This window comes from Hydrogenophaga sp. FG152 (assembly GCF_057809615.1).
In genome coordinates this window covers 504283-560054 of record NZ_JBMDKH010000001.1, presented here as the reverse complement: position 1 = coordinate 560054, position 55772 = coordinate 504283, and the positions used below count along the sequence as shown (strand labels likewise).

Here is a 55772-nt window from a genome sequence, read left to right as displayed (position 1 = left end):
AACTGGGCTTCAGGCTGGGGGTAGACGAAAGCCTGGCCTCGGCCTTCCTCACCGGCGACGTGCTCCCTGACTACGAGGCCCTGCTCACCCTCTGCGCGCTGACCCAGCAATCACCCGGCTACTTCCTCGACCCCAACGCCGACGCCCTGCCCCAGGGGACCCGGCTCGTCCCGGCCATCGGCCCGGGCGAGGACCTGGCCATCTGCCTGCCCGAAGACATGGCCGGTGGGCGCGCCGCCCAGGAGGCCGAGCTTTGCCACTATCGCGCCCGCAGGGACATGGGCTTTGGCGTGAGGGCCGGCGACTGCATCCTGGCGGTGTTCGTGCCGATGGAGCCGGCCTCGATGCAGAAGGACCGCATCTACCTCATCGGCAGCGAGACCGGCTTCGATCTGCGCCGCTGCGTCGTGCAAACGCCCGTGCGGGCGGCCTTCACCAGCTTTGACGGCAAGTCTGCCCAGACCATCAAGCCGCACGTCGCGGCGGTGGGGCAGGAACGGCCGAGCTTCCGCGCCGAAGGCCTGGGCGACGAGGTTCATGCCTTCGCGGAAGTGATCGGCCTGCTGCGAGGTGCGCAGAACCTGCCGCTCGAACCCAACGCCCTGGATGTCCAGGGCTGAGCTGCGGCGAACAGACAAAAAAAAGCCCGCCATGGGCGAGCTGGATGTTTCGAACCGGTATTTTTTGGAGGCGCGATCCGGAGTCGAACCGGACTAACCGGATTTGCAATCCGGGGCATAACCGCTTTGCTATCGCGCCGTCAGGACCGGCACCAAAGACACCGATCTCAAACTCCGACAAAAAAGGGAAGCAGAGCTTCCCTTTTTGAATTTGGAGCGGGAAACGAGATTCGAACTCGCGACCTCAACCTTGGCAAGGTTGCGCTCTACCAACTGAGCTATTCCCGCATTTCTTACCACCTGCTGCTGCATCTGCTATTGCGTTTGCCGCTGCATTTCGGTAAGCCATGATTCTAACCCGAAAAAAGGGGCCCTTTCAAGCCCCCCGAAATTTTTTGATCAATGTTTCACCGCGTCGGGAGACGCCGTCGGCTTGCTCACGCTGGCCGCCGCGATCTGGGCCGCGACTTCCTCTTCGGTGAGCGGCACGGGCTGGCGTTCGAGCGCAATGGCGAGGACCTTGTCGATCCATTTCACCGGCACGATCTCCAGGCCCTGCTTCACGTTGTCGGGAATCTCGGCGAGGTCCTTCACGTTCTCTTCCGGGATGATCACGGTCTTGATGCCGCCACGCAAAGCGGCCAGCAGCTTTTCCTTCAGGCCGCCGATCGCAGTCACTTCACCGCGCAGCGTGATCTCGCCCGTCATGGCCACATCGGCGCGCACGGGAATGCCCGTGAGCGACGAGACCAGCGCGGTCGTCATGGCCGCACCGGCGCTCGGGCCATCCTTGGGCGTGGCGCCATCGGGCACGTGGATGTGGATGTCGCGCTTGTCGAACTGCTCGTCCTTGATGCCCAGCATGCGGGCGCGGCTTCGCACCACGGTGCGGGCCGCTTCCACCGATTCCTTCATCACATCGCCGAGCGAACCCGTGCGCGTGATCACGCCCTTGCCAGGCATGATGGCCACTTCGATGGTCAGCAGATCGCCACCGACTTCCGTCCACGCCAGACCGACCACCTGGCCCACCTGGTTCTGCGCCTCGGCTCGGCCGTAGCTGTACTTGCGCACGCCCAGGAACTCGCTGAGGTTCTCGGCATTCACCACCACGGTGGGCGTGTACTTCTTGAGCAGCAGGCCCTTGACCACCTTGCGGCAGATCTTGGAGAGTTCACGCTCGAGCGAACGCACACCGGCTTCGCGGGTGTAGTAGCGCACGATGTCGCGCACGGCGTCGTCGCGCACGTCCAGCTCGCCTTCGCGGATGCCGTTGTTCTTGAGTTGCTTGGGCAGCAGGTAGCGGATCGCAATATTGGTCTTCTCGTCTTCCGTGTAGCCCGAGAGGCGGATCACCTCCATGCGGTCCAGCAGGGCCGGCGGAATGTTCATCGAGTTCGACGTGGCGACGAACATCACGTCGGACAGGTCGAAGTCGACCTCGATGTAGTGGTCACCGAAGGTGTGGTTCTGCTCGGGGTCCAGCACCTCCAGCAGCGCGCTCGAAGGATCGCCGCGGAAGTCCGTGCCCAGCTTGTCGATCTCGTCGAGCAGGAACAGCGGGTTGCGCGTGCCGACCTTGTTCAGGCTCTGCAGCACCTTGCCCGGCATGGCGCCGATGTAGGTGCGGCGGTGGCCGCGGATCTCGGCTTCATCGCGCATGCCGCCCAGCGCCATGCGCACGTACTTGCGGCCCGTGGCCTTGGCCACCGACTGCCCAAGCGAGGTCTTGCCCACACCGGGTGGGCCAACCAGGCACAGGATGGGCGCCTTGACCTTGTCCACGCGCTGTTGCACCGCGAGGTACTCGAGGATGCGGTCCTTGACCTTCTCCAGGCCGTAGTGGTCTTCGTTCAGCACCGCCTCGGCATGCGCGAGGTCGTGCTTGATCTTGGTCTTCTTGCTCCAGGGCAGGCCGACCAGCGCATCGATGTAGTTGCGCACCACGGTGGCCTCGGCCGACATGGGCGACATCAGCTTGAGCTTCTTGAACTCGGCATCGGCCTTCTTGCGCGCTTCCGCGGGCATCTTGGCGGCCTTGATCTTCTTCTCGATCTCCTCGATGTCGGCGCCCTCTTCGCCTTCGCCGAGCTCCTTCTGGATCGCCTTGACCTGCTCGTTCAGGTAGAAGTCGCGCTGGTTCTTTTCCATCTGGCGCTTCACGCGCCCGCGGATCTTCTTGTCGACGTTGAGGATGTCGACCTCGCGCTCGAGCTGTTCGAACAGGTTTTCCAGCCGCTTGTTGACCGGATCGAGGTCCAGCACCACCTGCTTGGACTCGAGCTTGAGCGGCAGGTGCGCGGCGATCGTGTCGGCCAGGCGGCCCGGATCGTCGATGCTGGAGATCGAGGTGAGGATCTCCGAGGGGATCTTCTTGTTGAGCTTGACGTACTGGTCGAACTGCTGCATCACGGCGCGGCGCAGTGCTTCGAGTTCGTTGGACTGGGTGTCGGCCCGCTCCACGGCCGGGTCGACCGGGCTCACACTGGCGATGAAATGGCTTTCGCCATCGCGGATGGTCAGCACCTTGGCGCGCTGAACACCTTCGACCAGCACCTTCACGGTGCCGTCGGGCAGCTTGAGCATCTGCAGGATGGTGGCGACGCAGCCCATTTCGAACATGTCGTCGGTCGACGGCTCATCCTTGGCCGCGGCCTTCTGGGCCACGAGCATGATGCGGCGCTCGGCCTCCATCGCGGACTCCAGCGCCTTGATGCTCTTGGGCCGGCCCACGAACAGCGGAATGACCATGTGCGGGAACACGACCACATCGCGCAAGGGCAGGAGTGGCAGTTCAACCGGCGTGCTGGGAAGGGGGGTCTGTCCGGACATTTCAACCTCGACTAAAACGGGTAAATGGGGTCGGTGCGAGCGATCTCAACCGGACGCATCCGTGACGGGGTTGGTCGAAGCCGGCGCGTCAAGCCTGCTTGGCCGCCTCGCGGTACACCAGCAAGGGCGGCTTGTTTTCCTCGATGGTCGACTCATCGACCACCACCTTCTCCACATTGCTCATGCCAGGCAGATCGAACATGGTGTCGATCAGCGCGTTTTCCAGGATCGAGCGCAGACCGCGCGCGCCCGTCTTGCGGGCCAGGGCCTTGCGGGCGATCGCCTTGAGGGCGGCGGGCCGCACTTCGAGCTCGGCACCCTCCATCGCCAGCAGGCGGGAGAACTGCTTGACGACCGCGTTCTTGGGCTCGGTGAGAATTTCGACCAGCGCGTCTTCACTGAGTTCCGACAGCGCGGCGATCACCGGCACACGGCCCACCAGCTCGGGGATGAGGCCGAACTTGATCAGGTCTTCAGGCTCGATTTCCTTGAACGATTCGGTGATGCTGCGCTGCTTCTTGCTCTTGACCACGGCACCGAAGCCGATGCCGGAGGCCTCGGTGCGGTTCTCGATGATCTTCTCCAGGCCGGCAAACGCGCCGCCGCAGATGAACAGGATGTTGGTGGTGTCGACCTGCAGGAAGTCCTGGTTGGGGTGCTTGCGCCCGCCCTGCGGCGGCACCGAGGCCATCGTGCCTTCGATCAGCTTGAGCAAGGCCTGCTGCACGCCCTCGCCCGACACGTCGCGGGTGATGGAGGGGTTGTCGGACTTGCGCGTGATCTTGTCGATTTCGTCGATGTAGACGATGCCCTGCTGGGCGCGCTCGACGTCGTAGTTGCAGCTCTGCAGCAGCTTGGCGACGATGTTTTCCACGTCTTCGCCCACATACCCGGCTTCGGTCAGCGTGGTGGCGTCGGCCATCACGAATGGCACATTGAGCATGCGCGCCATGGTCTGGGCCAGCAGCGTCTTGCCCGAGCCGGTGGGGCCGATCAGGAGAATGTTGCTCTTGGCCAGCTCGACGTCGTCCTTGCGGGCGGCGACCTTGTGGCGCAGGCGCTTGTAGTGGTTGTAGACGGCCACGGCCAGCGCGCGCTTGGCGGCCTGCTGCCCGATGACGTAGTTGTCCAGGTTGGCCTTGAGCTGGGCCGGCGTGGGCACGTCGTCGCCCGAGGCCTTGACGGATTCGAGGCCGGGCAACTCGTCACGGATGATGTCGTTGCACAGGTCGATGCATTCGTCGCAGATGAACACCGAGGGGCCGGCGATCAGCTTCTTGACCTCGTGCTGGCTCTTGCCGCAGAACGAGCAGTAGAGCGCTTTTTCACTGGAGGCGGCTTTTTTGTCGGCCATAGGTCTGGGGGCTCGGATGAAGCGGTAACAACAATGATAGTTCAAGCCCCATAGGGGCCAAACGGGGGAAAAGCGCCGGTTTTGGCACCGTCTCCCGGGTTTGGCGGCCCATGGGTGGCCATGGCCAGGACGGGGTCAGACAGCGCCGGGGCGCTTTTCGATGACCTTGTCGATCAGGCCGTACTCGGCCGATTCGGCGGCCGAGAGGTAGTAATCGCGCTCGGTGTCGCGCTCGATCTTCTCCAGCGGCTGGCCGGTGCGCTCCGCCAGGATCTTGTTGAGCTGCTCGCGCGTCTTGAGGATTTCTCGGGCGTGGATCTCGATTTCCGTGGCCTGGCCCTGGGTGCCGCCCAGCGGCTGGTGGATCATGACCTTGGAGTTCGGCAGCGCGAAGCGCTTGCCCTTGGCGCCGGCGGCCAGCAGGAACGCGCCCATGCTCGCGGCCATGCCGATGCACAGCGTGGACACGTCCGACTTGATGAAATTCATGGTGTCGAAGATCGCCATGCCAGCGCTCACCGAACCGCCCGGGGAGTTGATGTAGAACGAGATGTCCTTGTCGGGGTTTTCGCTTTCCAGGAACAGCAGCTGCGCCACCACCAGGTTGGCCGACTGGTCATTGACCGGGCCCACCAGGAAGATCACGCGCTCCTTGAGCAGGCGCGAATAGATGTCGTACGCACGCTCGCCGCGGCCCGACTGCTCGATGACCATGGGCACCATGCCCAAACCTTGAATGTCCATTGCGCTCATGCTGTACTCCGTGTGTTGATGCTTGCCATGTCACTACTGTAACCAACCCCATGTGGCCCCACGGCGACCGGTGGCTTGACCGGGACGACCGCAGGACAGGCGGAGGGAGGTACCTCCAGGTGGGGGGCAAACCCGAAAAAGAAAGGGCGGATCGCTCCGCCCTGTTCCAACGTCCCGCCGGGCGGGAAATCAGGCCTGGGCCATCAATTCGTCGAAGCTGACCGACTTTTCGGTGATCTGTGCCTTGGACAGCACGAACTCCGTGACGTTGTTCTCGATCACGATGGCTTCCACCTCGGCCATGCGCTGGTTGTCGCCCTGGTACCAGCGCACCACGTCGGCCGGCTTCTCGTAGGAGGCGGCCAGCTCTTCGATGTGAGCCTTGATCTGCTCGGGCTTGGCGTGCAGCTCGTTGGCGCGCACCAGTTCGGCCACCACCAGACCCAGGCGCACGCGGCGCTCGGCTTGCGGGCGGAACAGCTCTTCGGGGATCGGCGCCTTATCGGCATCCTTCACGCCGCGCTGCTTCAGGTCGGCGCGGGCGCCTTCCACCAGGCGCTCCAGCTCGGACTGCACGACCGCATTGGGCAGATCCAGCTCGGCCTTGGCCACCAGGGCGTCCATCACGGCCTGCTTGTTGCGGGCCTGCAGGCGGAACTTGACTTCGCGCTCCAGGTTCTTGCGGATGTCGGCGCGCAGGCCTTCCACCGTGCCGTCGGCGATGCCCAGGGACTTGGCGAAGGCTTCGTCCACGGCCGGCAGGTTGGCGGCTTCGATCTTGTTGACCGTGACCAGGAAGTCGGCGGTCTTGCCGGCCACGTCCTTGCCGTGGTAGTCGGCGGGGAAGGCCAGCGGGAAGGTCTTGGACTCGCCGGTCTTCATGCCACGCACGGCGTCTTCGAATTCCTTGAGCATCTGGCCGTCGCCGACGATGAACTGGAACGCCTCGGCCTTGCCGCCCTCGAAGGGCTCGCCGTCGATCTTGCCGGCGAAGTCGATGGTGACGCGGTCGCCGTCCTGGGCGGCCTGGTCCTGCGCGCGCTGCGCGAAGGTGCGGCGCTGCTTGCGCAGGATCTCCAGCGTGCGGTCGATGGCGGCGTCGTCCACTTCGGCGGCCACTTTTTCCACCGAGGCGGTGGTCAGGTCGTCGATCTTGACTTGCGGATACACCTCGAAGACGGCGTCGAAGGTCAGCTGGCCTTCGGGCGCGCCTTCCTTCTCGGTGATCTTGGGCTGGCCGGCCACGCGCAGCTGGGCTTCGTTGGCGGCGGTGGCGAAGGCTTCACCGACCTTGTCGTTCATGACCTCGTAGTGCACCGAGTAGCCATAGCGCTGGGCCACGACGTTCATCGGCACCTTGCCGGGACGGAAACCGTCCATCTTCACATCACGCGCGATGCGCTTGAGGCGGTTGGACACTTCTTTCTGGATCACATCGGCCGGCAGCGTCAGCGTGATCTTGCGCTCGAGCTTTTCCAGGGTTTCAACGTTCACGGTCATGGCATTCTCCAAAAGGGTGTCGGTCAACCAGCCTGTCTGGCCGACCCGGGGGGTCTGTCTGTTTGTCTGTGGTGTGGTGCGCGGGGGGGGACTCGAACCCCCACACCATTGCTGGCGTCAGGACCTAAACCTGGTGCGTCTACCAATTTCGCCACCCGCGCGCCTCGTAGGGGGTTTTCCGGTGCAACGCAAAAGCAGCGCTGGACGGCCGGTTGTCCACTTCACGGCAACCTTAGATTGTAGCTGCAGCGCCCACCCCGGCCGGACAGCCTCAGGCCCCCAGGCGGCGCCGCAGGGCCCGGACTGCGCTGCCGGGCGTGGTGAGCACCGGCAAGCCCACCGCCTTGTGCACCGCCAGCTGCGCGCGCGCCATGCTGAACTGGGACAGCGCGATCACGTCGCAGCCCTGCCCCACCAGCCAGCGCGCGGCCTCGACCACGCGCGCGTCGTGGCCCGCGTCGTCGCCCCGGTTGAGGGCGTCCATGGCGCCTTCGGCCAGGCAGGTGACCAGTTCGGTGCCGGCCGGGAACTCCGGCGGCATGGAAGTCAGGGTGGGCGCGAAGGACGCCACCAGCCCGATGCGGCCGCCGCGCGCCACGGCCACGGCTTCGGCCACCATGGCTTCGTTGGGCTTGAGCACCGGCATGTGCGGGCGCCGCGCCGCCACCGCCTCGATGCACGAACCGAATGCCGAGCAGGTGAACAGGATGGCGTTGGCCCCGGTGCCCTCGGCATAGGCCGCCAGCGATTCGAAGCGCTGGTGCATCGCCGCGTCCAGTCCCTTGCCATCGCGCCCCAGGTCGGCCGACAGGCTGTCGTCGAGCAGGTTCATGCGCCCGGCCTCCGGCCAGGCGCGCGCGAGCTCCTCGTTGATGGGCGCGACCGAGTGGGCCAGCGCATGGATCAGGGCGATGCGCATGTCAGGCCACCTTCAAGGCGCGTGGCAGGGCCATGCGCCGGCCCTGGCTCCACCAGACCAGCGCCACCAGCAGCAGCGCCGGCAGGTAGAACCAGTGGGGTGTGGGCCTGTCGTTGGGTACCTGGACACCAGTCACGTCCCAACCCTGCTCGAAGCCGGATTTGGCCGCGCGCGTGCCGAACTTGACCTGCCCGATTTGAACCGCCCCGCCCAACGGCACGAGCTGCAGGCCCGCGTCGCTCAGGCGCTTGCGCCCCTCCTCGCCCTTCTCTCCAAGTTGCACGGCCACCGTCTTCACCACGTCGTCGCCCTCGATGGTCGTGCCCTGGATGACCATCACGACCCGGTCATCGCTGGCGGTGTCGCGCGCCACGTCGTACACCTGGGCCGCAGGCACCTGCCGGTACTCGGGCGCGATGCGGTCCATGAAATAGTCGGGGCGGAACAGCAGCACCACGGCGACAAGCAGCAGCGCCGTTTCCCACCAGCGGCTTTTCACCCGGAACCAGTTCATCGTCAATGCCGCGAACAGCAACGTGGCCAGCGTGCAGGCCAGCAGCAGGCGGATCAGCTCGGCCGTGCCGTGCACATTGATGAGCAACAGTTGCGGGTTGAAGATCCAGATGAAAGGCAGGATGACCGTGCGCAGCGCGTAGATCGCGCCCTGCACGCCGGTCTGGATCGCATCTTCGCCCGAGATCGCCGCCGCCGCAAACGTGGCCAGTCCCACCGGAGGCGTGATGTCGCCCATGATCCCGTAATAGAAGACAAAAAGATGCACCGCGATCAGCGGGATGATCAATCCGCTCTGCGCGCCAAGCTCGACCACCACCGGCGCCATGAGCGTGGCCACCAGCACGTAGTTGGCGGTGGTCGGCACACCCAGGCCCAGCACCAGGCACACGAAGGCGATGAAGAGCAGCATCATCATCACGTTGCCTTGCGCCACGAACTCGACGAACTCCGTCATGCGCAACCCCAGGCCGGTGAGTGTGATGGCGCCGACGATGATGCCCGCCGTGGCGGTGGCCACGCCGATGCCGATCATGTTGCGCGAGCCATCGTTGAAGCCGTCCACCACCGAGCGCCAGCCCTGCATCCAGGTGCCCGCGCCGCTGGTCCTGCGAAAGAGCGCGATCAACGGGCGCTGGGTGAGCATGAGCACCACCAGCACCGTCACGGCCCAGAAGGCCGAGAGCGCGGGTGACATTTCCTCGACCATGAGACACCAGATCAGCACCGCGATCGGCATGAGGTAGTGCAGGCCGGCGCGCACCGTGGGCCAGGTCTGCAGCGGCTTGGGGTGATCGATGTCGATGTCCTCGGGCAGGTCCGGGCAGCGCGCGGCCTGGTAGACCGAAAACAGGTAGAGCCCGAGCACCACCGCCGTGACGGCATAGGGTGCGGCCGCGCCCATGACCGCTTTGAGGGTCTGCAGCAGGTAGTACACCGCACACACCACCACGATGCTGCCCGCGATGCCGATGGCGTTGCGCATCACGCGCACGCGCCACGGCCGGGCCACGGCCTGCACGATGGGCTGCATGCCGAGCTTGAGCGCTTCGAGGTGCACGATGTAGAGCAACCCGATGTAGGACAGGGTGGCGGGCAGGAAGGCGTGCTTGACGATGTCGGCGTAGGGGATGCCGACGTACTCGACCATGAGGAATGCGGCCGCGCCCATCACCGGCGGCATGATCTGGCCATTGACCGAACTCATGGTTTCGATGGCCCCGGCCTTCACGCCACCGTAACCGGCCTTCTTCATCAAGGGGATCGTGAAGATGCCTCCCGAGACCACGTTGGACACCGACGAGCCGGAGATCATGCCGTTGAGCGCCGAGGACACCACCGCGACCTTGGCCGGCCCACCGCGCAGATGGCCCAGGGCCGCGAAGCTGACCTGCATCATGTAGTTGCCGCCGCCGGCGCGGTCCAGCAGCGCGCCGAAGAGCACGTAGACGAAGATGGTGCCAGCGGAAACCCCCAGGGCAATGCCGTACACCCCTTCGGTGGTGAGCCACATGTGCGAGATCAGCCGGTTCACCGAAGCACCCTTGTGCGAGAGCACCTCGGGCAGGTGCGGCCCGAGCAGACAGTAGGCCAGGAAGATGGCGGCCAACGCGGCCATGGGCCATCCCACCGCGCGGCGCGTGGCCTCCAGCAGCAGCACGACACCGGTGAAACCGACCGCGATGTCCATGCTGTTGGGCTGACCCGGTCGCGTGGCCAGCTCGGCGTAGAACAGCATGATGTAGGCGCCGCAGAAGGCCGCCGCCAACGCCAGCAGCCAGTCCCCGGCCGGCACCCGGTGGCGCGGCGAACGCTTGAACGCCGGCCAGGCCAGGAACGCGAGGAACAACGCGAACGCCAGGTGGATGGCGCGTGCCTCGGTGTCGTTGAGGATGCCGATGCCGAGCTCGAACGGCAGCGGCGAGGCGTACCAGTACTGGAACAGCGCCCAGAGCAGGCACACGGTGAACACCACACCGGCGGTCCACCCGGTGGGCTTTCGCCCACCGGTGTCGCTGTCGGCCACGAGTTGCTGCAGGGCCTCCGGGGCCTTTTCGATGTCGGTGCTCATGCGCGCTCCGGGCCGTTGCCTCTACTTCACTTGACCCAGCCCTTTTCCTTGTAGAACCTGAGCGCACCCTCGTGCAGCGGGGCGCTCAGGCCGTCCTTGACCATGCCCTCGGGCGTCAGGTTGGCCAGCGCGGGATGCAGCTTCTTGAATTCGTCGAAGTTGTCGAACACCGCCTTGACCACCTGGTACACGGTCTCGGGCGAGGTCTTGCTCGACGCCACCACGGTGGCAGAAACGCCGTAGGTCTGGGTGGGCTGCGGGTTGTTCGGGTAGAGGCCGCCGGGCAGCGTGACCTTGGCGTAGTAGGGCTTCTCGGCCACCAGCTTGTCCACGGCCGGGCCGGTGATGGACACCAGCTTGGCGCCGCACGAGGTGGTGGGGTCCTGGATGTTGGCGCTCGGATGGCCCACCGCGTAATAGAAGCCGTCGATCTTGCCGTCGCACAGCGCGGGGCCATGCTCGTCAGCCTTGAGTTCGGAGGCCAGCGAGAAATCGCTCAGCTTCCAGCCCATGCCGGCCAGCAGCTCTTCCATGGACGAGCGCGTGCCCGAGCCGGGGTTGCCGACGTTGAATCGCTTGCCCTTGAAGTCCTCGAACTTGGTGATGTTGGCTTCCTTGCGGGCCACCACCGTGAAGGGCTCGGGGTGCACCGCGAACACCGCGCGCAGGTCGCCATAGGCCCCCGCGTCCTTGAACTGCCCCACGCCCTTGAGCGCGTTGAACTGCACGTCGGACTGGGTGAAGCCCAGGTCCAGCTCACCGGCCTTGATGGTGTTGACGTTGAACACCGAGCCGCCGGTGGACTCCACCGAGCAGCGGATGCCGTGCTTGGCACGGTCCTTGTTCACCAGCCGGCAAATCGCGCCGCCCGCCGCGTAATACACCCCTGTCACGCCGCCGGTGCCGATGGTCATGAACTTCTGCTGCGCCTGGGCCGGTGCCATGGGCGTCATCAGGGCGGCTGCGGCGGCCAGGGTGCTCAGGCTGAGAGGGATCTTTTTCATGCGGAAGGCTCCTGAAGGTTTCGACGGGGTGGAACAAACTTGGTGCGAACACAAGGGTCTTGTCACGAGCAAGCAAGCTTCGTGCAGACCCGCTGCGACGGCGACGGGGTTTTCCCCCATCAGGCGGCCACCGCGCGGTCGATGGCGTTGGCCAGCCGCGCCACGATCTGCTCGAGTTCGTCGGGCGTGCTGATGAAGGGCGGCGCGAGCAGCACGTGGTCGCCGCAGCGGCCGTCCACCGTGCCGCCCATGGGATAGACCATCAGGCCGCCGGCCATGGCCTCGCTCTTGATGCGGGCGTGCAGCTTGCGCGCGGGGTCGAACCACTGCCGGCTGCCGCGATCGGCCACCAGCTCGATGCCCCAGAACAGGCCACGCCCCCGGATGTCGCCCACATGCGGGTGGTCGCCGAAAGCCTGTTGCAACAGCGAGTGCAGATGCTGCCCGCGCCCGCGCACCTGCGCCAGCAGGCCGTCGCGCTGGATCACGCGCTGCACCGCGAGCGCGGCTGCGCAGGCGATCGCGTGGCCCAGGTAGGTGTGGCCGTGCTGGAACAGGCCGCTGCCCTGCCGGAAGGCATCCACCACCCTGCCCTGCGCCAGCACCGCGCCGATGGGCTGGTAGCCACCGCCCAGGCCCTTGGCCACGGTCATCAGATCGGGCACCACACCCTCCTGCTCGCAGGCATGCAGGGTGCCGGTTCGGCCCATGCCACACATCACCTCGTCGAGGATCAACAGAATGCCGTGGCGGTCGCACAGCTCGCGCACGCCTTTGAAGTAGCCGGGCACGGCCGTGAGCACACCCGCCGTGGCGCCGCCCACCGTCTCGGCCACGAAGGCCATCACGTTCTCGCCACCCAGGCGGTCAATCGCGTCGGACAGCTCGGCCACCAGCCGCTGGCCGTACTGCTCGGCGGTTTCGTCGGCGCGGCGGTCGCGGTACTCGTAGCACGGCGAGACGTGCGTCACGTCGATCAGCAGCGGCTTGAACTGCTCGCGCCGCCAGGCGTTGCCGCCCACGGCCAGCGCGCCCAGCGTGTTGCCGTGGTAACTCTGGTGACGGGCGATGAAGTGCCGCCGCTGCGGCTGCCCGATCTCCACGAAATACTGGCGCGCCATCTTCAGCGCGGCCTCCACCGCCTCGGAGCCACCGCTCACGAAATACACGTGGCTCATGCCCGCCGGCGCCGAATCGATCAGCACGTCCGCGAGTTCCTCGGCCACTTCGGTGGTGAAAAAGCTGGTGTGCGCATAGGCCAGCTGGTCGATCTGCGCGTGCATCGCAGCCAGCACATCGGGGTGCCCATGGCCCAGGCAGGACACGGCCGCGCCGCCCGAGGCGTCGAGGTAGGTCTTGCCGGCCTGGTCGGTCAGGGTGATGCCCTGGCCGCTCACGGCAAAGGGCATGGGGCGGTGCAGCTGGCGGTGGAAGACTCGGGTGGAACTCATGCAGGAAGGACGGGGTGGGGACAGCAATTCAGGCGCAGTGTAGGCAGCGTCGGCGCCCTGGGAAAAATGCCTTTTTCACCCCGCTCCATGCCTTCCGGTTATGGCCTGTCCATGAGTTCGCGGCATGGGCCTTGTCGCGATTGGCATTTTTCGCTCTGGCGCGGCTTGCCTACAGTTCGCCCCATGAACGCTTCCTCCCCACGGCGCCCCCACGTGTGCGTGCTCGGTGCCGGCATCGTCGGGCTGGCGGCGGCCTGGCAGTTGCGGCGCGAGGGCTTCGAGGTCACCGTGGTCGACCGGGCGCAGGCTGGCACCGGCGCGAGCGCGGCCAATGGTGCGCAGCTGAGCTACGCCTACGTGCAACCGCTGGCCGACCCGGGCATCTGGCGCCAGTTGCCCAAGCTGCTGTTCGCGGCCGATTCACCGCTGAAGCTGCGCCTGCAGCCCGACCCGCACCAATGGGCCTGGGGCCTGCAGTTCCTGGCCGCCTGCCGCGCCAGCGTGTCGCGGCGCACCACGGCCAGCCTGCTGGCGCTGGCGGCCGAGAGCCGCGCCGGCTTCGAACGCCTGATGGCCGAGGAACGCATCGCCTGCGACTTCTCCGCCACCGGCAAGCTGGTGCTGTGCGCCGACGAGGCCAGCTTCGCCGCCGCGCGCCGCCAGATGGCCTTGCAGCGCGAACTCGGCAGTCCGCCGCAGCACGCGCTCTCGCCCGCCGAATGCGTGGCGATCGAACCCGCGCTGGCGGGCTACGCGCCGCGCTTCGCGGGCGCCATCCACACGCCCAGCGAGTGCGCGGCCGACTGCCACCAGGTCTGCCTGGAGCTGCTGCGCCTGTTGCTCGCGCAGGGCGTGCGCTTCGCGTTCGACACGCCGGTCACCCGGCTCACCCGCTCGGTCGATCGCATCGTGGCGGCCGACACCCCGCGCGGCCCGATCGAGGCCGATGCCTTCGTGGTCGCGCTCGGCACCGCCTCGCACCCGCTGGCGCGCACGCTGGGCCTGCGCGTGCCGGTCTACCCGCTCAAGGGCTACAGCCTCACGCTGGACGTGAGCGAGGCACCTGGTGCGGCGCCGCGTGTGAACGTGACCGATGCCGCGCGCAAGGTGGTGTTCGCGCGCCTGGGTTCGCGCCTGCGCGTGGCCGGCATGGCCGAACTGGTGGGTGAGAACACGCACATCCCCGTCGACCGCATCGACTCGCTGGTGGCCAGCGCCCAGGCCCTGTTCCCCGACGCGCGCTGCAGCGACGAGCTGCGGCCCTGGGCCGGGCTGCGGCCGGCCACGCCCACCGGGCTGCCGGTGCTGGGACGGCTGCGCGGCGGGCCCGACAACCTGTGGTTCAACACCGGACACGGTGCCCTGGGTTTCACATTGGCCTTCGGCAGCGCGCAGCGGCTCGCGGCACAGCTGCGCCAGAGCGGGCTCTGAAACTCAGCCAGCCGTCTCCAGCAGCGCCTGTTGCATGCAGCGTGTGAAGGCGCGCGTGGTCAGCGAATTCGGCCGCGCGGTGGGCCGCAGCATGCGCACCGTGGTGGGCACGGTGGGTTCGAGCTTGAGCACGTCGACCTTGGCGAGGTCGGCCGAGGCGGCGGTGCAGCTCTCCACCATGGCCACACCCACGCCGTGGTGCGCGAGCGCCAGCGCCACGTGGTAGGTCTGCACGGTCATCACTTCCTTGAGCCCGGCGCCGCTGTCGCGCACGGTGTGGGCCAGCAGCAGGCCCAGCGGGTCCTGGCCGTCGAGGGCGATCACGGGGAGTTTGGAGAGTTGCGTCAGCGTGATGGTGCCGGCCTTGACGTGGCGCGCGGTCAGCAGGCCCTTGGGCACCACGCACACGACGTGGCGGTCGGCCAGTTGTTCCTGCACGAGCGCGGGGTGCGACACGGCGCTGAAGACGTAGCCCACGTCGGCTTCCTGCAGCACGAGGGAGGAGATGATCTGGGGCGAATGCAGCGCTTCGTGGTGAACGCGCACGGAGGGGTGTTTTTCGCGGAACAGGCGCATGGCGCGCGGGAAGACTTCGTAGCTCAGGGCGAGCACGGTGAGCACGCGAAGCTCGCCTTTGCCGCGGCCGGCCTTGAGGCTGGCGGAGAGGCGTTGCACTTCGTCGAGCTGGGCGAACAGGCGTTCGATGTGGGGGTACAGGGTTTGCGCTTCGGCGGTGGGCCTCAGGCGCCCGCCGACGCGCTGGAACAGCTGGAAGCCGAGCTGGATCTCGGCGTGCTGCAGCGTGCGGCTCACGGCGGGTTGCGTGACGTTGATCATGCGGGCGGCGGCGCTCACGCTGCCGGTGAGCATCACCGCGTTGAAAACTTCGATGTGTCTTAGGCGCATGCGGCCTATTGTTGTCGATGTTTTTCTCCGGGTGGAGCGGTCATCGGCACGGGCGGGCGGAGGGCTCCGCTCATGTCCCCCGACCCGGCTGCGCCGGGTCTCCTCCTTTACTTCGCTGCGCCCTCCGCCCACCCGCGCCGATGACCTATGGGCATGCGAAGCATGGGTACACCGACTCCTTCTGGCGCATGGGTGTTCGGTGCTCTGCGCAGCGGGGTAAAGGAGGAGACCCGGCGAAGCCGGGTCGGGGGACACCCGCGGAGCAGAGTGCCGAACACCCATGCGCCCGCGAGGTCTCAGAGAGAGAGAACGAAACTCAGGCAGGCCGTCGAACCCGGAACCAGGCCGCGTACATGGCCGGCAAAGCCAGCAAGGTCAACACCGTCGCCACAATCAGCCCCCCCATGATCGCGACCGCCATCGGCCCCCAGAACACACTGCGGGACAGCGGAATCATCGCCAGCACCGCCGCCGCGGCCGTCAACACGATGGGCCGCATCCGCCGAACAGCCGCTTCCACGATCGCGTCCCAGGCCGGCACACCGCGCGCCCTGTCCTGCTCGATCTGATCGATCAGGATCACCGAGTTGCGCTGGATCATCCCCATCAAGGCAATCACCCCCAGCAAAGCCACGAAACCGAACGGCCGGTTCAACAACAGCAACGCCCCCGCCACCCCCGCCATGCCCAACGGCCCGGTCAGGAACACCAGCATCGACCGGCTGAAACTCTGCAATTGCAGCATCAGCAACGTGAACACGATGAACAACATCAAGGGCACGCCCACCACGATCGAAGCCGAGCCCTTGCTGCTCTCCTCCACCGCGCCCGCCACTTCGATGTGGTACGCGCTCAAACCCCGAGCGGCCCAGCCGTCGCTGATCGCCTTGAGCTTGGGCTGCAGCTCGGCCGTCACCGTCGCGCCCTGCAAGCCCTCGACCACGTCACCCTGCACCGTGATCGCATAGTCGCGGTTCTCGCGCCACAACACACCGGGCTCCCAGTCGAACACCGGCTTGGCGATCTGCAACAGCGGAATCGCCTGACCACTCGCCGTGGGCAGATACGCATTGGCCAGGCTGGTGATCGCGTCGCGCTCATCCAGCGGCTGGCGCAGCACGATGTCGATCAGCTTGTCCCCCTCGCGGTACTGGCCCACCGTGGTGCCCGAAAGCAGGGTGCGCGAGGCCTGCGCGATCGACTGGCTCGACACGCCCAGCGCGCGCGCCTTGGCCTGGTCCACCTCCAGCCGCAGCTTCTTCACCGACTCGTTCCAGTTGTCGTTCACGCCGCGCATGTTCGGGTTCTCGCGCATCGCCTGCTTCACCTCGTCGGCCAGGCCGCGCAGCACCTGCGGGTCGGTGCCTACCACGCGGAACTGCACCGGGTAGGGCACGGGTGGGCCGTTGGGCAACAGCTTCACGCGGCCGCGCACCTCGGGGAATTCGGTCGCCAGCAAGGCCGGCAAGGCCTTGCGCAGGCGCTCGCGCGTCTTCAGGTCCTGGGGCAGCACGATCATCTGCGACACGTTGGTCTGCGGGAAGATCTGGTCCAGCGGCAGGTAGAAGCGCGGCACGCCCGAGCCCACCCAGGTGGTCACGCTGCGCACGCCCTCTTCCTTGGCCAACCGGTCTTCCACGCGGCGAGTCACCTCGTCCATGGCGGGCATGCTGCTGCCCTCGGGCAGCCAGATGTCCACCAGGATCTCGGGCCGGCTCGAATCGGGGAAGAACTGCTGCTGCACCGAGCCCATCCCGACAATGCCGAGCACGAAGGTCAGGATGGTCGCGCCGATGGTCAACCAGCGGTGCTGCACGCACCAGTCCACCACGGCGCGGAAACGCACGTAGAACGGGCCGTCGAAGACCTCGTGCGGCTCGCCCTCGGCGTGCGGCTTCACCTTGAGCAGCACCACGCCCAGGTAGGGCACGAACAGCACCGCCACCACCCACGAAATCACCAGCGCGAGCACCGTCACCGCGAAGATCGCGAAGGTGTACTCACCGGTGGTGGAATTGGCCAGGCCGATCGGCAGAAAGCCCGCGGCCGTGATCAGCGTGCCCGTCAGCATGGGCATGGCCGTGGCGTCCCAGGTGAAGGTGGCCGCGCGCATCATGTCGTAGCCCTCTTCGAGCTTGCGCACCATCATCTCCACCGCGATGATGGCGTCGTCCACCAGCAGGCCCAGCGCGATGATGAGCGAGCCCAGCGAAATCTTGTGCAGGCCGATGCCCCAGTAGTTCATGGCCAGGAAGGTGATGGCCAGCACCAGCGGGATGGTGATGAACACCACCATGCCGGGCCTCATGTCCAGCACGTAGCGCTTGAGTCCCCGCCCGCCCGGACGCCGGTGCAGGCCCAGTGCCAGGAAACTCACCGCGAGCACGATCACCACGGCCTCGATCAGCACCTTCACGAACTCGTTGACCGAGTTGGTCACCGCGCTGGGCTGGTCCTGCACCTGGGCCAGCGTCATGCCCGCGGGCAGCGTGGCCTCGATGCCGGCCACGGTGGTCTTGAGCGCCTTGCCCAGGGCGATGATGTCGCCACCCTTGGCCATCGAGATGCCCAGCGCGATGCTGTCCTGCCCTTCGTGGCGCACCAGCACCTGCGGCGGGTCCACGTAACCCAGGCCGATCCTGGCAATGTCACCCAGGCGGATCTGCGTGCCGTTGGACGCGCGGATCGGCATGGCGCGCAACTGCTCCACCGAGTTGAAGGCACCGGCCACGCGCACCTGCACCACGTCCTGCGGCGTCTGCACCGCGCCGGCCGATTCCACCGCGTTCTGCTGCCCCAGCGCGTCCAGCACCTGCTGCAGGTTCAGGCCCAGCGTGGCCAGGCGCTTCTGCGAGATCTCGATGTAGAGCTTCTCGTCCTGCACGCCGAACAGCTCGACCTTGCTCACATCTTTCACGCGCAGCAGGCGCTGGCGCACGTCGTCGGCCACCTGCTTCTTGTCGGCCGGCGAGAAACCTTCGCCCTGCAGCGCGTAGATCACGCCGTACACGTCGCCGAACTCGTCGTTGAAGAACGGGCCCACCACCCCCTGCGGCAAGGTGGCGCGCATGTCGCCCACCTTCTTGCGCGCCGTGTACCAGATCTGCGGCACCTCCTGCGGCGGCGAGGAGTCCTTGAGCTGGAAGATGATCAGCGTCTCGCCCGGCTTGGAGTAGCTGCGGATCTTGTCCGCGTAGGGCACTTCCTGCAGCGTCTTCTCGATGCGGTCGGCCACCTGCTCGGCGACCTGCTCGGCGGTGGCGCCAGGCCAGTAGGCGCGCACCACCATGGCACGGAAGGTGAACGGCGGGTCTTCGTCCTGGCCGAGCTGGAAGTAGGCCGCCACGCCCAGCACCATCAGCACGATCATCAGGTAGCGGGTGAAGGCCTGGTGGTCCAGCGCCCATTGCGACAGGTTGAAGCGCGAGACCCAGGAGCCGGCGGGTTCGCCGGCGTTGTTCGTCGTCGGTGAGGCGTCGTTCATGCCGGGCCTCACTGCGTGGCGGCGGCGGTGAAACGCGTGACCTTCTGCCCCGGCGAGAGCACATGCACCCCGGTGGCCACCACTTCCTCACCGGGCTTGAGCCCGGCCACGATGACCATCTCGTTGCCATCGGCGCCAGCCACCTGCACCGGGCGCGGCTGCACCGTGCTGGCGGCCGCGTCGAACACCCACACGGCCGAGCCCTGGCGGTCGCCCTGGTCGGAACGCGCCAACGCGCTGGTGGGCAGCTTGATCACGGCGGGCGCGTCGCTCGCGCCGCCCAGCGTCACATAGGCCGTGGCGCCCAGCGGCACAGCGGCTCCATCGGGCAGCGAGAGCTTGACCTGGTAGGTGCGCGTGGCCACGTCGGCACTGGCCGCCACTTCGCGCACCCTCGCCTCCAGCGGCGCCACAGCGCCGGGGGCCGCGCCCGCGCCGGCCCACAGCCGCACCTGCGCGGTGGCGCCGGGTCGCATCTGGGCCACCCGGTCTTCGGGCACGGCAATGACCACATCGCGCGCGCCATCGCGCGCCACCCGCACCACCGGCGTGCCGGCGGCCACCACCTGCCCCACTTCGGCGTCCACCGACAGCACCACCCCTGCGCCATCGGCCAGCAGGCGCGCGTAGCCGGCCTGGTTGCCCTGCACCGCGCCCTGGGCCTTGGCCTGGCGCAGGGTGGCTTCGGCCGATTGCAGCGTGGCCTGGCGGCGCTCGATCTCGGCGCCACTCACGAAGCCCTGGGCCTGCAAGTCCTGGTAACGCTTGAGGTCGGCGGCGGCGAGGTCGCGCTGGGTCTGCGCGGCGCTCACCTGGGCCTGCGCGGCCTGGCTGGAGAGCGCGAGGTCCTGCGCGTCCAGTTGCGCCAGCAACTGGCCCGGCTTCACCCGCTGCCCCACCTCGGCCGGGCGCTGCACCAGCTTGCCGCCCACCCGGAAGCCCAGGCGCGACTCGGTGCGCGCCCTCACCTCACCGGCGTACTCGCTGCGCGCCACCACATTGCCCGTTCCTACGGTAAGCAGCTTGACCGAGCGGATCGGCTCCTGCGGCGCGGGCGGGCGGGAGCAGGCGGACAGGACCAGGGCGGCGTTCACGATCAGGACAAAATGCGGTGTTTTCATGGTGTTGCAGGCGGATGCGGGGGTGGAAACACAGGGGCGTGAAAGAGCGCTCATGGCGCCCTACACTAATGACTGACCGGTTAGTAATCAAAATTGTAGATCAAATCCATGAACCTTCTTCATGACAAAAACGTCATCCAACGGGGCTGACGCGACGCCGCTGGGCTCGGGTGTCGGGCACTACGAGAACTTCCCCGTCGCCTCCTGGCTGTGCCCGCCGGCGCTGCGCCCGGCCGTGGGCGCCATCTACCACTTCGCCCGCGCGGCCGACGACATCGCCGACGAAGGCAATGCCGACGCGGCGCAGCGCCTGGCCGACCTGGCCGCCTACCGCGCCGAACTGCACCGCTGCCTGCAACCCACCTCGCGCTCCACGCTGGACATGCCCGAAGCGCGCTGGCCCGGCATCTTCCGCGCGCTGGGCAAGGCCGTGCGCCGCCATGCCTTGCCCGCTCAATGCCTGCACGACCTGCTCAGCGCCTTCGAGCAAGACGTGCGCCACACCGCGAGTGGTCACCGCTATGCCGACACCCCCGAGCTGCTGGCCTACTGCCGGCTGTCGGCCAACCCGGTGGGTCGCCTGCTGCTGCATCTGTATGGGGTGCGCGACGAGGCTTCGCTGCGCCAGAGCGACCAGATCTGCAGCGCCTTGCAACTCATCAACTTCTGGCAGGACATCAGCGTGGACCTGCCGCGCGGGCGCTGTTACCTGCCGGCCGACACCTTGCGGCGCCAGGGCGTGGCCGTGGCCGACTTCGAATCGAACCATGGCAGCAAGGAACAGGCCATGCAGGCCGTGGTGGCCGAGCTCTGCGCCTGCGCGCGTGGCCTCATGCAGCAGGGCGCACCCCTGGTGCACCGCGTGCCGGGCCGCGCCGGCTGGGAACTGCGCCTGGTGGTGCAAGGCGGCCTGCGCATCCTCGACGGCATCGCCGCCCAACACCACCGCAGCTGGCAGACCCGCGTGACGCTGCACAAGAGCGACCTCCCCCGGCTGGCCTGGCGCGCGCTCTGGATGTAGGGCCTGTTCAGGCGCTGCGGCCCACGGGCGGCGCGTCCTCGGGCCGCCTGTGGGCCTCGTCGGGGACGTCCGGCGCCACCGTCAAGGGCAGGAACACATGGAAGCTGGCCCCCTGGTCGGGGCAGGCATCGGCCCAGATGCGCCCGCCGTGGTACTCCACGATGCGGCGCACCAGCGCCAGCCCGATGCCCGCGCCCTCGAAGCGCGGGTCGCTGTGCAGGCGCTGGAACATGCCGAACAGCCGCTCCGCCTGCCCCGGTTCGAAGCCCACGCCGTTGTCGCTCACGTGGAACTCGGTGCCATCGGGCAGCGCGCGCCAGCCCACCTCGATCTCGATCACCTCGCGGTGAGACGCGTACTTCACTGCGTTGTCCAGCAGGTTGACCCACACCTCGCGCAGCAGCACCGGGTCGCCCTGCACCGTGGGCAGGCCGGGCTGGATGCGCCAGCGCAGTTTCTTCATGCCGGCATCGATCGCCAGCGCCGTCACGGTCTCGTCCACCAGCGCGGCCATGTCGACCGCCCCCACCTTCATGCCCTTGCGGCCCAGGCGCGCGAACGACAGCATGCCGTCGATGAGGTGTCTCATCTGCACCGCGGCGCGGATGATCTTGTCGCAGTACGGCAGGCTGCCCTGCACATCACCCGCGCTCACCTCTTCCTTGAGCAGCTCGGCGAACCCCGCGATGTGGCGCAGCGGTGTGCGCAGGTCGTGCGAGAGCGCGTACGAGAACTCCTCCAGCGAGCCGTAGGCCTCCTCCAGCTGGCGCGTGCGCATCAGCACCTGCTGGTTCAGGTCTTCGTTGCGGCGGTGGCGCTGCTCGATCAGGTTCTTGTACAGCGTGACGTCCTGCACCGAGAACGTGAGCGGCAGCTCGACCGCGTTTGACCCCACGTGCGGCACGCCCCGGCAGCGCACCCAGCGGCAGGCGCCGGTGGCGGTGACCACGCGGAACTCCACGTCGATCTCGTCGCCCGAGCGCAGGGCCGCGTCCAGCGCCGCCTGCAGCATCGGCCGGTCCTGCTCGTGGGCGTGCGCCATGAACGCCTGCACGCCGCGCGCCTCCTCGTCGCGTTCGCAACCGAGGATGCGGTAGATCTCCGAGGTCCAGCGCGAGCGGCCGGTGTCCTCGTCGTGTTCGATGCGGCCCAGCCGCGCCAGCCGCTGCGCCAGCTCCAGCCGGTGCTGCAGGTCGGCGGTGAGCAGCTCGCGCTTCTTGCGCTCGGTGATGTCGGTCTGGATCGACACGTAGCTGCTCAACTGGCCCGCCGCGTCCCGGATCGGCTCGATGTTGAGCGACACCCAGTACGGCTCGCCCGAGCGCTTGTAGTTCAGCAACTCGAAGTCCCGCACCGCCTGCCCCTGCCGCACCATCGCACCCAGGCGGGAGAGCGACAGGGCGCTGGTCTGCGGCCCGTGCAGCAGGTCGGCCGGGCGGCGGCCCACGCATTCGTCCAAGCGCCAACCGGTGATGCGCGAATACGCGGCGTTGACCCAGGTGATGCGGCGCTCCTCGTCGGTCACCACCACCATGTTGGAGGTGTTCTCCACGATCATCTCCAGCATCTGGAAACGCCGCATCACATCTTCGGCGGCGGGCATGGGCGTCGGGGACATGGTCTGTTCCTCAGGCAAAGATGCCCACCGCGCTTTTCATGCTCTGCGACTGGTGGTTCAGGGCGTTGGCCGCGGCGGCGCTCTGCTCCACCAGCGCCGCGTTCTGCTGTGTCATTTCGTCGAGCCGCCTCACGGCGGTGTTGAGCTGCTCCATCTCGCGCGTCTGCTGCACGGAAGCGGCATTGACGGTGGTGATCAACCGGGCCAGATCACCCACCTGCGCGACGATCTCGTTCATGCGCGACCCGGTGGCCTCGACCTGCGTGGCCCCCTCGCGGATGCCGGCCAGGCTGCCGTCGATCAGTTCGCGGATCTCCCTGGCCGCGTTCGCGCTGCGCTGCGCCAGCGTGCGCACCTCGGTGGAGACCACCGCGAAACCCCGCCCCTGCTCACCCGCGCGCGCGGCCTCCACGGCGGCGTTGAGCGCCAGGATGTTGGTCTGGAAGGCGATGCCGTCCACGATGTCCACGAACTCGGCAATGCGGTGGCTCGAGCGCGTGATCTGCTCCATGGTGCGCGCCATCGCCCGCATGGCCTCGCCGCCCGAGCTCGCCACCTCGCTGGTCTGGCGCGCCAGCGTGGCGGCGTCCTGGGCCGCGCTCGCGTTCTGCCGCATGGTCGCCACCAGTTGCTCCATGGACGACGCGGTCTGCTGCAGGTTGGCGGCGGTCTGTTCGGTGCGGCTGCTGAGGTCGTCATTGCCGTGGGCGATCTCGCCACTGGCCACCGAGACCCCGGTGGCCTGGGTCGACATGTCGGCCAGCAGCGAGCGCAGGTTCAGCGCCGACTGGTTCACCGTGAGCAGCAGCATGCCGATCTCGTCCACCCGGTTCAGGCTGGCCAGCCCACCCGCGTGCCCGCTGGCCACGCGCTGGGCCTGCCGCAGCACCAGCTTGAGCGGCGCGGCCAGTTGCCGCTGCAGCCACAGCGCGCTCCCCGTCAGCAGCAGCACCAGCAGGCCCACCGCCCACGCGGCTCGCCCGGCCGGCAGGCCCGAGAACGCCAGCGCGGCGGCCATGCCCAGGCCAGGCAGCAGCAGCGCCAGGCGGATGCGCCCGCTCACGCCCAGCCAGCCGTTCCAGGACAGCCAGGCCAGCGGGCCGCTGCGCACCACCAGCCCGCGAAAGAAGCGCCAGCCCTGCGCCCGGCCTTCGCGAAAGCGCCGGTACAACGCCTCGGCGCCCTGCACCTCCTCACGGCCCGGCTTGGTGCGCACCGAGAGGTAGCCCGTGAGCACACCGTTGCGCATCACCGGCGCGGCGTTGGCGCGCACCCAGTAGTGGTCGCCGTTCTTGCGCCGGTTCTTCACCAGGGCCGACCAGGGCATGCCCTGGCGCAGCGTGGCCCACATGTCGGCAAAGGCCTGGGGCGGCATGTCGGGGTGGCGCACCAGGTTGTGGGGCTGGCCGATGAGCTCCTCGGCGGTGAAGCCGCTGACCTCCACGAACGCCGCGTTGGCATGAACGATGTGGCTCTGCGTGTCCGTGGTCGACAGCAGGGTGCTGCGTTCATCGAACTCGTATTCCTGCTGCGTCACGGGCTGGTTGTTTCGCATGGGCAAGTGTCTCGCTCTCAAGGAGGTGGGGGTCTCGCACCACGGTCCGCAGAGGACCGCATGTGACCCCATTTCGGCACACAAGCGCCATGAGACATCTCAAAAAACGCAGCAGAAAACCGGGAATCTGCAACGGATGTGACGCAGCACGCGTTTCCAGGCCCCTGTTTCGCGTCTACTGGGGAGGAACCCTTGTTTAAATCCCGGGGCCCCTATGAAACAGCCGACCGCCACCGATGCCACGCCTGTCCCGCCGCCCCGCTGCCGGACGCGCTGCAGCCACTGCGCCACGCTGCAGGTCTGCCTCATGGGCGGCCTGCCGGACGCCTCGCGCGAACTGCTGGCCTCGTGCATCGAGGAATCGGCCTTCGGCAAGGGCGACGCGCTCCAGCTCGAAGGCGTGGTGGCGCAGCGCATCTCCATCATCAAGATCGGCGCCGTGATGGCCACCCGGCAGGGTGAGGATGGGCAGCCGCACCCGGTGGCCCTGCTCGGCCGGGGCAAGACCCTCGGGGGCTACGCGGTCTACGGGCACCAGGAACAGATCGGCGCCCAGGCCCTCTCCACCGGCCGGGTCTGCAGCGTGGACGTGCCCGACTTCTACCGCCTGGGCGTGGTGGACCGCCAGTTCCACGCCTGCATCCAGGCCCACATCGTGGACGCGCACGGCCAACTGGCCGACTGGTCGCGCGTCATGCGCATCAAGGGCTTGCAGCAGAAGCTGCTCGCCACGCTGCAGCTGTACGCGCGCGAGCAGCGCAGTCAGGCGATCCGCCTGCCCAGCCACGTGGCGCTGGCCGCCCTGCTCTCCACCACGCGCGAGACCATCGCGCGTTCGCTGCGCCAGCTCGAGGCGGCCGGCCACATCCTGCGGCACGACCGCTGGCACTGCGAAGTGGTCAGGTCGCGCGGCACCGGCGAGGCCACGGCCAGCCCCTGACCCCGCGCCACCTCAAGGCTCGCCGATGTCCTCGTTCCAGAGCCCGGGCTCGGCGGCGATGAAGTCCCGCATCAGGTGCACGCAGCTCGGTTCCTGCAGCACCTGCACCTCCACGCCCCGAGCGCGCAGCCAGTCTTCCTCGCCCAGGAAGGTCTGGTTCTCGCCCACCACCACCTTCGGGATGCCGTAGAGCGCGATCGCGCCGCTGCACATCGGGCACGGCGAGAGCGTGGTGTAGATCACCGATTCCTGGTAGACCCGCGCGGGCTGCCGGCCCGCGTTCTCCAGCGCGTCCATCTCGCCGTGCAGGATGGCGCTGCCCTGCTGCACCCGTCGGTTGTGGCCGCGCCCGATGATGCGGCCCTGGTGCACGAGCACCGAGCCGATCGGGATGCCCCCTTCCTCGCGGCCCAGCCGGGCTTCGTCGATGGCGGCTTGCATGAACGGGTCCATGGGGTGTCCTTTCAAAAAAATCGTGTCAGCCACGGGCCGGTGGCGGGCTGGGCGTGCTGGGCGTCTCCATTTCGGCCGCGCCACCCTCCACCGGCGGCGGTCCGTTGACCACAGGGCCCGATGCCGCCGGCTCGGGCGGGTCGAGCTCGGCCCGGTGGCGCGGCAGATAACCCGGGTACTCGCGCTGGATGAAATCGATCAGGTGCTCGCGCACGTGGCAGCGCAGGTCCCACGCCGCAGGGGCCGAGGCGGCCGTGACGAGGCAGCGCAACTGCATTGCCTTCTCGCCCGCTTCGGTCACCTGCAGCAGCGCGAAGCGCCTGTCCCAGTGGGGCGACTTCTCGCAGGCCGCCTGCAAGGCCTCGCGCAGCGGCGCCAGCGGCATGCGGTAGTCCACCCAGAGAAACACCGTGCCGATGAGTTCCGAGGTGCGGCGCGTCCAGTTCTGGAACGGCTTCTCGATCCAGTACTGCAACGGCACCACCAGGCGCCGCTGATCCCAGATGCGCACCACCACGTAGGTGCCGGTGATCTCCTCGATCACGCCCCACTCGTTCTCCACGATCACCACGTCGTCGATGCGGATCGGCTGGCTCAGGCCGATCTGCAGGCCCGCGATCAGGTTGCCCAGCACCGGCCGCGCCGCGAAACCCGCCACGATGCCCACCACGCCGGCCGAAGCCAGCAGGCTGGTGCCGATCTGGCGCACGGCCGGGAAGGTCATGAGCATCAGGGACACGCCGATCAGCACCACCAGCCCCTGCACGGTGCGCGAGAGCACCATGGTCTGGGTCTGGATGCGGCGCGCCGAGAGGTTGTCCGACACCGCCAGCGGGTTGGCCTCGTTCACACCCCGCGCCACGCCCTGCACCACGCGCGCCAGCAGCCAGGTGAACACGCCGATGAGCAGCAGCGTGAGCAGGCGATCCACCCCGGGCAAGTCCTCGGGGCCCTGCTGCCAGGCCAGATTGAGCGCCAGCAACTGCAGCGCCAGGTGCGCCGGCGCCTCGATGGCGCGCCCCACGCTGGCCACCATGGGGGCGCGCTGCGCGGCGCGCCGCACCACGCGGCGGCCGACCCGGAACACCAGCTCGGCCAGCAGGCACAGCGGCAGCACGAGCACCAGGGCGGGCAGCCAGGCGGCAATAAACGGGGGGAAATCTTCGGGGAGCCAGTCAACCATGTTCATGGCCCATCGTAGCCAGAACCGTGCCCGGAGGACAACCGCGCGAATCAGGTCTGTTCGGCCAGGTCCCCCTGCGCCGCGCGCCGGCGCCGCCAGGTCGCCGGCGGCACGCCGTACTCGCGCCGGAACGCGCGGATGAAGGCCGTGTCGGTCTGGTAGCCCACGTCCTCGGCGATGCGCGAGAGCGGCGCCTTGCTGCGGCAGAGGAGGTTGGCCGCGAGCATCATGCGCCACTGGATCAGGTACTGCATGGGCGAGCTGCCCACCAGGTGCTGGAAACGCTCGGCCAGCACCGAGCGCGAGGTGCCGGCCTCGCGCGCGAGTTCCTCCAGCGTCCAGGCGTGCGCCGGGCGCTGGTGCAGCGCGTTGAGTGCGGCCCCCACCACGCGGTCGCCCAGGCCCGCGAGCCAGCCGGTGCGGCCCGCGCTCTGCTCGTTGATGTAGAGCCGCAGCACCTCGATGAACAGCACCTCGGCCAGCTTGGACAACACGCCCGCACCGCCCGGCCGGGGCGAGCGCGCCTCGGCCAGCGCGTAGCGCACCGAGGCTTCCAGCCAGGTGCCCGCGTTCGATCCGCGCACGTTCACCCGCACCAGCGGCGGCAGCCCGGCCAGCAGCAGGCGGGCCAGCCGCGCATCGCAGGCCAGGTAGCCGCACAGCAGCCGGGTCGGCGCGCCGCCCCCGCCGTACATCAGCTGCCGGGGCCGGCGCTGCAGCAGTTCCTTCAACGGCGTGGCGGGCGCGGGCGTGAGGCCGGGGGCCGATCCCATGCGGTGCGCATCGCCCTGCGAGAACACGATCACATCCCCCGCGCCCAGCCGCACCGGCGGCTGGTGGTCCAGCTCCACGAAACACTCGCCTTCGGTGACCAAGTGAAAGATCACCACCCGCTCGGCATCGGGCTCCAGCAGCGGCGCGGCCGCGTCGGCGCGCGGCGACTGGTAGCACCAGGGCGCGGTGAAGCGGCCCTGGAGAAAGATGGCGCCCACCAGTTGCACCACGCGCAGGGTTTCGGACAAGGCGTCCATGCCTTTTCAGCCAGCATCGATGCGCAAGGCCAGCGGCGTCGCGGCCTGCAACGCGTTGGGAATCGGCGAGCGGCCCACCGCCGCCTGCACCAGCGCGCGCAGGCGTTCGGGCGGCACGCCGTTGGCCTGAACGCGCACGGCCAACTGCACATCCCCTGGCCCGGCGTTCACCGCCTGTCCGTCGGCATCGCGCATGCCGAGCAGGCCGCGCGTGTCGGAGCGGCTGGTCGCCTTCACCTCCAGGCTGGTGAGTTCGACACCCTCGGCCGCCGCCGCCATCACGATGGAGGTGGTCGCGCAGGACGCCAGCCCCGCGCGGAACAGCCAGCCCGGCGTCACCAGATCGCCGGTGCCGCCGAGTTCGCTCGGCATGTCGGAAGGCACCTGCGTGCCGTTGGCGTGGCTGGCCACCACGCGCGTGCCGCCGGTCCAGCGCGCGGTGGCTGGGCCGTCCTCGTGCAAGCCGCTCTCGGGCCGGCGCAGCAGCACGGCTTGCACGCGCTGCAGGGCCTCTGCGATGTGTTGTTGCGTCACGGTACACCTCCGGGCCGAGGCATTATGGTCGCCCTGCTCCCAGGCACCAAGGCAGCACGTCGGCTCATGCACCCGGGCCGGACGCCGGGACAGCATTTCCGGACGTGCGGTCAGCCGCACCAGCGCCCCGGGCCAGATCCGGACGATCGGGCAGCCCTGAGCGCGCCTCGGGCAGGACACCACACACCGCCTCGCGTTCCACTGCATGCCGGGCCATCGATCACCGCGGCCCGCACGCCAGCCACCCTTCAGCGAGACACACACCATGAACGCACCGACCGACTTCATTGCCCTGAAAACCCGCCAGCAGGCCGCCTGGGCCAGCGGCGACTACGCCGTCATTGGCACCACGCTGCAACTCGTGGGCGAATCGCTCGCCGAGGCCTGCGATCTGCGCTGGGACGAGCGCGTGCTCGACGTGGCCGCCGGCAACGGCAACGCCACCCTCGCCGCGGCGCGCCGGGGCGCCCGCGTCACCTCCACCGACTACGTGCCCACCCTGCTCGAACGCGGCGCCGAGCGCGCGCAGGCCGAGCGGCTGGACGTGCAATTCCAGGTCGCCGACGTGGAAGAACTGCCCTTTGACGACGCCAGCTTCGACGTGGTGCTCTCCACCTTCGGCGTGATGTTCGCGCCCGACCACGCCCGCAGCGCGGCCGAGATGGCGCGCGTCTGCCGCCCCGGCGGGCGCATCGGCCTGGCCAACTGGACGCCCGAAGGCTTCATCGGCCAACTGTTCAAGACCTTGGGGCGCCAGCTGCCACCACCGGCCGGCGTGCAACCGCCCTCGCTTTGGGGTACGGAGGCACATCTGCGCGAGCTCTTCGGTCCCACCGCCGCGAAGATCGACGCCACCCCCCGGCTGTTCAACTTCCGCTACCGCTCGGCCGCGCACTTCATCGACGTGTTCCGCACCTGGTACGGCCCGGTGCACAAGGCCTTCGCCGCGCTGCCGCCCGACAAGGCCCAGGCGCTGGAGAGCGACCTCACCGAACTGCTCAACCGCCTCAACCGGGGCGGGCCCACCGCGCTGGTGGTGCCCAGCGAGTACCTCGAAATCGTCATCACCCGCCGCTGACGAAAGGGCCCACCATGGACGCGCGCCTTCAACGCCGCGTGCAGCGCTACGGCTGGGACCTGGCCGCGGACGGCTACGAGGCGCTGTGGCAGGACCAGTTGGCGCCCGCCCAGGCTCGCCTGCTGGAGCGCATGGCGCTGCAAACCGGTGAACACGTGCTCGACGTGGCCTGCGGCACCGGCCTGGTCGCCCTGCGCGCCGCGCACAGCGTGGGGCCGCAGGGCCAGGTGATCGGGGTCGACCTCTCGGAGCGCATGGTGCAGGCCGCCGAGCGCCGCGCGCGGGCCGCCGGGCAGCGGCACATGCGCTGGGAGCGCATGGACGCGGAACAGCTGGCGCTGGCCGATGCCAGCCTGGACGCCGCGCTGTGCGCCTTCGGCCTCATGTACCTGCCCGAACCCGAGCAGGCTTTGAAGGAACTGGTGCGCGTGCTGCACCCGGGCGGCCGCCTGGGGTTGGCGGTGTGGGGCGAGCGAGCGCGCTGCGGCTGGTCGGCGCTGTTTCCCATCGTCGATGCCGAAGTGACCACCGAAGTCTGCCCGCTGTTCTTCCGCCTCGGCCAGGGCGACGCGCTGGCGCGGCTGTGCGGCCAGGCCGGCGCGACCGGCCTGCGGACCGAGCGCCTGAACACCACCCTGCACTACGCCAGCGGCGACGAAGCCTGCCGCGCCGCCTTCGCCGGCGGCCCGGTGGCGCTGGCCTGGTCGCGCTTTGGCGACGAGGCGCGCGCGCGGGCCTGCGCCCGCTACCTCGACGCGCTCGCGCCCTGGCGCAGCGGCGCCGGCTACGCGGTGCCGGCCGAGTTCGTGCTCGTGACCGGCCACAAGCCCGAGCGAAGCTGAGGGAGGGCCGCGTCGTCTACAGTGGACGCCGATCTTCCACTGGGACGAAAAGAATGCACACAAGAATCGTGATCGTGGGTGGCGGCGCGGGCGGCCTGGAACTGGCCTGCAAACTCGGGCGCAAGCTCGGCGCGGAGCAGGTCACCCTGGTCGACCAGCAGCTCTTCCACATCTGGAAACCCTCGCTGCACGAAGTCGCCGCCGGCACGCTGGACATCCACCAGGAAGGCCTGTCGTACGAAATGCTCGCGCACGACAACCGCTTCACCTTCTGCTTCGGTGCCATGACCGCGCTCGATGCCACCGGCAAGACCCTCACCGTGGCGCCCATCACCGACGAAACCGGCGAGGAACTCATCCCCGAGCGCACCCTGCCCTTCGACCAGTTGGTGATCGCGGTCGGCAGCACGGCCAACCACTTCAACGTGCCCGGCGCGGCCGAACACACGCTCTCGCTCAACCGCCCGGCCGACGCCGAACACTTCCGCCTGCGCATGCTCAAGCTGCTCACGGCGGCCGAACTGCGCAAGAGCGCGGGCTCGCAAGCCCAGGTGCGCGTGGTCATCATCGGCGGCGGCGCCACCGGCGTGGAACTCGCGGCCGAGCTGCGCGAAGCCAGCGTGGTGCACTCGCGCTACGGCTTTCGCCGGCTCGACCCGCACCGCGACGTGCAGATCACCCTGCTCGAAGGCGCGGCCCGCATCCTCGCGCCGCTGCCCGAAAAAGTGTCCACCGCCGCCGCGCAGCTGCTGCGCGAACGCCACGTCACCATCGAAACCAACTGCCGCGTCGCGCGCATCACGTCCGAGCTGGTGGAAGACGCCACCGGCCGCGTGTTTGCGGCCGACATCGTGGTCTGGGCCGCCGGCATCAAGGCCCCCGACGTGCTGGGCACCCTCGGCCTGCCCACCACCCGCGCCGGCCTGCTGGAGGTGGAAGGCAACCTGCTGGTGAAAGGCCAGTCCGACCTCTACGCGCTGGGTGATTGCGCCGCCTGCCCCACGGCCGATGGTGGCTTCGTTCCCCCGCGCGCCCAAGCCGCGCACCAGCAGGCCAGCTACCTCGTTGACGCGCTGCTGCGCCGCGCCAGCGACCGGCCCGCGGGCACCCGGCCCTACGTCTACAAGGACCACGGCTCGCTGGTTTCGCTGGGCACGCAGACCTCGGTCGGCAACCTCATGGGCAACCTGTTCCGCTCCACCTGGTACGTGCAAGGCATGTTCGCCCGCATGATGTACGTGAGCCTGCACCTGATGCACCACCAGGCCGTGCTCGGCACCCTGCGCACCGGCGTGCTGGCGGTGGCGCGCTTCCTCGTGAAGCGGGCGACGCCGCTGGTGAAGCTGCATTGAGGCAGGGAAAGGACACCACCATGACCCAATACTGGCTGATGAAATCCGAGCCCGACGAGTGCTCGATCGACGACGCGCTCGCCGCCCCGAAAGCCACCGTGCCCTGGACCGGGGTGCGCAACTACCAGGCCCGCAACTTCATGCGCGACGGCATGCAGGTCGGCGACGGCGTGCTGTTCTACCACTCCAGCTGCCCCGAGCCGGGCATCGCCGGCATCGCGCGCGTGGCCTCCACCACGCGGCCTGATCCCACGCAGTTCGACGCCAAATCACCCTATTTCGACGCCGCGTCGAAACCCGACGCGCCGCGCTGGCTGCTGCTGGACGTGCAGGCCCTGCGCAAGACGCGGCTGATCGGACTGCCCGAGTTGCGCGACACGCCCGAGCTGGCCGACATGGTGGTGCTCAAGCGCGGCAACCGGCTCTCGATCACACCGGTGAGCCCGGAGCACTGGAGTCTCATCACCGACCAGCTGGCCGGCGATCGAAAGTAACGCCGTTCAACGAGAAGCTTCGCGCACCAGGCGGATGCCCACCAGCGTGTAACGCGTCTGCACCGTGTTCCAGTTGCGGAACGCGCACCGCGTGTACAAGGGCCAGGTGTGCCAGGAGCCGCCTCGGCGCACCTTCACCGCGCCATCGGCCGGGCCCGTCGGGTCGTCCATGGGCGACTGCGCGTAGTAGTCGTCCCCATGCCAGTCCGATACCCACTCCCACACATTGCCATGCATGTCGTGCAGGCCAAAGGCGTTCGCGGTGTAGACGCCCACGGGCGCCGTGAACGCATGGCCATCGCGGCCGGGCACCGCCCGATCGCGCCAGGCCGGCCAGTTCACGGCGGCGTCTTCATCGAACGTGTTGCCCACCCCGATCAGCCCCGCCGGGTCGTCGCCATGCTGGTAGCGGCCCGTGCCGCCGGCGCGGCACGCGTACTCCCACTCGGCCTCCGTCGGCAGGCGGTAGGTGCGGCCCTCCTGCTGTGACAGCCAGCGGGCCAGCGCGACCGCGTCGTTCCAGGTGACGTTCACCACCGGGTGGTCGTCGCCCTGCGCGAAGCCAGGGTTCTGCCAGGAGTAGCGCGGGGATCGCCCCTCGAACGCATCGCGCCGGGGGCTGGTGGCGGGGTCGTAGGCCGGGTTGTAACCATAGCCCCCGGTGCCATCCGCGACCGATTCGGGCACATGGCCCGAGCGTTGCAGGAACACCCGGAACTGACCCACCGTGATCTCGTGGCGGCTCATCTCGAAGGGCTTGGTGATGCGCACTCGGTGCACCGGGGCTTCGTCCGACAGGCCCTCGAAGCGGGACCGCTCCAGCCCGGGATAGGCCACGGCCAGCGCCGACACCGGTTCGTCGCTGCCCATCAGGAACTCGCCCGCGGGCACCCGGATGAACGCAATGCCGAGGGAATCGGTGGTGGCGGTGGGCGGCGGCACAACACAGCCTGTCAGCAGCACCATCCCCGCCAACGATGCCCATCGCCACAGGACGGCGGCACCTGCAGAGTGAACGTGTTCGGTGCGGGTCATCGGGGTCAAGGCAGGCATGGGCAGAGGCTCCGCGAGGGTCATCGAACAAGCCAGACGAACGCGGCCGCGCCCAGGGCCATCCAGATGCCGACCACCATCAGCATCCCCAGTCGGCTGCGGGGTCTGGCGCCCCTGGTCTCCATCCACCGGTCCGCTTCGCGACGGCATTCCTGAAGCACATCGGAAGGCAGGAGCTTGATAGCCAGCAAGATCAAGACCGGCAACAGCAGCACGTCGTCGATGTAGCCGAGCACGGGAATGAAATCAGGAATCAGGTCGATGGGACTCAGCGCGTAGGCCACCACGAAGATGCCCAGTGCCTTCGCATGCCAGGGCGTGCGCGGGTGTTTGCCGGCCAACCACAGGGTCATGCCATCGCGCCTGGTGCGCTTCGCCCAGGCTTTGAGGTTTCCACCGAAGTTCATGGGTTCGAGGCGTCCTTTCAGCCATCTCTCTTTGAGCATGCCATCGTAGCCCGGGAAGCTTCTTCTCCTACACGGCTCGGCGCGCTTTTCCTACGGAGGGCACGCAGCCGCAGGGCGAAGATGAAGTTTCTCGAAACCCTCAGGAGATGAAAACCATGTACATCAAGACACTCACTGCCATCACCCTGTGCGCCGCCTCTGCCATCGCATCGGCCCAGGCCATGACCAAGGCCGAATACGACGCGGCCAAAGACCGCGTGGAGATGAACTACAAGACCGCGAAGAAGTCGTGCGATGCCCTCAAGGACAACGCCAAGGACATTTGCGAAGTCGAAGCCAAGGGCAAGGAAAAGGTCGAGAAGGCCGAGCTGGAGCACAAGTACAAGGCCACGCTGGGCAACGCCCGCAAGCTTGAGGAGGTCAAGGCGGACACCACCTACGACCTCGCCAAGGAAAAATGCGAAGACCAGGCCGGCGACGCCCAGAAGGTGTGCAAGGCGGACGCCAAGGCAGTTCACGACCGCGCCGTGAAGGCCGCCAAGGAAAAGACTTAAACCGCTTCTCCCATCGCGCAAACCGCCCTTCGGGGCGGTTTTTTTGTGAGCTGCCCCCTCAGCCGCGCAACGGCAGCGCCAGCCCGATGGCCACGAAGATGCCGCCACAGACCTGGTTGAAGCGCTTGCCCACGCGGCGCAGCCAGGGGCTGATGCGCGCGGCCATGCCGGCGATGAACAGCTCGGTGATGGCCTCGACCAGCGCGAAGGTGCCGGCCATGATCAGGAACTGCAGCAGCAGGCTGCGGTGCGGGTCGATGAACTGCGGCAGGAAGGCCGCGAAGAACAGGATGCCCTTGGGGTTGGTGACGGCGGACAGGGCACCCTGCCGGAACAGCGAGGCGCCTGAGCGCGCCGGCCCGGCCCGGTCGTCCTGGGTGAGCTGCACGCCCACGGGCGGTGAGCGCCAGACCTGGATGCCCAGCCACACGAGGTACGCGCCACCGAGCCACTTCAGCGCGGTGAGCCACACCAGCGAGGTCTGCAGCAGCGCGCCGATGCCGAACATGGACAGCGCGATGACGGCCACGAAGCCCAGCGTGCCGCCGAAGATGGTGAACAGCGTTTTGCGCTGGCCGTGCAGCACGCCGTGCGTGAGCGCGAGCAGGCCGTTGGGGCCGGGCGAGAGGGACAGGCCGGCCGCCGCCAGGAGGTAGATGAGCCAAGTATCGAGGTTCATGCGGGCGATCCTAGCGCCGATGGGCTTCAATGGAAATCCCGGCTGACGGTGGACAGGCCGTTGAGCAAGGGCGTGAGGTCTTCGAGGTGGCCGGCGATGAGGTTGCGCACCTCGCCCTCGCGCTGCCACACACCACGCACGGCCAGCAGGCGCGCGCCGGTGAGCACGGCGCGCTGGCGCTCGCGGATGCGTTGCCACACGATGACCTGCACCACGCCGGTTTCGTCCTCCAGGCTCACGAACACCACGCCCGAGGAGGTGCCGGGCTGCTGGCGCAGGGTGACGATGCCGCAGTGGCGCACCAGACGGCCATTGGGTGCGTCCTGAAGTTGTTCGGCGGTCATGCACCGGCGCCTGGCGAGCTCCTCACGCAGCAGGGCGAGCGGGTGGCGGCGCAGGGTGAGGCCGGTGCTGGCGTAGTCCCACACGATGGCCTCGCCTTCGGGTGCGGCGGGCAAGGCCAGCGGGGCCTCCTCCACCGGCGCGCCTTTGAGCAGCGCCGGCGCTGAGCGCAGCGCGGCGGCGTCCCACACCTGCTGGCGGCGGTGGCCGCTCAGGCCCCCGAGGGCATCGGCGGCAGCCAGCGCTTTCATCTGCGGCTGGTCCAGGCTGGCGCGGCGCGCGAGGTCTTGCGCGTTGCGCAAGGCTTGTTGCGCGCGCGCCCGCACGATGCGCTCGGCCGCCTCCTGGCCGATGCCACTGACCAGGCGCAGGCCCAGCCGCACCGCGCCGTCGGCTTCGATCGTGCTGTCGCGGTCGCTGTGCATCACGTCCACCGGCCGCACGACCACGCCGTGGCGTTTCGCGTCCTGCACCAGCTGGCTGGGCGTGTAGAAACCCAGCGGCTGGCTGTTGAGCAGCGCGGTGAGGAACTCGGCGGGGTGGTGGCATTTGATCCACGCGCTCACATAGACCAGCAGCGCGAAGCTGGCGGCGTGGCTTTCGGGGAAACCGTAGCTGGAGAAGCCTTTGATCTGCTCGAAGATGCTCTGGGCGAATTCAAGTTCGTAGCCCCGGTCGGTCATGCCTTTGACCAGCCGCTCCTCGTATTTCTGCACATGGCCGTGGCGCTTCCAGGCGGCCATGGCGCGGCGCAACTGGTCGGACTCATCGGGTGTGAAACCGGCGGCCAACACGGCGATCTGCATGCATTGCTCCTGGAAGATGGGCACGCCCAGTGTCCGCCCCAATGCTTCTTTCAGCTCAGGCCCTGGATAGCTCACCTCCTCTTTTTTCTGTCGCCGCTTCAGATAGGGGTGCACCGCGCCACCCTGGATGGGCCCGGGCCGCACCAGCGCAACCTCGATGACGAGGTCGTAGTAACAGCCCGGCCGCAGGCGCGGCAGCATGCTCATCTGCGCGCGGCTCTCGATCTGGAACACACCCACGGTGTCGGCGGCGCAGATCATGTCGTAGGTGGGCTTGTCGTCCGGGGTCGCGTCTTCCAGTTCGAAAGTGCGCCCCTCTTTCTGGCCGATCAGCGCCATGGCCTTGCGCAAGGCCGTGAGCATGCCCAGTGCGAGCACGTCCACCTTGAGCATCTTCAAGGCATCGAGATCGTCCTTGTCCCATTCGATAACGGTGCGCCCTGCCATGGCGGCGTTCTCGATGGGCACCAGGCGCGAAAGCGGCAGTTGCGTCAGCACGAAACCGCCGGTGTGCTGTGAGAGGTGGCGCGGAAAACCCATCAGTGTGGAGGTGTGTTCCAGCAGTTGACGCACCTTCAGGTCTTCCGGGTCAAGGCCGGCTTCCTGCAACCGCTCGACGGCGATGCCATGTCCGTCCCACCAGCGCGACTGTTGGGCCAGCACGTTCAGCGAGCCCTCTTCGAAGCCCAGCGCCTTGCCCACGTCTCGCAGAGCGCTGCGGGGCCGATAGCTGATGACGGTGGCGGTGAGCGCGGCGCGCTCTCGTCCGTACTTCTCGTAAAGGTACTGGATGACGTCTTCGCGGCGCTCGTGCTCGAAGTCGACATCGATGTCGGGCGGCTCGTCGCGTTCGCGCGAGATGAAGCGTTCGAACAGCAGACCGGTCAAATCGGGGTTCACTGCGGTGATGCCCAGGCAGTAGCAGACCACGCTGTTGGCCGCCGAACCACGCCCCTGGCACAGGATGTTTTGCGAACGCGCAAAGGCGACGATGTCGTACACCGTCAGGAAGTAGTGCTCGTACCGCTTGAAGGCAATGAGTTCGAGCTCATGCTCGATCTGCTGCGCATTTTTGGGGCTGATTCCGCCCGGCCATTTCTGCTGGGCACCCTCCTCGGTCAACCGCCGCAGGTAACTCTGTGGCGTCTCCCCTGCGGGAATCACCTCGCTCGGGTACTGGTAGCTCAACTCATCGAGCGAGAAGTCGCAGCGCCCGACCACCGCCAGCGTTTCCGCCAGCAGCTCAGCGGGGTAGAGGCTGCCCAGCGTCGAACGCAGGCGCAAGCGCTGCTCGGCATTGGGCTCCAGCGCAAAACCACATTCGGTGAGTGGTTTGCCAATGCGGATCGCGGTGAGCACGTCGTGCAGGGGTTTGCGCGAGCGCACGTGCATGCGCACGTCACCCACAGCCACCAGCGGCACGGCGGTGAGCGCGCTGCTCTGGCGCAGCTGGTGCAACCGCATTTCGTCGTCGAAGCGGCAGAGCTGTTCCACGCCGAGCCAGCAACGGCCACGGAAATTCCACAGCAGCCAACGGGCGATGGTGTCCATCTGGCCTTGATCGCAAGCGGTGTCGGGCACCGCGATCACCACGCAGTCGGTCAGGGCTTCGGCGTCGATGTCGCCGATCGTCAGCCGGTAGGTGCCCTTTTTGGGCGAGGCACGACGAAGGCGGGTGATGAACTCGCAGAGGTTGCCGTAGCCGTCGAGGTGGCAGGCCAGCACGACGAGGGTGAACGGCGCATCGCAACGCACCCGGAACTGGCTGCCGATCAGCAAAGGCAATCGATGTTTCTTCGCGGCCACGTGCGCGCGCACCACGCCGGCGAGCGAACACTCGTCCACCATCGCCAGGGCGCGGTACCCCAGTTCCACCGCGCGCTCGACCAGTTCCTCCGGGTGGCTGGCGCCTTGCAGAAAGCTGAAGTTGGAGAGACACCGCAGCTCGGCGTAGTCGGGAAGAGCGGCCGTCGTGTTCATGCAAAGTGCCCATGCAGGTACCAGGCAGGGGCATCGTGCAGGCGGGTCTGGAACACCCACACCACGCCGGCCTCGGCGGACAGGGCCACCCAGTAGTCGCGCACCACGTGGTGCATGCGGTCTTCGCCGTCCACCCGGTCCCACCAACCGCCTTCCACGCGCTGCGGCCCGAGCAGCAGCACCAGACGGCCGTGGTAGACCGGGCGCTCGTCCTGCACCAGCAGGCGCAGCGGCACCGGCAGCAGAAAGCCGGGCTGGGGCAGCCCGGTGCCGGGCGCGCCCTGGCGCGGCAAGGGCAGCGCGGCCGGCTGCCAGCGGCACATCCATTCGGGGCGGTGGTCTTCGCGCAGCACCGGGCGCAGCACCCGCTGCGGCCCCAGGCGGGCGGACAGCCGCTCCAGCACCAGGCCCAGCTGTTCGCCCTGGCGCACGATGTCGGGCAGCAGCGAGGCGCTCACGTCGTGCAGGGGCCGCACCTCGGTGGCCACCAGCACCAGGTCGCCCACGGGCGCGAGCAGTTTCACGCGCGCCAGGTGCTCACCCAGCAAGCGGCAGAGGTGTTCGATGTCGCGCGTGGGCTCGGCGGTGCGGATGGTGATCTCGCCGCCCTCGCCCGCCGCGCGAGCACGCATCGCGTCGTGTGCCCAGCGCAGCGTGAAGGCGGTGACGCCCGCGCGCCGCGCGGCCAGCCAGCCGCTGAGCACGCGCAGCAGGCGCCGCGCGCCGAACAGCAGGGCCGGCGCCTGCTCCACGCGGGCCATGAGTTCGAGCCGCTCTTCAAAATGCTCGGGCAGCGCCACCCAGTCGTGCGCCTCGGGCACCGTCCCATAGGCTTGGTCGAGCGCCCGCAGCAGTTGCGCGTCGAAACGTCGGGCAATGCCGCCACGTGGCAGCGCGCGCACATCGCCCAGCGTGCGGCAGCCGATGTGTTCGAGCGTGAGCCGGTGCGGCTGCACCGCGCTCAGCGTGTCCATGGGCAGGGTGTCGAGCAGCGCGGCCAGCGGGCGCTGGAAACCGTTCTCGATGCCGGCGCGCGCCAGCGCGAGCGCGGCCAGGCCATTGGGCGCCCAGGCCAGCTGCGCCACGCCGAGTTCGCGGGCCTCACCCCACACGCGGTCGCGCAGGGCCCGCCGGCCGCCGAACAGGCGCGCGCTGGCCGCCACCTCCATGAGCACGGCTTCGTCGGCCAAGGCCACGCGAGGTGTGAACTGCAAGGCCCAGGTCGCCAGCGCGCGCTGCGGCGCGGCCTCAGTGGGCGGTGCGGTGCCGGTGCTCGGGCTGGGCAGCAGGGCGGACCACAACATGGTCGTTCTCTCGACGGTGCAACCACCGGCTGGGCTCGCGCAGCCGGGGCGGAAGGACGGCGGCCAGACTGGCGGGGACCGAGGGCAGGTGCAGGGTCTCGTCCAACGGCGGGCCCTTGCGCTTGGCAATGCGCAGGTGCAGTTCCCAGTCCACCCCCACGCAGGCCTGCACGCGCAGCGGCGCGGCCGAGGACTCGCCCAGGGCATGCATGGGCCGGCACACGAAGACCGGCGACTCGAAGCCGGTGGCGAGCACCTGCAGCCGGCGGATCTGCTCTGCCCTCGCCCGCGGCAGCCAGGCGACGATCGCGCCGCCGGCCTGGGCCTTGATGAGCTGCTCGGCCGACCACAGGCGCTCGGCCGCTGTGTCGGCCTGCACCCAGACCAGTTGGCGCTCGTCGAGGCCTTCGAAGCGCAGGCCGGGCAGGTGCGGCGCCAGCGGTGGGCCGATCACCACCACCGCCTGCCCGGCGGCACAGACCTGGCGCAGCGCCGGCCCGAGCAGGCGCCATTCCAGCGTGCCGCTGTGCGGGGTGAGGATTTCGGTCAGCCCATGGCCGGGCCAGCCACCGCCAGGCAACTGCGCGTCCAGCGCGGCGAAGCCGCTGGGCCACACCGCCGAGACCGGCGCGCCGAGCTGGTCACCCCGCCACAGCGCCGCGGCCACGGCCGCCGGCAGGCCACCAGCGGGCGGCGGCGCCGGGCGAACGGGTGTGGGGGCCGGGGACGGATCGTCCTCCTGCCAGGAAACGGCGGGCAGCATGGCGGGATGGATGCGCGGGGAAAATGGGCAGCTTCAAAATACTGTATCTCCGTACAGTACATGAAAGCCCAACCCCTGTCCAGCCAAGGCGTGGGAGACCCTTCAACAGGGTCTGGCAGGTTGGCCCTGGGGGCATCAGACCGCCTGGCCCAGGCGCCCGATCCCTTCCTCGATCTTCTCCAGCCCCACGGTGGCGAAGGACAGGCGCAGCGTCGCGTGGTCGGGGTTGCGCGCGAAGAACGGCGCGCCTGGCACGAAGGCCACGCCTTTTTCGATCGCGCGCCTGGCCAGCTCTCCGCCGTCCTTCACCTTGCCACCGGCCCCCGTGAGGCTGGCCCAGACGAACAGGCCGCCCTGCGGTTGCACGAAGTCGATCGCATCGCCCAGCTCGCGGCGCAGGGCGTTGCCCATGGTGGTGGCGCGCTCGGCGTAGACCTTGCGCACCTTGTCCAGCGTGGCGGGCATGCGGCCGGCCTTGAGGTATTGCGCGGCGGTGGCCTGGGCGAAGGTGCTGGTGTGGGCGTCGCTGAACTGCTTGCACATGGTGGCCTTGGCCAGCAGCTCGGCCGGGCCCACCATCCAGCCCACGCGCAGGCCGGGGCTGAGCACCTTGCTCAGGGAGCCGCAGTGCACCAGGCGCTCGCGGCTGCCGGGCACGGTGGGGCTGAGCGCGAGCAGGCTGGGCGGCGGGGCCGCGCCGAAGTAGAGGTCGCCGTAGGGGTCGTCTTCCACGATCAGCGTGTCGTGCTTCACCGCCATCTCCAGCACCTGCTTGCGCCGCTCCAGGCTGAGCAGGCCGCCGCTGGGGTTGCCGAAGGTGGGGATGAGGTAGACGAACTTGGGCTTGTGTTCGGCGATGAGTTTTTCCAGTTCGTCGGTCTTCACGCCGTCGCCGTCCACCGGCGCGCTGATGAGTTCGGCACCGTAGAGGCGGAAGCATTGGATGGTGGCGAGGAAGGTCGGGCCTTCGACGATGACCTTGTCGCCGGGCGAGATCAGCGTCTTGCCCAGCAGGTCCAGGCCCTGCTGGCTGCCGGTGGTGACGATGAGGTCGTTCGCGCCCACGTCCTTCGCGCCCTTGCTGGCCATGAAGGCGGCGAGCTGTTCGCGCAGGGGCTGGTAGCCCTCCGTGGCGCCGTACTGCAGCGCACCGCCGGCCTCTTCGGTCAGCGCGGCGTTCACCGCTTCGCGGATCCCGTCCACGTCGAACATCGCGCTGTCGGGAAAGCCGCCGGCAAAGCTGATGATGCCGGGCTTGCCCAGCAGCTTGAAGAGTTCGCGGATGGCGGAGGTTTCGACGTTGTTGAGGCGGTCGGCGAAGGGAATGGTGAAGGGCATGGTGGCGATTTCCGAGAGGTCGTGGTGGACAACGGCCTCCATTCTCGCGCACCGGCGTGGGGCGTCCTCAGGCGGAGGCCAGACCGCGCGCGTGGCGCCGGGGCAGCCAGTTCCAGCGCGAGGCGGTGGCGCGCCGCGCGCAGGGCAGCGGCTCCAGCCGCAGCACGGCGGTCTGCAGGGCGTAGGCGATCACGCGGTGGTGCGGTTGGGTGACGAAGGCGTCGCCCGCGTTGAGGATCACGTCCTGCTGGTCGTGGTCCAGCGTGATCCAGACGCTGCCTTCGCGGCAGACCAGGCGCAAGGCGCCCGAGGGGATGGCCTTCACCGCCCGGTGGGGCATGTTCAGGTCCACGGTCAAGGTGTCGGTTGTCATGGAACACTCCTTTCGCATCAGGGATGTGCATGACTGTACGGAGCCTCCCTATACTGCACAAACGTTCATTTCGAATGCTTCGCATGCCATTCAAGAATGTGAAAACCGGCGCCGAACGGCTCCCGCTGCCACGCTCGCAGATGCTGCGGCTGGACCTGCTGCCCTGCTTCGATGCGGCGGCGCGCACGCTGAGCTTCACGCTGGCCGCGCAGGAACTCAACCTCACGCAATCGGCCGTGAGCCGGCAGATCCAGCTGCTCGAAGACAGCCTGGGCACGCCGCTGTTCGAGCGGCGGCACCGCGCGCTGGTCTTGACCGAGGCCGGCGAGGTGATGCAGCGGGCCACGCGCGATGCGCTGGAGCGGCTGCGCGACGCCTCGGCGCGCGTGCGCCCCGGCCCGCGCCTGCGCCAGGTCGCCATGACCTGCACACAGGGTTTCGCTTCGCTCTGGCTGATTCCCCGCCTGGCCCGCTTCGCCGCCGACCATCCCCTGGTGGACGTGCGCATCTCCGCCACGATGGACATGATGGACCTGGAGCGCCATCGGCTGGACGTGGCGGTGCGCTTCGTGCCGTCCAGCGCCGGCCGCGGGCGGGCGCTGTTCGAAGAAGTGGTGCAGCCCCTGTGCGCGCCGTCCCTGCTGCGCCAGCCAGGCGCGCCGCTGCGCCAGCCCGCCGACCTGGCCCACCACACGCTGCTGACCGTGGAAAGACCCGCCGGTCATGCCATCACCTCGGACTGGGACCCCTGGTTCCAGGTGATGGGCCTGCAGGACATGCGCATGAAGAACGCCATGCACTTCACCCAGTACGCCGACGCGGTGGCCGCCGCCGTGGCCGGCCAGGGGGTGGTGATCGGCCGGTTGCCGCTGCTGCAGTCGCTGCTGGACAAGAAGCAACTGGTGGCGCCCTTTCGCAGCGGGGGCGCGGCCACACGCCGGGGGTATTACGTGGAAGTGGCGGAGCACGCGCACGACAACCCCGACGCGCTGGACTTCGCGAACTGGCTGCGCGCCGAGGCCGAGCGCGGCTGAGCGAGAATCCCAGCCCATGACGCCCACCCAGATCGAAGCTTTTTTCGCCACGCTCCAGGCCGCCAACCCCACCCCGCAGACCGAGCTGGAGTACACCAGCGTGTTCGAACTGCTCGCCGCCGTGCTGCTCTCGGCGCAGGCGACCGACGTGGGCGTCAACAAGGCCACGCGCAAGCTGTTCCCGGTGGCTAACACGCCGCAGGCCATCCTCGACCTGGGGCTGGAAGGGCTGGAGGGGTACATCAAGACCATCGGCCTGTACCGCAGCAAGGCCAAGCACCTGATGCAGACCTGCCGCATGCTGGTGGAACAGCACGGTGGCGAGGTGCCCGGCACGCGCGAGGCGCTCGAGGCCCTGCCCGGCGTGGGCCGCAAGACCGCCAACGTGGTGCTCAACGTGGCCTTCGGCGAACCCACCATGGCGGTGGACACGCACATCTTCCGCGTGAGCAACCGCACCGGCCTGGCGCCGGGCAAGACGCCGCTGGCGGTGGAGCTGCAGCTGATGAAGCGCGTGCCGCCCGCCTACGCGGTGGACTCGCACCACTGGCTGATCCTGCACGGGCGCTACGTGTGCCAGGCGCGCAAGCCGCTGTGCCCGCGCTGCGCGGTGATCGCCTGCTGCGATTTCAGGGAAAAGACCCTCGTTCTCTGAGCCGCCCGCTCGGGCGCACTGCCGTCCAGGCGTGCTGAATGTCACGTTCGTCGCCAGGGTCGAGGCGCACACCTTTGGTGCATCTAGGATGAACTCTTTCCATCCAGGGGAATATCAGAATGAAATCATTGTTTGCGCGCAGCGTGCTGGCCCTGTCGCTGTGCGCGGGATCGGCCCAGGCCAAAGACCTCATCCTCGCCATCAGCGAAGGCACGTCCGGCGGCACCGACCATGCGCGCGTGATCGCCAAGTACCAGGGCCTGGCCGATGCCATCGGCAAGAGCATCAACCAGAAGGTGAACGTGGTGTTCATCCGCGAGTTCTCCTCGCTCGAAGAGGGCATGAAGGAGCGGCGCTTCGCCCTGGCCATGGCGCGGCCGAGCGACTTCCCGGCCCGGGGCATGCGCGACTACGGCTACCGCTATGTGGCCTCGGCCAAGCCCGACGGGCAGTGCCTGATCGTCGTGCCCAAGGAATCGGCGTACAGGACGGTGGCCGACATCAAGGGCAAGCGTCTGGTGCTGCCCGAGCCGGCGGCCTACATGGCCAAGTTCTGCGCTTCGGCCCTGCGCGACGCGGGCATCGACATCGGCAAGGAGAACGTGCAGCGCGTGCGCGAACAGGGCGCGGTGCCGTTCTACCTCACCAACAAGTTCGCCGACGTGGGCGGCGTGGCCTCGTACTCGGGGGTGGCCAAGTCGCTGGACAAGAGCGGCCACCGCGTGCTGCACACCAGCGTGTCGCAGCCCTACTTTCCGCTGATCGTGGACCGCGATTTCACCCCGGCCCAGATCGACGCCATGCAGAAGGCCCTGATCGCCCTGCCTGACAACGAAGCCGGGCAGGCGGTGCTCAAAAGCGTGGGCATCCAGGCCTTCGACACCAGCACCGAGAAGAAGCTGCGCGAGCTGCTGGGCTGGCTCGGGCTGTAGGCGCTCCTCCGATCAGAGTTCGACCGTCACCCACCCGCCCGGCTCGGGCGCGTCCTTGGGCCACTCGGCCGCTTCGCGGATATGCACACCCTGGGCCAGGATGTGCCGCACCGCGCGGATCACGCCGGCGTGGGTGATCCAGAGCACGTCGGTGCTGGTCGCGGGCCGCAGCTCGCCCAGCGCGGCGGCCACGCGGTAGAGCAGCATCTGCGTGCTCTCGACACCGCCGAAGCGGTGGTGCGCGAAGTCGGCCATCCAGGCGTCGAAGGCCTCGGGTGGCACGGCGTCCCAGCGCTGCAACTCCCAGACACCGAAGTCCATTTCGTTGAGCCGCGTGTCGATGCGCGCGGCGCCCAGGTCGCTGCGCTCGGCCTGCAGCGCGGCCGCGAGCTGCTGCGCGCGCAACAGGCCCGACACCCACACCGGCGTGCCCGGCGGCAGCAAGGGCGAGACTGCCATGGCCGCTTCCCGCGTGAGCGCGGCATGGGCCGGCACGTCGCTCGACCCATAACACAGGCCCGGGCCCAGCATCACCGGGGCATGCCGCAGCAGCCAGAGTTTCATGCGAGCACCGGCAGCGCCAAGGCCAGCCCCAGGTAGAACAACAGCTCGCCCACCTGCTGCGTGGCGCCCAGGCCATCGCCGGTGAAGCCCTGCAGGCGGCGCTGCAGCAGGCGCCACATCCAGACCAGCCCAACCAAGGACCCCAGCACGCCAGGCCCCCAGGGTGCCCCTGGCAGCAGCCACCACGCCAGCACCATCGCCAGCGCCCACCAGACCAGGCCGGCGATCAGGCCGGCGTTGGACAGGCTCTCGGCCAGCGGCTTGCTCTTGGACTGCGGCGTGTCCCCCACGTGCGGCAGCGTGCGGATCACGAACAGGGGCAAGGTCCGCGAGGTGACGTGCGCGGCGAACAGCGCCACCACCGCCAGCCACCCGCTGCCCTGCGCCAGCAGCACGAGCAGCGCCACCTTGGTGAGCAGCACCAGCACCAGCGCGATGGCGCCGTAGCTGCCGATGCGCGAGTCCTTCATGATCTCCAGCGCGCGCTCGCGCTGCGCGCTGCCGCCCAGGCCGTCGGCCAGGTCCGCCAGGCCGTCTTCGTGGAAGGCGCCGGTGAGCATCACGCTGAACACGGTGCTGAGCACCACCGCCACCCACAGCGCGGCAGGCACCGGCGGCAGCAGCGCGAGCAGGCCCCACAGCACCGCCGCCGTGAGCCCGCCCACCACCCAGCCCACGCCGGGAAAATGCGCCGCGCTCGCGCGCAGCATGGCCGGGCTGAAGCCCACCCAGGCGGCCAGCCGCCCCGTCACCGGGATGCGGGTGAAGAACTGGAGGGCCAGCAGGAAGTGGCGGGCGAACGTGGTCATGTCAGTGGCGCGCGGGGGTGGCCTCGTCCTGGCGCGACACGCCGGCCGATTCGAAGCTGGCCATCTCGCGCAGCAGCGCGCAGGCGCTCACCAGCAGGGGCCAGGCCAGCGCGGCGCCCGAGCCTTCGCCCAGGCGCAGGCCCAGGTCGAGCAGCGGCACGGCCTTGAGGTGCGCGAGCATCAGCGCGTGGCCGCGCTCGCCCGAGCAGTGCGCAAACACGCAGCGCTGCAGCACGTGGGGTTGCAGGTGCGCGGCCACCAGCACGGCGGCGGTGGCAATGAAGCCATCGACCAGGATCACGCGCCGTTCTTCGGCCGCCTGCAGCACCGCGCCGGTGAGCGTGGCGATCTCGAAACCGCCGAAGGCGGCCAGCGCGTCCAGCGGCGCGGTGGCCTCGGCATGGCGCGCCAGCACTTCGCGCAGGATGCCGATCTTGCGCTGCACCGCCGCCGCGTCCAGGCCGGTGCCGGCGCCGGTGACGTCGGCCACATCCAGCCCGGCCAGGCGCGCCAGCAGCATCGACGCCGACGAGGTGTTGCCGATGCCCATTTCGCCCAGCAGCAGCGCGTTGCCCGGCAGGCCGCGCAGCACCTCGCGCCCGTTCTCGATGGCTTGCGCGCATTGGGCCGCGCTCATGGCGGGGCCGTCGAGCGCGTCGGCCGTGCCGGGCGCGACCTTGCGGATGAACAGGCCTTCGCGCGCCGCGAAGTCGTGCCGCACGCCGCAGTCCACCACGTTCAGGCCGATGCCGTGCTGGCGCGCCAGCACGCTCACCGCCGCGCCACCGGCGAGGAAGTTCTCGACCATCTGCCAGGTCACGTCGCTCGGAAAGGCCGACACGCCGCGCGCGGCCAGGCCGTGGTCGGCCGCGCACACCAGCATCTGCGGCGCGCGCAGCTCGGGCCGCTCGGTGCCCAGGATCAGGCCGATGCGCTGCGCCAGGGTTTCCAGGCGGCCCAGCGAGCCCACGGGTTTGGTCTTGCTGTCCAGCGCGCGCTGCAGCGCTTGAGCGAGCTCGGGTTGGGTGATGTCGGTGAGGGGATTCATGTCAGTTCCCGATGAGTTGGTCGAGCACGCGAGGCTCGATGTGGGTGGCAAGGAAATCGGCCAGGCCGTCGAACACGGTCTCCAGCGTGGGCGCGGTGGCACCGAACAGCGCGTGCAGCACGCGCGGGTCTTCGAACAGGCCGTGCAGGTAGACGCCGAGCACGTTGCCCTGCGCGTTCTGCCAACCCAGGCCGGCGGGCAGCGCCTCGCGCGCCAGGTCGCCGGCGGCGGCCATGGCCGCGTGCGGCAGCGTCTGGCCGTGGTGGATCTCGTAGCCCGCTGCGTCCACATCCGAGAGCGCGGCCCACACCCCGGTGAGGCGGCCGAAGCGGGCCTGCGTGTGTCGCACGGTCTTCTGCGGCTCGAACTGCGTCACCAGCGGCAGCAAGCCCAGGCCGGGCGCATTGCCGTCGATGCCATGCGTGTCGATCAGCGCCTCGCCCAGCATCTGCAGGCCGCCGCACACCCCCAGCACCGCCCCGCCCCGCGCGGCATGCGCGGCGATGGCACGGTCCAGCCCTTGCGACCGCAGCCAGGCGAGATCGGATGCGGTGGCCTTGCTGCCGGGCAGCACGATCCAGTCGGCCCCGGCGCAATCGGCCGGGGCGCGCGCCCACACCAGGCGCACGCCAGGCACGTTCTTGAGCGGCTGGAATTCGTCGAGGTTGCTGATGCGCGGGTAGGCGATCACCGCGATCGTTTTGTGGACGGCGCCCGAGGCGCGCGTGCGGTCGTCGAACACACCGTCTTCTTCCGGCAGGCCGTGCTGCCACCACATCGGCAGCACCGCCACCGTGGGCACGCCGGTCAGTTCCTCCAGCTGTTGCGGCGCGGGCGCCAGCAGGCTGGCGTCGCCCCGGAACTTGTTGAGCACGAAGCCGTGGATGAGCGCGCGCTCCTCGGGTGGCAGCAAGGCCCAGGTGCCGTAGAGGTGGGCGAAAGCGCCGCCCCGGTCGATGTCGGTCACGAGCAGGCAGCGCGCCTGCGCGTGCAGGGCCACGCGCATGTTCACGATGTCGCTGGCGTGCAGGTTGATCTCGGCCGGCGAGCCCGCGCCTTCGATCACCACCACGTCGTTCTCCTCGCGCAGCGCATCGAGCGCGGCGGCGATCTGCGGCCACACATGCAGGCTGCGCCCGCGCCAGGGCATGCCGGACAGGGCTTCGTTCACCTGCCCCAGCAGCACCACCTGACTGCGTGTGTCGGCCTCGGGCTTGAGCAGCAGCGGGTTCATGCGCACCTCGGGCTCGGCGCGCGCGGCGAGGGCCTGAAAATACTGCGCCGAACCGATCTCCCCGCCAAGCCCCCGATTTTCCGCCGGGCCGCCCCAAGGAAAATCAGCCCCCTCGGGGGGCAGCGACCCGCGCGAGCGGTGGAGCGTGGGGGCAACAACCCGGGCGTTGTTGCTCATGTTCTGCGCCTTGAACGGCGCCACCCTCAGGCCCTGGCGCGCGTAGTGACGGCACAGGGCGGTGGTGAGCCAGCTCTTGCCCGCGCCGCTGGTCGTGCCCAGCACCATCACGCAACGCGCCGTCATGCCACGCGCTCCTCTTGCGCCGCCAGGGCCGCGCGCAAGGCCGCCTGCGCCTCGGGTGGCTGGGCACTCAGGCGCCATTGGCCGGGCAGGCCGAACGAGTTGGCATCGCGCAGCTTGATGCCTTGCGAGCGCAGGGACGGGGCGTCGAGTGTCTGCGGTGGCTCGGCACAGAAATAAGGTGCGTCGCTGGCTTGCACGGCCCACCCCAGGCTGGCCAGCAAGGCCCGCAGGTCGCCCGTCCAACGGGCCAATGTGGGCCGGGTCTGCGCCACCCAGGCCTGCGCGTCTGGTGATGTCCAGGCTTCGAGCAGGGCCACGCCGTGCGCGCCGAGCGGCCACGAAGGCGCAAGCCGATCGAGCGAGCGCGCCATGTTTTCCCCGCCCACCGGGGCGATGGCGTAGCTGCCGCGCACCCCCGTGAGGCCCAGCGCCTTGTTGGGGGTCCAGAGCTGCCAGACCCGGTCCAGGGCCGCCGGGTCGAGGCTGCCCTGCCCGCTCAGGCGCAGGGGGTCGTAGGCGCGGTCCAGCACGACCGTGGCAGCGCCCGACGCCGCCACGGCGCGCGCCCGGGGCTCGGCCTGGCCCAGCGGGCTGGCCGGCTCGCACAGCCAGGCCAGATCGGCCTGGGCCGGGTCCGGCGTGCGCTCCAGCCGCCAGGCACTGGCCGCGCGGGCGTAGTCGCCGTAGGCCAGCGCGGGCAGCCAGACGCGCCGGCCGCCTTCGCGCGCCACCCAGGCGGTGATGCGGCCGATGAATTCGCTGGCGCTGCCGGCGATCACGATGCGCTCGACCGCCACCGCGTGGAAGGCCGCGAGCGATGCGCGCAAGGCGGTGTAGGCCGGGTCGGGGTAGTGCCGCGCATCGGCCCGCAGCACCCTGGCCTGCGCGGAGGGACAGGGCCCGCAGGCGTTGGCGTTGGTGGAGAAGTCCCAGGTCGGCACGCCCAGCGCGTCGGGGCCTCCGTGGAAAGTCGACTGTGCGTGCGTCATGCGGTGTTCCCCCAGGCGAACGTGGCCCACAACACGGCCGCGGCTGCCAATGCTTGTACCACCCCGCCCGCCAGTTGCAGGGCCCGCGCGGTATCGGTGGCCTGCGGGCTGCGGCCCTCGGCATTCAATGTATAGATACCCGGTTTGCCCAGGCGCACATTCAGCGCGAGCGCCATCGCGGCCATGGGCCAGCCGCTGTTGGGCGACGGTGTGCGGCGCGCCTGCGCCGGCAGCGCGCGCCAGCCCCGGAAAGCGCCCAGAAAACCCAGCAGGACCCCGGTGAGGCGCGCGGGCAACCACGAGAGCGCATCGTCGGCGCGCGCCGCCCATTTGCCGGCCCAGGTCCAGTCGCGGCCCTGGCGCTCGCCCCGGTAGCCCCACATGGCGTCGGCGGTGTTGGCGAAGCGGTAGAGCGCCGCGCCCGGCAGGCCGGCGATGGCGAACCAGAACAGCGGCGCCACCACCGAGTCGTTGAGGTTTTCGGCCAGCGATTCGATGGCGCTTTCGCGCACCTGCGCCTCGTCCAGCGCGCTCACGTCGCGGCTCACCAGCCAGCCCAGGCGCTCGCGCCCCGCCGCCAGGGAGTCGCCCAGCGCCGCTTCGACCGCGACCACCTCCTCACGCAGCATGCGCCACGCCAGCAGGGGCTTGAGCAGCAGACCCGTGACAAGGACTTGCAACCACACCGGCCCACCGCTCACGAACCGCATCAGCGCGAAGGCAATGGCGACCACCAGCAGCGCGCCGGCCATCCAGGCCAAGGCACCGAGCACGAATGGCCGCACGGTGCCGGCGGGTGCGCCCCAGGCCGGCGCGATGCGCGGGCCCAGCACCCCGAGGTAGCGCCCCATCCCCACCACCGGGTGCCAGCGCGCGGGCGGCTCGCCCCAGCAACGGTCCACCAGCAGGGCCACCAGAATGGCCGCCGGCGCCAGAAAAGAAGGAAGGTCCATCGGGAAGCTCATGCCGGCAGCGCCGCCGTGGAGGCGGCGGCGATCCGCAGGGCGCGCAGCAGCGCGTCGATGTCCGCCGGCTGGTGCGCGGCCGAGAGCGCGATGCGCAGCCGCGCGGTGCCTGCGGGCACGGTGGGCGGGCGGATCGCGGGCACCCACAGCCCTTGTTCGCGCAGCACGGCCATCACGGCCAGTGCGGCGGCGTTGTCGCCGATCACCAGCGGCTGGATCGCGGTGGCCGAGGGCATCAGGGCCCAGCCGGCCGCGTCGAGCACGGCATCGGCCCCCGGTGCCAGGCCTTCGCGCAACTGCGCGATGAGCGCCTGCAGATGCCGCCGGCGGCGTTCGCCGTCGGGCCCGAGCACGCAGCGCAGGCCGGCGCGCACCGCCTCGGCCAGCAGCGCGGGCGCGGCCGTGGCGTAGGTGTAGCTGCGGGTCTTCTGCAGCAGCCACTCCACCAGGCGATCGGGGCCGGCCACGAAAGCACCGGCCACGCCCAGGGCCTTGCCCAGCGTGGCCATGTAGAGCACCCGCGGCGAGGCCTGCGGGCCGGTCAGTTCCGCAGCGGCCAGGGCGCCGCGCCCTTGTGGCCCGAGCACGCCGAAGCCGTGTGCGTCGTCCAGCAGCAGCAAGGCGTCGTGCCGTTCGCACAGCGCGTGCAACGCCGCGATGTCGGCGACGTCGCCGTCCATGCTGAACACCGCGTCGCTGATGACCAGCTTGCGCCGCGCCGGGCTGGCTGCCAGCAGCGCGTCGAGCCGCGCCAGATCGGCATGGGGGTAGCGGTGCACCGTGGCGCGAGACAGGCGCGCGCCGTCAATCAGGCAGGCGTGGTTCAGCGCGTCCGAAAACAGGGCATCGCCCTCGCCCACCAGGGCCGGCACGATGCTGGCGTTGGTGGCGTAGCCGGCGTAGAAATAGAGCGCGCGCGGCAGGCCCACGGCCTGGGCGAGTTCGCGCTCCAGCGCCGCGTTGGCCGCGCTGTGGCCGCTGACCATGGGCGAGGCACCGGACCCCACGCCGTAGCGGTCCACGGCGGCGTGCACCGCTTCGCGCAAGAGCGGGTCCTGCGCCAGACCGAGGTAGTCGTTGCTGCAGAAGGCCAGCAGCGATTCCCCATCGACGCACAGCCGCGCGCCCTGCTGCGGCACCACCTCGCGGCGGCGGCGGCGCAGCGACTGCGCGTCCAGCGCGGCCAGGCGCTCGTCGAATTCATCCAACCAGGTCATGGGGCAGCTCCAGCGCAATGTCATGGGCCTTCGGGGCGGCGGCCTGCCAGGGCACGCGGCCCAGCAGCGGTGCCGGCAGCCAGCGGCGCAGCGTCTCGATGTTCTCTTCGCGGCAAGGCATGTCGGGGTCGATGGCGTTGGCCACCCAGCCCGCCAGGATAAGGCCGTCGGCGCGGATGGCCTCGGCCGTGAGCAGCGCGTGGTTCAGGCAGCCCAGGCGCAGCCCCACCACCAGCACCACCGGCGCACCGATGGCGCGCGCGAGGTCGGCCAGGGTTTCCTCTTCGTTGACCGGCACGCGCCAGCCGCCCGCGCCTTCGACCACCACCACGTCGGCGTGCGCACGCAGCGCGCGGTGCGCGGCCAGCAGTTCGGCCACGGTCACGGTGCGGCCCGCGCGCTCGGCCGCGAGGTGGGGCGCGATGGCCTCGGGCAGGGCCACCGGGTTGTCGAGTTCGGCCGGCACCACCACCGTGGACGCCGCGCGCAAGGCCAGCACGTCTTCGCTGACCCATTGCCCCCGGTGCTCGATCAGGCCCGCCGCCACCGGCTTCATGCCGACCACGCGGCGGTGGTGCCGCGCGAGCGTGTGCAGCAGCGCGGCGCTGACCAGGGTCTTGCCCACGCCGGTGTCGGTGCCGGTGACGAAGCAGCCGTCAAACGCCATCGCGCACCTCCGCGATGCCAGCGGGGCTCGCACCGGTTGCCTCTTCCGCCAGCGTGGCTTCCAAGGCGGCCAGCGCGCCCCGCGCCAGCCAGTCGCTTTCGGCTTCGTCGATCACGTAGGGCGGCATGGCGTACAGCGTGTGCCCGATGGGCCGCAGCACCAGCCCGCGCTCCAGCGCGTGGCGGGCATAGCGGCGGCCGAAGTCGGGCAGGCTGCTGGCCACGTCCCACGCGAACACCATGCCCTGGCGGCGCGCGTGGCGCACACGTGGGTGCGCCGAGAGCGGTGCGAACTGCGCGGCCAGGCGTTCGGCGGTGGCCCCATTGCGCCGCAGCGCGTCGGTCTGCTCGAACAGGTCAAGCGTGGCCAGTGCGGCGCGGCAGGCCAGCGGGTTGCCGGTGTAGCTGTGCGAATGCAGGAAACCGCGCGCGACCTGGTCGTCGTAGAAGGCGGCGTAGACCTCGTCGGTGGTGAGCACCACCGACAGCGGCAGCGTGCCGCCGGTCAGCCCTTTGGAGAGGCACAGGAAGTCGGCGCGGATGCCGGCCTGCTGGTGCGCGAACAGCGTGCCGGTGCGGCCGAAGCCGACCGCGATCTCGTCCAGCACCAGGTGCACCTCGTAACGGTCGCACAGCTCGCGCGCGCGCCGCAAATAGTGGGGGTCGTGCATCGCCATGCCGGCGGCGCACTGGATCAGTGGCTCGACGATCAGCGCCGCCGTGTCCTCATGGTGTTCGGCCAGCCAGTCGGCCAGCACCTTGGCGGCGCGCTCGGCCACGTCGGCGGCGGACTCGCCCGGCAGCGCCGCGCGCGCATCGGGGCTGGGCACCGTGGCCGCCAGGCGCACCAACGGCGCGTAGGCCTCGCGAAAGAGCGCGATGTCGGTCACGGCCAGCGCGCCCACGGTCTCGCCGTGGTAACCGCCCGCCAGCCCGACGAAGCAGCTCTTGCCGGGCCGCCCCGCGTTGCGCCAGTGGTGCGCGCTCATCTTGAGCGCGATCTCGGTGGCGCTGGCGCCGTCGCTGCCGTAGAAGGCATGGCCCAGCCCGGTGGCCGAGGACAGGCGCTCGGACAGCTCCACCACCGGCGCGTGGGTGAAGCCGGCCAGCATCACGTGGTCCAGCCGGTTCAGCTGGTCCGTGAGCGCGGCGCGGATGGCGGGGTGGTTGTGCCCGAACAGGTTGACCCACCAGGAGCTGATGGCGTCGAGGTAGCGCCGGCCGTCGTGGTCGTGCAGCCAGACCCCTTCGGCCCGCGCCACCGGCACCAGCGGCAGGGCCGCGCCCTCGGGCGCGTGCAGCTTCATCTGGGTGCAGGGGTGCCACACCGCCGCGAGGCTGCGCTGGCGCCAGGTCTCGTTGAGCGAGGACATGCGCGGTGGCTTCAGTCGGCCGAGACGTGGCGCGGCCGCAGGCCCAGCTTGGCGAGAAGGCCCATGTCGGCCGCCACGTCGGGGTTGCCGGTGGTGAGCAGCTTCTCGCCGTAGAAGATGGAATTGGCGCCGGCCAGGAAACACAGGGCCTGCACCGCCTCGCTCATCTGCTGGCGCCCGGCCGACAGGCGCACCCGCGCGCGCGGCATGGTGATGCGCGCCACCGCGATGGTGCGCACGAACTCGAGCGGGTCCAGGTCGGGCTGATCGGCCAGCGGCGTGCCCTGCACTTTCACGAGGTGGTTGATCGGGACCGACTCGGGGTAGTCGGGCGCGAGGTTGGCGAGCTGGGCCACAAGCGCGGCGCGCTGCAGGCGCGACTCGCCCATGCCCACGATGCCGCCGCAGCAGACCTTCACGCCCGCGCCGCGCACGCGCGCCAGCGTGTCCAGGCGGTCCTGGTAGTCGCGCGTGGTGATGATCTCGCCGTAGAAGTCGGGCGCGCTGTCGAGGTTGTGGTTGTAGTAGTCCAGGCCCGCGTCGCGCAGGATCTCGGCATGGCCGTCGGACAACATGCCCAGCGTGGCACAGGCCTCCAGGCCCTCGGCTTTCACGGTGCGCACGAGTTCGGCCACGGCATCCACGTCGCGGTCTTTTGGCGCGCGCCAGGCCGCGCCCATGCAGAAGCGCGTGGCACCGGCCTGCTTCGCGCGCTGCGCGGCCTCGCGCACCGCGTCCACGCCCATGAGCTTGCCCGCGGTGAGGCCGGTGTCGAAATGCACCGACTGCGGGCAGTAGCCGCAGTCTTCCGGGCAGCCGCCGGTCTTCACCGACAGCAGCGTCGCGAGCTCGACCTCGGCGGGGTCGAAGTGTTCGCGGTGCACGGTCTGCGCGCGGTGCAGCAGATCGGAGAACGGCAGGTCGAACAGCGCCTGCACGTCTTCCACGCGCCAGGCGTCCGTGCCGGCGTCGGTGGCGGGCTGGGGCGCGGGCTTGGCGTGGAAATGCAGGGGCTGCGCGGCGCTGGCGGCCTGCGGCGGGGCGATGTCGGTGATGGTCGTCATGTTCATAGTCCTTTCGACTTAGGGGAGCGGTATTCTGCCTGTCCTCGCGGACAGGCAGACTGCCACCTCGTCAGGCCGCTTGCGGCAGCTTGCCGGCTTCGCCGAAGGTGGCGCGCAGGATCGGTTGCACCCAGCGCTGGAACGCCAGGCCTGCGGCCACGCCCATGCAGAGCCAGAAGGTCAGCGAGATCCAGGTGGTCGCCCAGACGAACTGGCTACCGAGGTCGCGCAGCGCAGCCTGTGCTTCACCCTGGAAACCGGCCAGCGGATCGGCGGTGATGTGCGGCGCACCCACCACATAAGGCAAGGCCAGCAGCGCGGCGGCGAGCAGCCAGCGCAGGGGGCTCTTGAAACCGGCCACGGAGGCACAGGCCAGCGCCGCGCTCACCGCGGCGAGGGTCCACCAGCCCTGGCGCGAACCCAGGCGGGCCGCGTCCATGCCGGGAATCTCGGCGTGCAGGCCGATGGAAGGCCAGAAGTGGAACACCAGCCAGCCGGCAGCGGCGGTCACCAGGGCCAGCGGCAGCGCGCGCAGCGTGGTGCCGCGCCACAGGGCCACGCCCATCACGGCGAACACCAGCAGCGCCATGCTGAAGGCGTGCAGCACGTTGGCGGCGAAGGTCCAGGCGGTGCGCTCGAAGCCGTCGGCCGGGGCCCACGCTTCGGCTTCCTCGGCCATCGCATGGCCTTCATGACCGGCATGGGCGTCGGCCGGTGCGGTGGTCGCGGGCGCTTCGATCTTCTGGTCTTCGTAGGCCTCGGCGGCCAGGATGATGGGCACGGCCTGCAGGTGCTGCACACCGGTCTGCACGATGCCCACGGCGAGGGCCACGGCGAGCCCGGCCCAGATCAGTCGTTGAAAAATCATGTTCAAACTCCAAAAAATGTCGAACAGGAATGGTCTATTCCAGAGGTGCCGCGGAACCGGCTCTGCCGGGCCGCAGGCGCCGCCCCCTTGAGGGGGTCGCGCGGAGCGCGGCGGGGGTGCGTCTCAATGGCAAGGCTTCACGGTGACGTGGCGCACGTCGTGCGCCGCGTTGTGCGCGACCGGGCTCTCGGCGAACGCCACACCGTAGAGAACCACCAGCCCGAGGGCGGCGGCGGCGGCCAGTTGCAGCAGCAGGCTGCGCACGGCGGACGTGACGCCCGAGGGCGCCGTGGTGCTGGTTCCAATCATGGGGTGCTCCATTTCAAGAAGGGTTGAGGCGTGCGGACAGGGAAGCCGGGGCGCCGCGCCTTTCGGCGCTCCGGCAGGAACAG

General features: G+C 69.2%; 49 protein-coding genes and 3 tRNA genes (1 of these 52 running past the window's edge). 12 read left to right on the top strand and 40 right to left on the bottom strand.

Translation table 11 applies throughout. From position 1 onward, the window contains the following. Window positions 1–620, top strand: partial view of a hypothetical protein gene (locus tag ACODTB_RS02695; protein ID WP_291112463.1) — the 3' portion only. 52 nt of this gene lie to the left of the window's left edge; only the last 620 of its 672 coding nucleotides appear in the window; its start codon lies off the left edge, out of view; its stop codon occupies window positions 618–620. 65 nt (window positions 621–685) lie between these two features. On the opposite strand, the gene ACODTB_RS02690 is transcribed toward ACODTB_RS02695, so the two are convergent. The 11 genes from ACODTB_RS02690 to ACODTB_RS02640 form a co-directional block, all read right to left on the bottom strand. After that, window positions 686–759, bottom strand: a tRNA-Cys gene (locus ACODTB_RS02690). A 73-nt stretch (window positions 760–832) separates the two neighbouring features. After that, a tRNA-Gly gene (locus ACODTB_RS02685) sits at window positions 833–908 on the bottom strand. Window positions 909–1019: 111 nt separating this feature from the next. Next, the gene (lon, locus tag ACODTB_RS02680) at window positions 1020–3452 is read right to left on the bottom strand and encodes an endopeptidase La (RefSeq protein ID WP_488929077.1); all 2433 of its coding nucleotides are present in this window, start codon (window positions 3450–3452) and stop codon (window positions 1020–1022) included. Window positions 3453–3540: 88 nt separating this feature from the next. Continuing rightward, entirely contained in the window at window positions 3541–4806 is a 1266-nt protein-coding gene (clpX, locus tag ACODTB_RS02675; protein ID WP_291112456.1) for an ATP-dependent Clp protease ATP-binding subunit ClpX, read from the bottom strand. A 135-nt stretch (window positions 4807–4941) separates the two neighbouring features. Then, window positions 4942–5559 carry an ATP-dependent Clp endopeptidase proteolytic subunit ClpP gene (gene clpP, locus ACODTB_RS02670; RefSeq protein ID WP_291112454.1) on the bottom strand — a complete coding sequence of 206 codons (618 nt, stop codon included), beginning with the start codon at window positions 5557–5559 and terminating at the stop codon, window positions 4942–4944. 189 nt (window positions 5560–5748) lie between these two features. Beyond that, window positions 5749–7059, bottom strand: coding sequence for a trigger factor (tig, locus tag ACODTB_RS02665; RefSeq protein ID WP_291112452.1), 1311 nt, complete (start codon window positions 7057–7059; stop codon window positions 5749–5751). A gap of 74 nt (window positions 7060–7133) precedes the next feature. Next, a tRNA-Leu gene (locus ACODTB_RS02660) sits at window positions 7134–7220 on the bottom strand. Window positions 7221–7330: 110 nt separating this feature from the next. Continuing rightward, entirely contained in the window at window positions 7331–7978 is a 648-nt protein-coding gene (locus tag ACODTB_RS02655) for an aspartate/glutamate racemase family protein (protein ID WP_291112450.1), read from the bottom strand. Window position 7979: 1 nt separating this feature from the next. Further along, window positions 7980–10562: a TRAP transporter permease gene (locus ACODTB_RS02650; RefSeq protein WP_291112448.1), complete on the bottom strand. Its 2583-nt coding sequence runs from the start codon at window positions 10560–10562 to the stop codon at window positions 7980–7982. Window positions 10563–10588: 26 nt separating this feature from the next. Continuing rightward, window positions 10589–11566 (bottom strand): TAXI family TRAP transporter solute-binding subunit, encoded by a 978-nt coding sequence (locus ACODTB_RS02645; RefSeq protein WP_291112446.1) that lies wholly within the window; start codon window positions 11564–11566, stop codon window positions 10589–10591. Window positions 11567–11685: 119 nt separating this feature from the next. Further along, window positions 11686–13017, bottom strand: coding sequence for an aspartate aminotransferase family protein (locus ACODTB_RS02640; protein WP_291112444.1), 1332 nt, complete (start codon window positions 13015–13017; stop codon window positions 11686–11688). 183 nt (window positions 13018–13200) lie between these two features. Here ACODTB_RS02640 and ACODTB_RS02635 point away from each other — a divergent pair, with 183 nt between their 5' ends. Further along, entirely contained in the window at window positions 13201–14448 is a 1248-nt protein-coding gene (locus tag ACODTB_RS02635) for a D-amino acid dehydrogenase (protein WP_291112442.1), read from the top strand. 3 nt (window positions 14449–14451) lie between these two features. On the opposite strand, the gene ACODTB_RS02630 is transcribed toward ACODTB_RS02635, so the two are convergent. The 3 genes from ACODTB_RS02630 to ACODTB_RS02620 form a co-directional block, all read right to left on the bottom strand. After that, window positions 14452–15354, bottom strand: coding sequence for a LysR family transcriptional regulator (locus ACODTB_RS02630; RefSeq protein WP_291112440.1), 903 nt, complete (start codon window positions 15352–15354; stop codon window positions 14452–14454). A gap of 316 nt (window positions 15355–15670) precedes the next feature. Then, window positions 15671–18838, bottom strand: a complete 3168-nt coding sequence (locus ACODTB_RS02625; RefSeq protein ID WP_291115325.1) for an efflux RND transporter permease subunit — start codon at window positions 18836–18838, stop codon at window positions 15671–15673. An 8-nt stretch (window positions 18839–18846) separates the two neighbouring features. Continuing rightward, window positions 18847–19959: an efflux RND transporter periplasmic adaptor subunit gene (locus ACODTB_RS02620; RefSeq protein WP_291115323.1), complete on the bottom strand. Its 1113-nt coding sequence runs from the start codon at window positions 19957–19959 to the stop codon at window positions 18847–18849. Between the two features lie 121 nt (window positions 19960–20080). On the opposite strand from ACODTB_RS02620, the gene hpnC reads away from it, so the two are divergent. Continuing rightward, window positions 20081–20980, top strand: coding sequence for a squalene synthase HpnC (hpnC, locus tag ACODTB_RS02615; protein WP_291115321.1), 900 nt, complete (start codon window positions 20081–20083; stop codon window positions 20978–20980). A gap of 7 nt (window positions 20981–20987) precedes the next feature. Here hpnC and ACODTB_RS02610 read toward each other — a convergent pair whose 3' ends face one another. Continuing rightward, window positions 20988–22598, bottom strand: coding sequence for a sensor histidine kinase (locus tag ACODTB_RS02610; protein ID WP_291115319.1), 1611 nt, complete (start codon window positions 22596–22598; stop codon window positions 20988–20990). Window positions 22599–22608: 10 nt separating this feature from the next. Beyond that, complete coding sequence (locus ACODTB_RS02605) at window positions 22609–24153, bottom strand: methyl-accepting chemotaxis protein (RefSeq protein ID WP_291115317.1); 1545 nt, start codon at window positions 24151–24153, stop codon at window positions 22609–22611. A 214-nt stretch (window positions 24154–24367) separates the two neighbouring features. On the opposite strand from ACODTB_RS02605, the gene ACODTB_RS02600 reads away from it, so the two are divergent. Further along, a complete protein-coding gene (locus ACODTB_RS02600) occupies window positions 24368–25093 on the top strand; it encodes a Crp/Fnr family transcriptional regulator (protein ID WP_291115315.1) in 726 nt (241 codons plus the stop codon). A 12-nt stretch (window positions 25094–25105) separates the two neighbouring features. On the opposite strand, the gene ACODTB_RS02595 is transcribed toward ACODTB_RS02600, so the two are convergent. The 4 genes from ACODTB_RS02595 to ACODTB_RS02580 are packed head-to-tail and all read right to left on the bottom strand — an operon-like array spanning window position 25106 to window position 28294. Continuing rightward, window positions 25106–25546 (bottom strand): nucleoside deaminase, encoded by a 441-nt coding sequence (locus ACODTB_RS02595; RefSeq protein WP_291115313.1) that lies wholly within the window; start codon window positions 25544–25546, stop codon window positions 25106–25108. A 25-nt stretch (window positions 25547–25571) separates the two neighbouring features. Next, complete coding sequence (locus ACODTB_RS02590; protein WP_488929076.1) at window positions 25572–26735, bottom strand: mechanosensitive ion channel family protein; 1164 nt, start codon at window positions 26733–26735, stop codon at window positions 25572–25574. A gap of 44 nt (window positions 26736–26779) precedes the next feature. Continuing rightward, window positions 26780–27760, bottom strand: a complete 981-nt coding sequence (locus tag ACODTB_RS02585; RefSeq protein WP_291115309.1) for an AraC family transcriptional regulator — start codon at window positions 27758–27760, stop codon at window positions 26780–26782. 6 nt (window positions 27761–27766) lie between these two features. Continuing rightward, on the bottom strand, window positions 27767–28294 hold the full coding sequence (locus tag ACODTB_RS02580) for an OsmC family protein (RefSeq protein ID WP_291115308.1): 528 nt from the start codon (window positions 28292–28294) through the stop codon (window positions 27767–27769). A 265-nt stretch (window positions 28295–28559) separates the two neighbouring features. Between ACODTB_RS02580 and ACODTB_RS02575 the strand changes: the two genes are divergently transcribed. From ACODTB_RS02575 to ACODTB_RS02560, 4 genes are read left to right on the top strand one after another with little or no spacing between them, the layout of a single operon-like run. After that, entirely contained in the window at window positions 28560–29372 is an 813-nt protein-coding gene (locus ACODTB_RS02575) for a class I SAM-dependent methyltransferase (RefSeq protein ID WP_291115306.1), read from the top strand. A gap of 14 nt (window positions 29373–29386) precedes the next feature. Next, window positions 29387–30214 (top strand): class I SAM-dependent methyltransferase, encoded by an 828-nt coding sequence (locus ACODTB_RS02570; RefSeq protein WP_291115304.1) that lies wholly within the window; start codon window positions 29387–29389, stop codon window positions 30212–30214. Between the two features lie 53 nt (window positions 30215–30267). Further along, a complete protein-coding gene (locus ACODTB_RS02565; protein ID WP_291115302.1) occupies window positions 30268–31566 on the top strand; it encodes an NAD(P)/FAD-dependent oxidoreductase in 1299 nt (432 codons plus the stop codon). Window positions 31567–31586: 20 nt separating this feature from the next. Then, on the top strand, window positions 31587–32060 hold the full coding sequence (locus tag ACODTB_RS02560) for an EVE domain-containing protein (RefSeq protein WP_291115300.1): 474 nt from the start codon (window positions 31587–31589) through the stop codon (window positions 32058–32060). Window positions 32061–32066: 6 nt separating this feature from the next. Here the strand turns inward: ACODTB_RS02560 and ACODTB_RS02555 are convergent, their stop codons facing one another. Both ACODTB_RS02555 and ACODTB_RS02550 read right to left on the bottom strand, forming a co-directional pair. After that, window positions 32067–33026 carry a formylglycine-generating enzyme family protein gene (locus tag ACODTB_RS02555; RefSeq protein ID WP_488929087.1) on the bottom strand — a complete coding sequence of 320 codons (960 nt, stop codon included), beginning with the start codon at window positions 33024–33026 and terminating at the stop codon, window positions 32067–32069. 107 nt (window positions 33027–33133) lie between these two features. Further along, the gene (locus ACODTB_RS02550) at window positions 33134–33520 is read right to left on the bottom strand and encodes a YkvA family protein (protein ID WP_291115296.1); all 387 of its coding nucleotides are present in this window, start codon (window positions 33518–33520) and stop codon (window positions 33134–33136) included. Between the two features lie 155 nt (window positions 33521–33675). On the opposite strand from ACODTB_RS02550, the gene ACODTB_RS02545 reads away from it, so the two are divergent. Further along, window positions 33676–34074, top strand: coding sequence for a hypothetical protein (locus tag ACODTB_RS02545; RefSeq protein ID WP_291115295.1), 399 nt, complete (start codon window positions 33676–33678; stop codon window positions 34072–34074). Between the two features lie 58 nt (window positions 34075–34132). Here ACODTB_RS02545 and ACODTB_RS02540 read toward each other — a convergent pair whose 3' ends face one another. From ACODTB_RS02540 to ACODTB_RS02515, 6 genes are all read right to left on the bottom strand, one after another. Further along, window positions 34133–34753, bottom strand: coding sequence for a LysE family translocator (locus ACODTB_RS02540; RefSeq protein WP_291115293.1), 621 nt, complete (start codon window positions 34751–34753; stop codon window positions 34133–34135). Window positions 34754–34779: 26 nt separating this feature from the next. Next, complete coding sequence (locus tag ACODTB_RS02535; protein WP_291115291.1) at window positions 34780–37881, bottom strand: error-prone DNA polymerase; 3102 nt, start codon at window positions 37879–37881, stop codon at window positions 34780–34782. Then, window positions 37878–39185 (bottom strand): Y-family DNA polymerase, encoded by a 1308-nt coding sequence (locus ACODTB_RS02530; protein WP_291115289.1) that lies wholly within the window; start codon window positions 39183–39185, stop codon window positions 37878–37880. Before ACODTB_RS02530 ends, ACODTB_RS02535 begins: the two co-directional genes overlap by 4 nt. Continuing rightward, entirely contained in the window at window positions 39130–39948 is an 819-nt protein-coding gene (gene imuA / locus ACODTB_RS02525; protein WP_291115288.1) for a translesion DNA synthesis-associated protein ImuA, read from the bottom strand. Before imuA ends, ACODTB_RS02530 begins: the two co-directional genes overlap by 56 nt. Window positions 39949–40083: 135 nt before the next feature. Next, the gene (locus ACODTB_RS02520; RefSeq protein ID WP_488929086.1) at window positions 40084–41274 is read right to left on the bottom strand and encodes an aminotransferase-like domain-containing protein; all 1191 of its coding nucleotides are present in this window, start codon (window positions 41272–41274) and stop codon (window positions 40084–40086) included. A gap of 79 nt (window positions 41275–41353) precedes the next feature. Next, the gene (locus ACODTB_RS02515) at window positions 41354–41659 is read right to left on the bottom strand and encodes a DUF2917 domain-containing protein (protein ID WP_291115287.1); all 306 of its coding nucleotides are present in this window, start codon (window positions 41657–41659) and stop codon (window positions 41354–41356) included. An 83-nt stretch (window positions 41660–41742) separates the two neighbouring features. Here ACODTB_RS02515 and ACODTB_RS02510 point away from each other — a divergent pair, with 83 nt between their 5' ends. The 3 genes from ACODTB_RS02510 (at window position 41743) to ACODTB_RS02500 (ending at window position 44280) form a co-directional block, all read left to right on the top strand. Continuing rightward, window positions 41743–42693 (top strand): LysR substrate-binding domain-containing protein, encoded by a 951-nt coding sequence (locus tag ACODTB_RS02510; protein ID WP_291115286.1) that lies wholly within the window; start codon window positions 41743–41745, stop codon window positions 42691–42693. 16 nt (window positions 42694–42709) lie between these two features. Continuing rightward, window positions 42710–43348, top strand: coding sequence for an endonuclease III (nth, locus tag ACODTB_RS02505; protein WP_488929075.1), 639 nt, complete (start codon window positions 42710–42712; stop codon window positions 43346–43348). Between the two features lie 119 nt (window positions 43349–43467). Then, a complete protein-coding gene (locus ACODTB_RS02500) occupies window positions 43468–44280 on the top strand; it encodes a phosphate/phosphite/phosphonate ABC transporter substrate-binding protein (protein ID WP_291111260.1) in 813 nt (270 codons plus the stop codon). Window positions 44281–44292: 12 nt separating this feature from the next. Here ACODTB_RS02500 and ACODTB_RS02495 read toward each other — a convergent pair whose 3' ends face one another. From ACODTB_RS02495 to ACODTB_RS02440, 12 genes are all read right to left on the bottom strand, one after another. Beyond that, window positions 44293–44844 (bottom strand): histidine phosphatase family protein, encoded by a 552-nt coding sequence (locus tag ACODTB_RS02495; RefSeq protein ID WP_291111262.1) that lies wholly within the window; start codon window positions 44842–44844, stop codon window positions 44293–44295. Next, complete coding sequence (locus tag ACODTB_RS02490) at window positions 44841–45653, bottom strand: adenosylcobinamide-GDP ribazoletransferase (protein WP_291111264.1); 813 nt, start codon at window positions 45651–45653, stop codon at window positions 44841–44843. Before ACODTB_RS02490 ends, ACODTB_RS02495 begins: the two co-directional genes overlap by 4 nt. A gap of 1 nt (window position 45654) precedes the next feature. Next, window positions 45655–46701, bottom strand: coding sequence for a nicotinate-nucleotide--dimethylbenzimidazole phosphoribosyltransferase (gene cobT / locus ACODTB_RS02485; protein ID WP_291111266.1), 1047 nt, complete (start codon window positions 46699–46701; stop codon window positions 45655–45657). Window position 46702: 1 nt separating this feature from the next. Then, window positions 46703–48238: a cobyric acid synthase gene (locus ACODTB_RS02480; RefSeq protein ID WP_291111268.1), complete on the bottom strand. Its 1536-nt coding sequence runs from the start codon at window positions 48236–48238 to the stop codon at window positions 46703–46705. Continuing rightward, window positions 48235–49227 carry an aminotransferase class I/II-fold pyridoxal phosphate-dependent enzyme gene (locus tag ACODTB_RS02475; protein ID WP_291111270.1) on the bottom strand — a complete coding sequence of 331 codons (993 nt, stop codon included), beginning with the start codon at window positions 49225–49227 and terminating at the stop codon, window positions 48235–48237. Before ACODTB_RS02475 ends, ACODTB_RS02480 begins: the two co-directional genes overlap by 4 nt. Beyond that, window positions 49224–50180 (bottom strand): adenosylcobinamide-phosphate synthase CbiB, encoded by a 957-nt coding sequence (cbiB, locus tag ACODTB_RS02470; protein WP_291111272.1) that lies wholly within the window; start codon window positions 50178–50180, stop codon window positions 49224–49226. Before cbiB ends, ACODTB_RS02475 begins: the two co-directional genes overlap by 4 nt. Window positions 50181–50188: 8 nt before the next feature. Further along, complete coding sequence (locus ACODTB_RS02465) at window positions 50189–51409, bottom strand: aminotransferase class I/II-fold pyridoxal phosphate-dependent enzyme (RefSeq protein WP_291111274.1); 1221 nt, start codon at window positions 51407–51409, stop codon at window positions 50189–50191. Further along, window positions 51393–52076 (bottom strand): dethiobiotin synthase, encoded by a 684-nt coding sequence (bioD, locus tag ACODTB_RS02460; protein WP_291111276.1) that lies wholly within the window; start codon window positions 52074–52076, stop codon window positions 51393–51395. The genes ACODTB_RS02465 and bioD overlap by 17 nt, the downstream gene beginning before the upstream one ends. Next, the gene (gene bioA / locus ACODTB_RS02455; protein WP_291111278.1) at window positions 52066–53448 is read right to left on the bottom strand and encodes an adenosylmethionine--8-amino-7-oxononanoate transaminase; all 1383 of its coding nucleotides are present in this window, start codon (window positions 53446–53448) and stop codon (window positions 52066–52068) included. The genes bioD and bioA overlap by 11 nt, the downstream gene beginning before the upstream one ends. A gap of 11 nt (window positions 53449–53459) precedes the next feature. Further along, a complete protein-coding gene (gene bioB, locus ACODTB_RS02450; RefSeq protein WP_291111280.1) occupies window positions 53460–54512 on the bottom strand; it encodes a biotin synthase BioB in 1053 nt (350 codons plus the stop codon). A gap of 70 nt (window positions 54513–54582) precedes the next feature. Next, entirely contained in the window at window positions 54583–55380 is a 798-nt protein-coding gene (locus ACODTB_RS02445) for a CbtA family protein (RefSeq protein ID WP_291111282.1), read from the bottom strand. Window positions 55381–55503: 123 nt separating this feature from the next. Beyond that, complete coding sequence (locus tag ACODTB_RS02440; RefSeq protein WP_291111284.1) at window positions 55504–55689, bottom strand: CbtB domain-containing protein; 186 nt, start codon at window positions 55687–55689, stop codon at window positions 55504–55506. Window positions 55690–55772: the final 83 nt, after the last annotated feature.

Excerpts from the sequence above, each read along its gene's own strand:
- lon (WP_488929077.1), bottom strand. The coding sequence starts at position 3,452 with ATGTCCGGACAGACCCCCCTTCCCAGCACGCCGGTTGAACTGCCACTC.
- clpX (WP_291112456.1), bottom strand. The coding sequence starts at position 4,806 with ATGGCCGACAAAAAAGCCGCCTCCAGTGAAAAAGCGCTCTACTGCTCG.
- clpP (WP_291112454.1), bottom strand. The coding sequence starts at position 5,559 with ATGAGCGCAATGGACATTCAAGGTTTGGGCATGGTGCCCATGGTCATC.
- tig (WP_291112452.1), bottom strand. The coding sequence starts at position 7,059 with ATGACCGTGAACGTTGAAACCCTGGAAAAGCTCGAGCGCAAGATCACG.
- ACODTB_RS02655 (WP_291112450.1), bottom strand. The coding sequence starts at position 7,978 with ATGCGCATCGCCCTGATCCATGCGCTGGCCCACTCGGTCGCGCCCATC.
- ACODTB_RS02650 (WP_291112448.1), bottom strand. The coding sequence starts at position 10,562 with ATGAGCACCGACATCGAAAAGGCCCCGGAGGCCCTGCAGCAACTCGTG.
- ACODTB_RS02645 (WP_291112446.1), bottom strand. The coding sequence starts at position 11,566 with ATGAAAAAGATCCCTCTCAGCCTGAGCACCCTGGCCGCCGCAGCCGCC.
- ACODTB_RS02640 (WP_291112444.1), bottom strand. The coding sequence starts at position 13,017 with ATGAGTTCCACCCGAGTCTTCCACCGCCAGCTGCACCGCCCCATGCCC.
- ACODTB_RS02635 (WP_291112442.1), top strand. The coding sequence starts at position 13,201 with ATGAACGCTTCCTCCCCACGGCGCCCCCACGTGTGCGTGCTCGGTGCC.
- ACODTB_RS02630 (WP_291112440.1), bottom strand. The coding sequence starts at position 15,354 with ATGCGCCTAAGACACATCGAAGTTTTCAACGCGGTGATGCTCACCGGC.
- ACODTB_RS02625 (WP_291115325.1), bottom strand. The coding sequence starts at position 18,838 with ATGAACGACGCCTCACCGACGACGAACAACGCCGGCGAACCCGCCGGC.
- ACODTB_RS02620 (WP_291115323.1), bottom strand. The coding sequence starts at position 19,959 with ATGAAAACACCGCATTTTGTCCTGATCGTGAACGCCGCCCTGGTCCTG.
- hpnC (WP_291115321.1), top strand. The coding sequence starts at position 20,081 with ATGACAAAAACGTCATCCAACGGGGCTGACGCGACGCCGCTGGGCTCG.
- ACODTB_RS02610 (WP_291115319.1), bottom strand. The coding sequence starts at position 22,598 with ATGTCCCCGACGCCCATGCCCGCCGCCGAAGATGTGATGCGGCGTTTC.
- ACODTB_RS02605 (WP_291115317.1), bottom strand. The coding sequence starts at position 24,153 with ATGCGAAACAACCAGCCCGTGACGCAGCAGGAATACGAGTTCGATGAA.
- ACODTB_RS02600 (WP_291115315.1), top strand. The coding sequence starts at position 24,368 with ATGAAACAGCCGACCGCCACCGATGCCACGCCTGTCCCGCCGCCCCGC.
- ACODTB_RS02595 (WP_291115313.1), bottom strand. The coding sequence starts at position 25,546 with ATGGACCCGTTCATGCAAGCCGCCATCGACGAAGCCCGGCTGGGCCGC.
- ACODTB_RS02590 (WP_488929076.1), bottom strand. The coding sequence starts at position 26,735 with ATGAACATGGTTGACTGGCTCCCCGAAGATTTCCCCCCGTTTATTGCC.
- ACODTB_RS02585 (WP_291115309.1), bottom strand. The coding sequence starts at position 27,760 with ATGGACGCCTTGTCCGAAACCCTGCGCGTGGTGCAACTGGTGGGCGCC.
- ACODTB_RS02575 (WP_291115306.1), top strand. The coding sequence starts at position 28,560 with ATGAACGCACCGACCGACTTCATTGCCCTGAAAACCCGCCAGCAGGCC.
- ACODTB_RS02570 (WP_291115304.1), top strand. The coding sequence starts at position 29,387 with ATGGACGCGCGCCTTCAACGCCGCGTGCAGCGCTACGGCTGGGACCTG.
- ACODTB_RS02565 (WP_291115302.1), top strand. The coding sequence starts at position 30,268 with ATGCACACAAGAATCGTGATCGTGGGTGGCGGCGCGGGCGGCCTGGAA.
- ACODTB_RS02560 (WP_291115300.1), top strand. The coding sequence starts at position 31,587 with ATGACCCAATACTGGCTGATGAAATCCGAGCCCGACGAGTGCTCGATC.
- ACODTB_RS02555 (WP_488929087.1), bottom strand. The coding sequence starts at position 33,026 with ATGGTGCTGCTGACAGGCTGTGTTGTGCCGCCGCCCACCGCCACCACC.
- ACODTB_RS02550 (WP_291115296.1), bottom strand. The coding sequence starts at position 33,520 with ATGAACTTCGGTGGAAACCTCAAAGCCTGGGCGAAGCGCACCAGGCGC.
- ACODTB_RS02545 (WP_291115295.1), top strand. The coding sequence starts at position 33,676 with ATGTACATCAAGACACTCACTGCCATCACCCTGTGCGCCGCCTCTGCC.
- ACODTB_RS02540 (WP_291115293.1), bottom strand. The coding sequence starts at position 34,753 with ATGAACCTCGATACTTGGCTCATCTACCTCCTGGCGGCGGCCGGCCTG.
- ACODTB_RS02535 (WP_291115291.1), bottom strand. The coding sequence starts at position 37,881 with ATGAACACGACGGCCGCTCTTCCCGACTACGCCGAGCTGCGGTGTCTC.
- ACODTB_RS02530 (WP_291115289.1), bottom strand. The coding sequence starts at position 39,185 with ATGTTGTGGTCCGCCCTGCTGCCCAGCCCGAGCACCGGCACCGCACCG.
- imuA (WP_291115288.1), bottom strand. The coding sequence starts at position 39,948 with ATGCTGCCCGCCGTTTCCTGGCAGGAGGACGATCCGTCCCCGGCCCCC.
- ACODTB_RS02515 (WP_291115287.1), bottom strand. The coding sequence starts at position 41,659 with ATGACAACCGACACCTTGACCGTGGACCTGAACATGCCCCACCGGGCG.
- ACODTB_RS02510 (WP_291115286.1), top strand. The coding sequence starts at position 41,743 with ATGCCATTCAAGAATGTGAAAACCGGCGCCGAACGGCTCCCGCTGCCA.
- nth (WP_488929075.1), top strand. The coding sequence starts at position 42,710 with ATGACGCCCACCCAGATCGAAGCTTTTTTCGCCACGCTCCAGGCCGCC.
- ACODTB_RS02500 (WP_291111260.1), top strand. The coding sequence starts at position 43,468 with ATGAAATCATTGTTTGCGCGCAGCGTGCTGGCCCTGTCGCTGTGCGCG.
- ACODTB_RS02495 (WP_291111262.1), bottom strand. The coding sequence starts at position 44,844 with ATGAAACTCTGGCTGCTGCGGCATGCCCCGGTGATGCTGGGCCCGGGC.
- ACODTB_RS02490 (WP_291111264.1), bottom strand. The coding sequence starts at position 45,653 with ATGACCACGTTCGCCCGCCACTTCCTGCTGGCCCTCCAGTTCTTCACC.
- cobT (WP_291111266.1), bottom strand. The coding sequence starts at position 46,701 with ATGAATCCCCTCACCGACATCACCCAACCCGAGCTCGCTCAAGCGCTG.
- ACODTB_RS02480 (WP_291111268.1), bottom strand. The coding sequence starts at position 48,238 with ATGACGGCGCGTTGCGTGATGGTGCTGGGCACGACCAGCGGCGCGGGC.
- ACODTB_RS02475 (WP_291111270.1), bottom strand. The coding sequence starts at position 49,227 with ATGACGCACGCACAGTCGACTTTCCACGGAGGCCCCGACGCGCTGGGC.
- cbiB (WP_291111272.1), bottom strand. The coding sequence starts at position 50,180 with ATGGACCTTCCTTCTTTTCTGGCGCCGGCGGCCATTCTGGTGGCCCTG.
- ACODTB_RS02465 (WP_291111274.1), bottom strand. The coding sequence starts at position 51,409 with ATGACCTGGTTGGATGAATTCGACGAGCGCCTGGCCGCGCTGGACGCG.
- bioD (WP_291111276.1), bottom strand. The coding sequence starts at position 52,076 with ATGGCGTTTGACGGCTGCTTCGTCACCGGCACCGACACCGGCGTGGGC.
- bioA (WP_291111278.1), bottom strand. The coding sequence starts at position 53,448 with ATGTCCTCGCTCAACGAGACCTGGCGCCAGCGCAGCCTCGCGGCGGTG.
- bioB (WP_291111280.1), bottom strand. The coding sequence starts at position 54,512 with ATGACGACCATCACCGACATCGCCCCGCCGCAGGCCGCCAGCGCCGCG.
- ACODTB_RS02445 (WP_291111282.1), bottom strand. The coding sequence starts at position 55,380 with ATGATTTTTCAACGACTGATCTGGGCCGGGCTCGCCGTGGCCCTCGCC.
- ACODTB_RS02440 (WP_291111284.1), bottom strand. The coding sequence starts at position 55,689 with ATGATTGGAACCAGCACCACGGCGCCCTCGGGCGTCACGTCCGCCGTG.